Annotated in this window: 54 protein-coding genes and 1 riboswitch; of the genes, 20 read left to right on the plus strand and 34 right to left on the minus strand. The window is 66.8% G+C overall.

Annotation, left to right across the window (positions count from 1 at the left end):
• Positions 1-203: 203 nt before the first annotated feature.
• The 3 genes from ACFWPX_RS02560 to ACFWPX_RS02570 all read right to left on the minus strand — a co-directional run bounded on the left by ACFWPX_RS02560 (position 204) and on the right by ACFWPX_RS02570 (position 3469).
• Positions 204-608: a DUF779 domain-containing protein gene (locus ACFWPX_RS02560; RefSeq protein ID WP_378925276.1), complete on the minus strand. Its 405-nt coding sequence runs from the start codon at positions 606-608 to the stop codon at positions 204-206.
• A complete protein-coding gene (gene adh / locus ACFWPX_RS02565) occupies positions 608-2125 on the minus strand; it encodes an aldehyde dehydrogenase (RefSeq protein ID WP_378925277.1) in 1518 nt (505 codons plus the stop codon). Before adh ends, ACFWPX_RS02560 begins: the two co-directional genes overlap by 1 nt.
• A gap of 117 nt (positions 2126-2242) precedes the next feature.
• On the minus strand, positions 2243-3469 hold the full coding sequence (locus ACFWPX_RS02570; protein ID WP_378925279.1) for a transcriptional regulator: 1227 nt from the start codon (positions 3467-3469) through the stop codon (positions 2243-2245).
• Positions 3470-3636: 167 nt separating this feature from the next.
• Between ACFWPX_RS02570 and ACFWPX_RS02575 the strand changes: the two genes are divergently transcribed.
• The 3 genes from ACFWPX_RS02575 to ACFWPX_RS02585 are packed head-to-tail and all read left to right on the plus strand — an operon-like array spanning position 3637 to position 6187.
• Positions 3637-4587: an ATP-binding cassette domain-containing protein gene (locus ACFWPX_RS02575; protein WP_378925281.1), complete on the plus strand. Its 951-nt coding sequence runs from the start codon at positions 3637-3639 to the stop codon at positions 4585-4587.
• On the plus strand, positions 4584-5399 hold the full coding sequence (locus tag ACFWPX_RS02580; RefSeq protein WP_378925282.1) for an ABC transporter permease: 816 nt from the start codon (positions 4584-4586) through the stop codon (positions 5397-5399). Before ACFWPX_RS02575 ends, ACFWPX_RS02580 begins: the two co-directional genes overlap by 4 nt.
• Positions 5396-6187 (plus strand): ABC transporter permease, encoded by a 792-nt coding sequence (locus ACFWPX_RS02585; protein ID WP_378925284.1) that lies wholly within the window; start codon positions 5396-5398, stop codon positions 6185-6187. The genes ACFWPX_RS02580 and ACFWPX_RS02585 overlap by 4 nt, the downstream gene beginning before the upstream one ends.
• Before the next feature lie 25 nt (positions 6188-6212).
• Here the strand turns inward: ACFWPX_RS02585 and ACFWPX_RS02590 are convergent, their stop codons facing one another.
• Positions 6213-7424 carry an oxygenase MpaB family protein gene (locus tag ACFWPX_RS02590; RefSeq protein WP_378925286.1) on the minus strand — a complete coding sequence of 404 codons (1212 nt, stop codon included), beginning with the start codon at positions 7422-7424 and terminating at the stop codon, positions 6213-6215.
• Positions 7425-7499: 75 nt separating this feature from the next.
• On the opposite strand from ACFWPX_RS02590, the gene ACFWPX_RS02595 reads away from it, so the two are divergent.
• On the plus strand, positions 7500-8123 hold the full coding sequence (locus tag ACFWPX_RS02595; RefSeq protein ID WP_378925288.1) for a TetR/AcrR family transcriptional regulator: 624 nt from the start codon (positions 7500-7502) through the stop codon (positions 8121-8123).
• A gap of 11 nt (positions 8124-8134) precedes the next feature.
• On the opposite strand, the gene ACFWPX_RS02600 is transcribed toward ACFWPX_RS02595, so the two are convergent.
• Entirely contained in the window at positions 8135-8539 is a 405-nt protein-coding gene (locus ACFWPX_RS02600) for a MarR family winged helix-turn-helix transcriptional regulator (protein WP_378925290.1), read from the minus strand.
• 77 nt (positions 8540-8616) lie between these two features.
• Between ACFWPX_RS02600 and ACFWPX_RS02605 the strand changes: the two genes are divergently transcribed.
• The 3 genes from ACFWPX_RS02605 (at position 8617) to ACFWPX_RS02615 (ending at position 17526) form a co-directional block, all read left to right on the plus strand.
• On the plus strand, positions 8617-10437 hold the full coding sequence (locus ACFWPX_RS02605) for an ABC transporter ATP-binding protein (RefSeq protein WP_378925292.1): 1821 nt from the start codon (positions 8617-8619) through the stop codon (positions 10435-10437).
• A 158-nt stretch (positions 10438-10595) separates the two neighbouring features.
• Positions 10596-11537, plus strand: a complete 942-nt coding sequence (locus tag ACFWPX_RS02610; protein WP_378925294.1) for a methionyl-tRNA formyltransferase — start codon at positions 10596-10598, stop codon at positions 11535-11537.
• A 76-nt stretch (positions 11538-11613) separates the two neighbouring features.
• A complete protein-coding gene (locus ACFWPX_RS02615; protein ID WP_378925296.1) occupies positions 11614-17526 on the plus strand; it encodes an amino acid adenylation domain-containing protein in 5913 nt (1970 codons plus the stop codon).
• Between the two features lie 416 nt (positions 17527-17942).
• Here ACFWPX_RS02615 and ACFWPX_RS02620 read toward each other — a convergent pair whose 3' ends face one another.
• Entirely contained in the window at positions 17943-18356 is a 414-nt protein-coding gene (locus ACFWPX_RS02620; RefSeq protein WP_378925298.1) for a winged helix-turn-helix transcriptional regulator, read from the minus strand.
• A gap of 97 nt (positions 18357-18453) precedes the next feature.
• Between ACFWPX_RS02620 and ACFWPX_RS02625 the strand changes: the two genes are divergently transcribed.
• A complete protein-coding gene (locus tag ACFWPX_RS02625) occupies positions 18454-19326 on the plus strand; it encodes an alpha/beta fold hydrolase (protein WP_378925300.1) in 873 nt (290 codons plus the stop codon).
• A gap of 79 nt (positions 19327-19405) precedes the next feature.
• Here the strand turns inward: ACFWPX_RS02625 and ACFWPX_RS02630 are convergent, their stop codons facing one another.
• The 5 genes from ACFWPX_RS02630 to ACFWPX_RS02650 form a co-directional block, all read right to left on the minus strand.
• Positions 19406-19684, minus strand: a complete 279-nt coding sequence (locus ACFWPX_RS02630; RefSeq protein ID WP_378925302.1) for a hypothetical protein — start codon at positions 19682-19684, stop codon at positions 19406-19408.
• A 271-nt stretch (positions 19685-19955) separates the two neighbouring features.
• Positions 19956-20822 (minus strand): SAM-dependent methyltransferase, encoded by an 867-nt coding sequence (locus ACFWPX_RS02635; RefSeq protein WP_378925304.1) that lies wholly within the window; start codon positions 20820-20822, stop codon positions 19956-19958.
• A gap of 220 nt (positions 20823-21042) precedes the next feature.
• Complete coding sequence (locus tag ACFWPX_RS02640; protein WP_378925306.1) at positions 21043-21306, minus strand: DUF2283 domain-containing protein; 264 nt, start codon at positions 21304-21306, stop codon at positions 21043-21045.
• Positions 21297-21653, minus strand: a complete 357-nt coding sequence (locus ACFWPX_RS02645; protein WP_378925308.1) for a hypothetical protein — start codon at positions 21651-21653, stop codon at positions 21297-21299. The genes ACFWPX_RS02640 and ACFWPX_RS02645 overlap by 10 nt, the downstream gene beginning before the upstream one ends.
• A gap of 738 nt (positions 21654-22391) precedes the next feature.
• Complete coding sequence (locus tag ACFWPX_RS02650) at positions 22392-22607, minus strand: hypothetical protein (protein ID WP_378925310.1); 216 nt, start codon at positions 22605-22607, stop codon at positions 22392-22394.
• A gap of 312 nt (positions 22608-22919) precedes the next feature.
• Between ACFWPX_RS02650 and ACFWPX_RS02655 the strand changes: the two genes are divergently transcribed.
• Positions 22920-24242: a helix-turn-helix domain-containing protein gene (locus tag ACFWPX_RS02655; RefSeq protein WP_378925313.1), complete on the plus strand. Its 1323-nt coding sequence runs from the start codon at positions 22920-22922 to the stop codon at positions 24240-24242.
• Here the strand turns inward: ACFWPX_RS02655 and ACFWPX_RS02660 are convergent.
• Entirely contained in the window at positions 24229-24954 is a 726-nt protein-coding gene (locus tag ACFWPX_RS02660; protein ID WP_378925315.1) for an HAD family hydrolase, read from the minus strand. The two genes, ACFWPX_RS02655 and ACFWPX_RS02660, sit on opposite strands and share 14 nt — an antisense overlap.
• Before the next feature lie 291 nt (positions 24955-25245).
• Positions 25246-25461, minus strand: coding sequence for a hypothetical protein (locus ACFWPX_RS02665; RefSeq protein ID WP_378925317.1), 216 nt, complete (start codon positions 25459-25461; stop codon positions 25246-25248).
• A gap of 568 nt (positions 25462-26029) precedes the next feature.
• Here ACFWPX_RS02665 and ACFWPX_RS02670 point away from each other — a divergent pair.
• Both ACFWPX_RS02670 and ACFWPX_RS02675 read left to right on the plus strand, forming a co-directional pair.
• A complete protein-coding gene (locus tag ACFWPX_RS02670; protein WP_378925319.1) occupies positions 26030-26341 on the plus strand; it encodes a hypothetical protein in 312 nt (103 codons plus the stop codon).
• A 217-nt stretch (positions 26342-26558) separates the two neighbouring features.
• Entirely contained in the window at positions 26559-27080 is a 522-nt protein-coding gene (locus tag ACFWPX_RS02675; protein ID WP_378925321.1) for a hypothetical protein, read from the plus strand.
• A 204-nt stretch (positions 27081-27284) separates the two neighbouring features.
• Here ACFWPX_RS02675 and ACFWPX_RS02680 read toward each other — a convergent pair whose 3' ends face one another.
• Both ACFWPX_RS02680 and ACFWPX_RS02685 read right to left on the minus strand, forming a co-directional pair.
• Entirely contained in the window at positions 27285-27833 is a 549-nt protein-coding gene (locus ACFWPX_RS02680) for a GNAT family N-acetyltransferase (RefSeq protein WP_378925323.1), read from the minus strand.
• Positions 27830-28408, minus strand: a complete 579-nt coding sequence (locus ACFWPX_RS02685; protein WP_378925325.1) for a CGNR zinc finger domain-containing protein — start codon at positions 28406-28408, stop codon at positions 27830-27832. The genes ACFWPX_RS02680 and ACFWPX_RS02685 overlap by 4 nt, the downstream gene beginning before the upstream one ends.
• Positions 28409-28490: 82 nt before the next feature.
• On the opposite strand from ACFWPX_RS02685, the gene ACFWPX_RS02690 reads away from it, so the two are divergent.
• On the plus strand, positions 28491-29060 hold the full coding sequence (locus ACFWPX_RS02690; RefSeq protein WP_378925327.1) for a GNAT family N-acetyltransferase: 570 nt from the start codon (positions 28491-28493) through the stop codon (positions 29058-29060).
• Between the two features lie 50 nt (positions 29061-29110).
• Here the strand turns inward: ACFWPX_RS02690 and ACFWPX_RS02695 are convergent, their stop codons facing one another.
• A complete protein-coding gene (locus ACFWPX_RS02695; RefSeq protein WP_378914091.1) occupies positions 29111-29491 on the minus strand; it encodes a MerR family transcriptional regulator in 381 nt (126 codons plus the stop codon).
• Positions 29492-29690: 199 nt separating this feature from the next.
• Between ACFWPX_RS02695 and ACFWPX_RS02700 the strand changes: the two genes are divergently transcribed.
• Entirely contained in the window at positions 29691-30611 is a 921-nt protein-coding gene (locus ACFWPX_RS02700; protein WP_378925329.1) for an alpha/beta hydrolase family protein, read from the plus strand.
• A 23-nt stretch (positions 30612-30634) separates the two neighbouring features.
• Here ACFWPX_RS02700 and modA read toward each other — a convergent pair whose 3' ends face one another.
• The 8 genes from modA to mgtA form a co-directional block, all read right to left on the minus strand.
• Positions 30635-31414 (minus strand): molybdate ABC transporter substrate-binding protein, encoded by a 780-nt coding sequence (modA, locus tag ACFWPX_RS02705; protein WP_378925331.1) that lies wholly within the window; start codon positions 31412-31414, stop codon positions 30635-30637.
• 280 nt (positions 31415-31694) lie between these two features.
• On the minus strand, positions 31695-32120 hold the full coding sequence (locus tag ACFWPX_RS02710) for a hypothetical protein (protein ID WP_378925334.1): 426 nt from the start codon (positions 32118-32120) through the stop codon (positions 31695-31697).
• Positions 32121-32382: 262 nt separating this feature from the next.
• Complete coding sequence (locus tag ACFWPX_RS02715; RefSeq protein ID WP_378914095.1) at positions 32383-32592, minus strand: molybdopterin-binding protein; 210 nt, start codon at positions 32590-32592, stop codon at positions 32383-32385.
• A gap of 36 nt (positions 32593-32628) precedes the next feature.
• Positions 32629-32853, minus strand: coding sequence for a hypothetical protein (locus tag ACFWPX_RS02720; RefSeq protein ID WP_378925336.1), 225 nt, complete (start codon positions 32851-32853; stop codon positions 32629-32631).
• Positions 32854-32992: 139 nt separating this feature from the next.
• Positions 32993-34042 carry an ABC transporter ATP-binding protein gene (locus tag ACFWPX_RS02725; protein WP_378925338.1) on the minus strand — a complete coding sequence of 350 codons (1050 nt, stop codon included), beginning with the start codon at positions 34040-34042 and terminating at the stop codon, positions 32993-32995.
• Positions 34039-34851, minus strand: coding sequence for a molybdate ABC transporter permease subunit (gene modB, locus ACFWPX_RS02730; RefSeq protein WP_378914100.1), 813 nt, complete (start codon positions 34849-34851; stop codon positions 34039-34041). The genes ACFWPX_RS02725 and modB overlap by 4 nt, the downstream gene beginning before the upstream one ends.
• A 61-nt stretch (positions 34852-34912) precedes the next feature.
• A complete protein-coding gene (locus ACFWPX_RS02735; protein WP_378925341.1) occupies positions 34913-35311 on the minus strand; it encodes a molybdopterin-binding protein in 399 nt (132 codons plus the stop codon).
• A 51-nt stretch (positions 35312-35362) separates the two neighbouring features.
• Entirely contained in the window at positions 35363-37939 is a 2577-nt protein-coding gene (gene mgtA / locus ACFWPX_RS02740) for a magnesium-translocating P-type ATPase (RefSeq protein WP_378925343.1), read from the minus strand.
• A 220-nt stretch (positions 37940-38159) separates the two neighbouring features.
• Between mgtA and ACFWPX_RS02745 the strand changes: the two genes are divergently transcribed.
• Genes ACFWPX_RS02745 through corA form a run of 4 tightly spaced genes read left to right on the plus strand, consistent with a single transcriptional unit; the run spans position 38160 to position 40659 of the window.
• Positions 38160-38516 carry an ArsR/SmtB family transcription factor gene (locus ACFWPX_RS02745; RefSeq protein ID WP_378925345.1) on the plus strand — a complete coding sequence of 119 codons (357 nt, stop codon included), beginning with the start codon at positions 38160-38162 and terminating at the stop codon, positions 38514-38516.
• Complete coding sequence (locus ACFWPX_RS02750; protein WP_378925347.1) at positions 38500-39012, plus strand: DUF3558 family protein; 513 nt, start codon at positions 38500-38502, stop codon at positions 39010-39012. The genes ACFWPX_RS02745 and ACFWPX_RS02750 overlap by 17 nt, the downstream gene beginning before the upstream one ends.
• On the plus strand, positions 39012-39530 hold the full coding sequence (locus ACFWPX_RS02755) for a DUF3558 family protein (protein WP_378925349.1): 519 nt from the start codon (positions 39012-39014) through the stop codon (positions 39528-39530). The genes ACFWPX_RS02750 and ACFWPX_RS02755 overlap by 1 nt, the downstream gene beginning before the upstream one ends.
• Positions 39523-40659, plus strand: a complete 1137-nt coding sequence (corA, locus tag ACFWPX_RS02760; RefSeq protein WP_378925357.1) for a magnesium/cobalt transporter CorA — start codon at positions 39523-39525, stop codon at positions 40657-40659. The genes ACFWPX_RS02755 and corA overlap by 8 nt, the downstream gene beginning before the upstream one ends.
• Before the next feature lie 32 nt (positions 40660-40691).
• On the opposite strand, the gene ACFWPX_RS02765 is transcribed toward corA, so the two are convergent.
• The 7 genes from ACFWPX_RS02765 to ACFWPX_RS02795 all read right to left on the minus strand — a co-directional run bounded on the left by ACFWPX_RS02765 (position 40692) and on the right by ACFWPX_RS02795 (position 45509).
• On the minus strand, positions 40692-40766 hold the full coding sequence (locus ACFWPX_RS02765) for a 50S ribosomal protein bL37 (RefSeq protein ID WP_378926115.1): 75 nt from the start codon (positions 40764-40766) through the stop codon (positions 40692-40694).
• Positions 40766-41404 carry an SDR family NAD(P)-dependent oxidoreductase gene (locus ACFWPX_RS02770; protein ID WP_378925359.1) on the minus strand — a complete coding sequence of 213 codons (639 nt, stop codon included), beginning with the start codon at positions 41402-41404 and terminating at the stop codon, positions 40766-40768. Before ACFWPX_RS02770 ends, ACFWPX_RS02765 begins: the two co-directional genes overlap by 1 nt.
• Positions 41405-41565: 161 nt before the next feature.
• The gene (locus tag ACFWPX_RS02775) at positions 41566-41697 is read right to left on the minus strand and encodes a hypothetical protein (protein WP_378925361.1); all 132 of its coding nucleotides are present in this window, start codon (positions 41695-41697) and stop codon (positions 41566-41568) included.
• Between the two features lie 235 nt (positions 41698-41932).
• On the minus strand, positions 41933-42646 hold the full coding sequence (locus tag ACFWPX_RS02780; RefSeq protein ID WP_378925363.1) for an MgtC/SapB family protein: 714 nt from the start codon (positions 42644-42646) through the stop codon (positions 41933-41935).
• 203 nt (positions 42647-42849) lie between these two features.
• Positions 42850-43030: riboswitch (M-box (ykoK) riboswitch) on the minus strand.
• Between the two features lie 263 nt (positions 43031-43293).
• Positions 43294-44037 carry an ABC transporter permease gene (locus tag ACFWPX_RS02785; RefSeq protein ID WP_378925365.1) on the minus strand — a complete coding sequence of 248 codons (744 nt, stop codon included), beginning with the start codon at positions 44035-44037 and terminating at the stop codon, positions 43294-43296.
• A gap of 200 nt (positions 44038-44237) precedes the next feature.
• Entirely contained in the window at positions 44238-44681 is a 444-nt protein-coding gene (locus ACFWPX_RS02790; RefSeq protein ID WP_378925367.1) for a hypothetical protein, read from the minus strand.
• A 192-nt stretch (positions 44682-44873) separates the two neighbouring features.
• Positions 44874-45509 carry a TetR/AcrR family transcriptional regulator gene (locus tag ACFWPX_RS02795; RefSeq protein ID WP_378925369.1) on the minus strand — a complete coding sequence of 212 codons (636 nt, stop codon included), beginning with the start codon at positions 45507-45509 and terminating at the stop codon, positions 44874-44876.
• 847 nt (positions 45510-46356) lie between these two features.
• On the opposite strand from ACFWPX_RS02795, the gene ACFWPX_RS02800 reads away from it, so the two are divergent.
• From ACFWPX_RS02800 to ACFWPX_RS02810, 3 genes are all read left to right on the plus strand, one after another.
• Positions 46357-47154, plus strand: coding sequence for a CPBP family intramembrane glutamic endopeptidase (locus ACFWPX_RS02800; RefSeq protein WP_378925371.1), 798 nt, complete (start codon positions 46357-46359; stop codon positions 47152-47154).
• Between the two features lie 282 nt (positions 47155-47436).
• Positions 47437-47850, plus strand: a complete 414-nt coding sequence (locus tag ACFWPX_RS02805) for a hypothetical protein (RefSeq protein WP_378925373.1) — start codon at positions 47437-47439, stop codon at positions 47848-47850.
• Positions 47847-49046 carry a PrsW family intramembrane metalloprotease gene (locus tag ACFWPX_RS02810; protein ID WP_378925375.1) on the plus strand — a complete coding sequence of 400 codons (1200 nt, stop codon included), beginning with the start codon at positions 47847-47849 and terminating at the stop codon, positions 49044-49046. Before ACFWPX_RS02805 ends, ACFWPX_RS02810 begins: the two co-directional genes overlap by 4 nt.
• A gap of 63 nt (positions 49047-49109) precedes the next feature.
• Here ACFWPX_RS02810 and ACFWPX_RS02815 read toward each other — a convergent pair whose 3' ends face one another.
• Genes ACFWPX_RS02815 through ACFWPX_RS02825 form a run of 3 tightly spaced genes read right to left on the minus strand, consistent with a single transcriptional unit; the run spans position 49110 to position 51951 of the window.
• Entirely contained in the window at positions 49110-49919 is an 810-nt protein-coding gene (locus tag ACFWPX_RS02815; RefSeq protein ID WP_378925377.1) for an AAA family ATPase, read from the minus strand.
• Between the two features lie 2 nt (positions 49920-49921).
• Positions 49922-51364, minus strand: a complete 1443-nt coding sequence (locus ACFWPX_RS02820; RefSeq protein ID WP_378925378.1) for a Mu transposase C-terminal domain-containing protein — start codon at positions 51362-51364, stop codon at positions 49922-49924.
• Positions 51361-51951, minus strand: coding sequence for a recombinase family protein (locus ACFWPX_RS02825; protein WP_378925380.1), 591 nt, complete (start codon positions 51949-51951; stop codon positions 51361-51363). Before ACFWPX_RS02825 ends, ACFWPX_RS02820 begins: the two co-directional genes overlap by 4 nt.
• Between the last annotated feature and the right edge of the window lie 194 nt (positions 51952-52145).

A 52145-nucleotide genomic window follows, 5' to 3' on the forward strand; every position in this document is an offset into this window, starting at 1 on the left:
GTGTGGTTCTCGCGTACGGTCCCGGCGCGGGTGTCACCGTCGGCGCGGTGATCGTGGCCAATCCCGGGGGGTGGGGGGGTGTTGCCGGGTCCGGCTTTGCGGGGGGGTGGGGCGCCCTCGGGCGCGCCCGCCCCCCCGCCGGCTCGGCGCTGTCGGTAGTGCGGTGGCCCAGGCGCGGGGACACAAGTCCCCGGCCGGTCGGCTCAGGTGACCGGATACGCTCCGGCCCGAGGCGGCGGAGCAGTGGCCAGTGCGTCGAATTCCGCGTCGGTGAGCAATCGTGAGCGGACGATGAACCGCAGGCCCTCCGGCGCCTCGAGCGAGAACCCACTCCCCCGTCCAGGAACCACATCGAGGGTGAGGCGGGCGTGCTTCCAGTACTCGTACTGATCCGCGCTCATCCAGTACGGCGTATCCACCCCGACAGTGCCGAGTAGCACATCGGCCGCCCCCACGAGGAACTCGTCGCGTCGGCAGCACATCGGTGCACTGCCGTCGCAGCAACCGCCGGACTGATGGAACATGACCGCACCGTATTGCCGAATAATGTTACGCAGCAACGCTTCTGCGCGTTCGGTCAATTCGACGCGATCGACGCGGTCCGGCATCAGAAGAAGCCGAGCTTCTTCGGGGAGTAGCTCACCAGCAGATTCTTGGTCTGCTGGTAGTGATCGAGCATCATGGCGTGGTTCTCGCGGCCGATGCCGGACTTCTTGTAGCCGCCGAACGCCGCGTGCGCGGGGTAGGCGTGGTAGCAGTTGGTCCACACCCGGCCCGCTTTGATGCCGCGGCCGAGGCGGTAGGCGGCGTTCATGTCGCGGGTCCACACGCCCGCGCCGAGACCGTAGAGGGTGTCGTTGGCGATTTGCAGCGCCTCCTCGGTGGAGTCGAAGGTCGTCACCGACACGACCGGGCCGAAGATCTCCTCCTGGAAGATCCGCATGTCGTTGCTGCCCTTGAAGATCGTCGGCTCGACGTAGAAGCCGCCGGGGTACTCCTCGACCTTGCGCGCGCCGCCACCGGTCAGCAACTCGGCACCCTCCGCACGGCCGATGTCGATGTAGGACAGGATCTTCTCGAACTGATCGTTGCTGGCCTGGGCGCCGATCATGGTGGTCTCGTCGAGCGGGTTGCCGCTGATGATGGCCTTGGTGCGCTCGAGGCAGCGGGCCATGAACTCGTCGTAGATCGAGGAGGCGATCAGCGCGCGCGACGGACACGTGCACACCTCACCCTGGTTGAGCGCGAACATCACGAAGCCCTCGATGGCCTTGTCGAGGTAGTCGTCGTCGGCGGCCATCACATCGGCCAGGAAGATGTTGGGGCTCTTGCCGCCCAGTTCGAGGGTGACCGGAATGATGTTCTCACTGGCGTACTGCATGATCAGGCGGCCGGTGGTGGTCTCACCGGTGAAGGCGACCTTCGCCACGCGCGGGCTCGACGCCAGCGGCTTACCCGCCTCCACACCGAAACCGTTGACCACGTTGAGAACTCCCGGCGGCAGCAGATCCGCGATCAGTTCGACCACCTTGAGGATCGACACCGGCGTCTGCTCGGCCGGCTTGAGCACCACGCAGTTGCCCGCGGCCAGCGCGGGCGCCAGCTTCCAGGTCGCCATCAGGATCGGGAAGTTCCACGGAATGATCTGCGCGACAACACCGAGAGGCTCGTGGAAGTGGTAAGCGACAGTGTCGCCGTCGAGTTCGCTGACCCCGCCCTCCTGCGCGCGGACCACCCCGGCGAAGTAGCGGAAGTGGTCGACGGCCAGAGGCAGGTCCGCGGCCTTGGTCTCGCGCACCGGTTTGCCGTTGTCCCATGACTCGGCGACCGCGAGCTGCTCGAGATTCGCCTCGATCCGGTCCGCGATCTTGTTGAGAACGGCGGCTCGCTCGGCGATCGAGGTGGCTCCCCATGCGGCGGCGGCGCGATGCGCGGCATCCAGAGCGAGCTCGACATCCGCCGCCGAAGACCGGGCGACTTCGCAGAAGACCTGGCCGTCGATCGGCGACGAATTCTCGAAGTAGCGACCCTCAACCGGAGCAGTCCATTCGCCGCCGATGAAGTTGTCGTATCGAGCGGCGTAGTCGACGATGCTGCCGTCCGTGCCGGGCTTGGCGTAGATCATGACCGAACTCCTCGCTGAGTAAGTGACTTGAAGCACACGACAAGACGGTCGTGCTTCAGGTCACTATGCGCGGGGAGGGTTGGCACAAAGTTGACCCACGATTTGCGGGTTCGGCGCTCAGCTCCGCAGCGCGGCGTGCAGCCGGGCCGCGGCGACAGCCCGGCGGGAATCGCGAACCGGCAACAGACGCAGCACGTGCTCGTGCACCTCGATGTCGTCGAGTGCCCGCGCCCCGTACTGGAGCGCGTGTTCGGCATCGTCACTCGACAGCACCGCGGTGCGGATCGCGACCTCCAGATAGTCGCGCCACTCCACGATTCCTGGAGTGTCCGATCCCGGTAGTAATGGGCCGCGATAGAGCCGCACCGCGGACGCGACATCACCGGCCGCGAGCGAAGCCAGCAGATCCACGGCATCGCAGGAAAGCGGGGTGGTCAGCTGATACACACGATTGGCGATCTCGCCGCCGGTCGCGCGCCGCAGATGCGAGACATCGGCTTTCAGGGTGCTCGAGATGATCGGCCGGTCACCGTAGATGGCATAGTTCAGCCGCTCCGGGGTGTATCCGTCGGGTTCGAGCGCGAGCAGTGCGAGGATCTCGAGCTGGCGACGCCGCAGCCGGACCTGCACTCCGTCCCGCATCATCCGGGCAGTACCCAGACACCTGAGCTGAACACCGGTCGCGGTGTCAGCGGAGCGGCCGGGCAGCCGACTCTCGATGGCGCTGACCAAGGTCCGCACTGTCGACATGGCCAGGGGGTGGGAGCGGTCCCAGGTCGTGGAGAGGTCGAGCACCCCGAGCTGACGCCCGTCGGCGGCCCGAATCGGAGCGCAATAACACACCCAACCGTGCAGAGCCTCCACCAGATGTTCGGCCGAGAACACTGTGCTCGGTGCTCCCGTGCGCAGGGCGAGCGACAGCGCGTTCGTCCCCATGTGCGCCTCGTCCCAGCAACCTCCAGGCGCGAAGTTCACGCGCTCGGCCCGTCGCTGCATCACCGGGCCGCCATAGGACCAGAGGATGGTGCCGGATTCATCGGTGATCGCGGCGATATAGTCGGCGTCATAAGCGATTCCGTGCAGCTGGTCGGCCAACTCGGTCACCGGACCGTGTAGCGGCGATTCCGCCCAGCGCGGTCCGACATCACCGAATTCGCTGCTCGGGGCGCCGTCACGGGTCGGGTCGACCGTCTGCAGCGAGCGCGTCCAGGATTGCGCCACTTCACTGCGCACAGGCATTTCGCTACCGGTTCCCGGTTTCTCCGAGGACGGGCTCGGTACCCGGCGGGACCATTCTTCTTCTAGAGCCGCCCGTCGCTGCCGAAGGGCACTGCTGTCTACCATGGCGGTGTGTCTTCCTCATCACATTCTTCGAGGAACTCCATCATGCCTCTTATGTCCGATCGAGGACAGTTCCGCCCAGCCCGGCCGCCAGACTGTCCCTCGCCATACGGTCGTGGTCCATGCCGCCACCTAGCCATTACAGGCTGAGTTAGGTTAGGTTTACCTCCATGGTGGAATATGCCGTGGAGACCGAGGGTCTCGTCAAACGGTTCGGCGGGGTGACCGCGCTGGATGGGCTCGGGTTCGCGGTGGAACGGGGCACGATCGCGGGGGTGCTCGGACCGAACGGGGCGGGAAAGACGACAACGATCGATGTACTGACCACATTGCTGGTTCCCGACGCGGGTCACGCGCGAGTCGCCGGTCACGATGTGGTGGCCGACGCGGGAGCGGTCCGGTCGGTGATCGGACTGACCGGGCAATTCGTCGCCCTGGACGAGAACCTGACCGCGCGCGAGAACCTGGCCCTGTTCGGGCGGCTGCTGAAACTGGGACGTCGGCGGGCGGCGGAGCGCGCCGACGAACTCCTGAGCCGCTTCGATCTCACCGATGCCGCCGATCGGCGCAGCGGCACCTTCTCCGGCGGCATGCGGCGACGGCTCGACCTCGCGGCATCCTTGATCGGCCAACCGGAAGTGCTCTTCCTCGACGAACCGACCACCGGTCTCGACCCGCGCAGCCGCGCGGTGCTGTGGGACGTGGTCCGCGACCTGCGCGACGACGGCATGACCATCCTGCTCACCACCCAATACCTGGACGAGGCAGACGAACTGGCCGACCGGATCGTGGTGGTCGACCACGGCCGTGTCATCGCCGACGGCACCGCCGACGAGCTCAAGGACCAGGCCGGGGGTTCGGTCTGCCACATCACCGCGGCCGAAGGCGACCGCCCCCGGATCGCCGCCGCGCTGGCGGATATGACCGGGTTCGCCGAGCTGACCGACGGCGTCGCCGTCGCCGCCTCGGGTGCCGCGACGCTGGTCGATGTCGTGCGCAAGCTCGATGCCGCCGAGATCGCCGTCGACGACATCGCCCTGCGCCGCCCGACCCTCGACGACGTGTTCTTCCGCCTCACCGGGCACCCGAGCGTCCCCGGCGAGACAGAGGACACCCCATGACGACGACCATCGCCCCATCGGAAGCCGTTGCCGCGGCGCCCCGCCCACATCCGTCGATCTGGGCAGACACCGCGATCCTGGCCGGTCGCCACCTGCGGTTGATGAGCAGACGCCCCGCCTCCATCATCGGCGCCGTCGTGCTGCCGCTGATCTTCGCGACGATGTTCTACGTCGTGTTCGGCACCGTGGTCGAGCGCCGGATCGGCAGCGGCTACGGGCAGTACCTGCTGCCCGCGGTGATTCTGCAGGCGATGCTGTTCACAGCCATGTCGGCGGCCATCCTGTCGGTCGAGGACGTGACCGGCGGCATGATCCGCAGGCTCCGCTCCATGGCGGTCTCGCCGGTCGCCCCGGTGCTGGGACTGGTCGGCGCGGAGCTGACCCGGGCGCTGCTGACGATCGCGGTCCTGCTGCCCGCCGGCGCCGTCATGGGCTTCCGCCTCGGTGGTGGGGTGCTCGCATCGATCGGATTCGGCCTCATCGCACTGTTCTTCGCCGCGGTGGTGTGCACCGGGTTCATCGCGATCGGTTTCGCGGCGGGCAAGGTGGACTCGGTGCAGGTGATCACCAATGTCATCTTCTTCCCGTTCCTGCTCGTGTCGAACGCCTTCACACCGACCGAGGCCTTCCCGGACTGGTTGCAGCCGTTCGTCGCCAACCAGCCGCTCAGCCGCACCGCCGACGCGCTGCGTGCGCTGGCCGACGCCGAGGCAGCTCTGGCCAGGCCGGTCACGATCGCTCTGCTGTGGTTGAGCGGCGGGTTCGTCGTGTGTGTCGCGGTCGCGGCCCGTGCCTACCGGAGGTCACTGTGAACGAAACCCGCACCGCGACGGGACCCCGCCCGCACCTGCTCATCGACGGATGGGCACTCACGATCCGCGCCATCCGGGTGACGCTGCGCAACCCCGTCCTGCTGATGATGGCGACGTTCTTCCCCCTCATCCTGCTGGTGCTGATGACGGTGTCGTTCGGCTCGCTGGTCGCCCCCGGCGGCAGCCGGGCCGACTACGTGAACTTCAGCCTGCCGCTGTTCGCCGTGATGGGCATCGCGTTCGCCGGGCTGGGCACCGCCATGACGACCTTCGACGATCTGCAATCGGGATTCGACCGCCGGCTACGGGCGATGCCGATCGCGCGAGCGGCCCCGCTGATCGGGCGAATCGCGGGGGATACGGTGCGCAACCTGATCACCCTGCTCGCGGTGATCGGGGTCGGCTATCTGCTCGGATTCCGTTTCACGGGCGGCGTGCTCGGCGTGATCGGCTTCGTCGTGTTGCCGCTGATCTTCGGCACCGGGGTCGCCTGGATGATGGTGGCGATCGCGGTCTACGCCAAGTCCGGGGAGGCGGTGGGTTCGGCTCTCAACGCGATCCTGCTGGTGGCCTCGTTCCTGTCGACCGGATTCGTGCCACGCCAGGATCTCCCCTCGTGGATCCAGCCCGTCGCCGCCGCCAACCCGGTGTCGTCGGTGGTGGAGGCGATGCGCGGGCTGGCGTCGTCCGGACCGATCGCATCGCCCACCTGGCGCGCGCTGGCGTGGACGGTGGCGCTGACGGCGGTTTTCGCGACGCTCGCCATTCGCGGATACCGCCGGCGTTGAAGCCCGCACCGCCTTTTGTGGCTTACTAGGCCGCGTGCGTCAGTCGCGCGGCGGCCGCGCCCACGGTCGGTCCGGCGCTGACCAGCACGCGCATGAACCGATCCTGTTCCCGCGCACCACGAGTCGCCGCCCGGTCGAGCCCGCCGGGAAGCAGGCGGGTGGCCGAGCGCACGAGATTGGTCGGGATACGCAGGGCCGGGTACCACGGCACGATCACCGTCGGCAGCCCGAGCGCGCGCATCGCGCGGCGGCCGAGGAACGTCCCCGTCACCGACAGGTGCTGGGCGTAGGCGAGCCTGCGGCGGACCGCGGGCAGCCGGTCGTAGTTCCACGACAGCGGGTCTCGTGACATCGGCACCGCGAGTAGACGAGTCGACTCGTCGGGGTCGGCCAAGGCGGACAGCGTGTGCACGAGTACGCGCACGCCGTCACGGAAGGAATGCGGCAGCCACCGCTCCTCGACTCCGAGCAGCCAGCCGACGTAGCGGACCAGGTGCGCGACAGCGTCGGTTTCGGCGGGGGTGAGCAGCAGACCCATCCCCATACTCCCGATCGAGGGTGCGATGAAGGCACCGACGAGCGTGGCCGCCATGTCGGTCTGGTTGATGGGCAAGCCCCAGTCATCGGCCTGCCAGTCCGGCAGCGCGGCCACGTGACGGCGGACGAACGCGTGGATGAGCCGCACCCGGATCGTGGACTGGTACCCCAGACCCTGCGGGGACAATCCGTCCTCGGACAGGACATCCATCGCCCACTGCATCGTCTCCGCCCACCGCTGGTTGGAGCCCTTTTCCAGTGCTCCGGTGCGCAACAACGTCTTGTTGAAGCCGGAGAACTGGTAGCCGCCGAGCATGGCGACGTCCCGTGCGATGTACATGCCGTCGGATCCGCCGGTGAGCATGACCTTGGCCCCGCGCACGAGCTTTTCGTGGTCGACCCAGACCGGAACGGCCTCCACCGCGGCGAAGAACTCGCGCAGCGGTTCGGGCGCCTCCGGAACCGAGGAGATGCCGTGGGTGACCGCTCGATCGAACAGCGGGCGTATCTGCCTCGCGCCCGTGGTGACCATCCAGTCGACCAACCGATCCATCGCCTCGTCGCCGACGAGCAGACCCTCGCCGAGTTGCTGCCATTGAACCGGGTCGGGGCTGGTGACCCCCAGCATCGCCGCGAAGCCGCCGACGATCGCCGGGGGGCGGTGTGGACGATCGGGATGACGGGTGGGAACGGTGGCCATCGGCACTCCTCGTTGAGCGACGCAAACTGGATAACGACTGATATCCAAATTAGGTCGGCTGCTACAGTGCTGTCAATGGCGCGTGCAGAGGTGGTCCGGTCCTACCGGGGAATCAGCGCGGCGAATAGACGCGACGAACGCCGCGACAAGCTCCTCGCCGCGAGTCGGCAGATCTGGGGCGAGGCCGGACTGACCGAAGTCACCGTGCGCCGTGTGTGCGCCGCGTCGGGGTTGACGCCGCGCTACTTCTACGAGCACTTCGCCACCAGGGACGCCCTGATCCTCGCGGTCGCCGAGCAGGTGCGCGAGGAGCTGTTCACCATCATGGTCGAGGTGAGCCAGGCCGAGCCGGGTGGGCTCAAACGCAAGCTGCTGCAGGCATTGACGACCTACCTCGACACGATCGCAGCCGACCCGAGCATTCACCGCATCCTCACCAGCGATGCGCACAGCGTCGCCGGACTCGAAGAACTACGCACCCGCGCCGTCGGCATCGTCACCGATCTCGTCGTGCAGTACAGCGCGGAGTTCCTCGACGCCCCCGCGAACCCGGAGATCCGGCGTCAGGAAGCACTCTTCGTCGTCGGCGGGGTCAATCAGCTCGTCGAAGCCTGGCTGCGCGACCCCCGCCAGTCGACCACCGAAGTGGCCACGCTTTGCACCGCACTAGCGCTCGCCGTGGTGAACAGATCCGACTGACGCTGCTCGCTTCAGACGACGAGCTTGCCGAGGATGTCCCGCAGTAAGGCGCGCTCGTGGTCGGTGAGTCGTCCGAAGAAGTCGTCGGCGTCCTTCGTCCGAGCTGCGGTCAGGGTGGCCAGCGTCCGTTTGCCCTGCGCGGTCACCGCCACGAGGATCGCGCGGCGGTCTGTCGGGTCCGGCTCCCGCGTGACCAGGTCGGCCTCCTCGAGCGCGTCCACCACTTCGGTGGCCGACCGGGGGCTGATCCGCAACGCGTCGGCAATAGCCGACAGCCGGAGACCATCGTGCTCGCCGGTCACGCGCAGCGCGCGGGCCTGGTGCGGGGTCAGCCCGATCGGCGCGTACGCCGCCGCCCAGCGCCGACGGAGCGTCCTGGCCACCTGCATCAGCAGGTCGCTCTCGTTGTCGGGCATAAACCCGCCTCTCGCTGTGTTTCCCTTACCAGATAGTGAGGTAACCTCAGCATAATCACAACCCAAGGGGGTTGCATATGGAAGTGAAAGTCTCCGCCGGCGGCGGCCGGACCCGGCGACCCGACCCGGCCGACCGCGCACAACTGCGCGAGTCCCCCGTGTCCCTGCGCCGGATCGCCGCGCTCTTCGCGCCGTACCGGCTGCAGCTCACCCTGCTGACCGCCCTGATCGTGGCGGGTTCGACGATCAGCCTCGCCTCGCCGTTCCTGCTGCGACTGGTGATCGATGACGCGCTGCCGCACCAGAACGTCTCACTGCTGCTCTGGGCCGTGGGCGGCATGCTCGCCGTCACCGTGCTCACCGCGGCGCTCGGCGTCGGCCAGACGCTCATCTCCACCACCGTCGGGCAGCAGGTCATGCATGTCCTGCGTGCCGATGTGTTCCGCCATCTGCAGCGGCAGTCGCTGGCGTTCTTCACCCGCACCCGCGGCGGTGAGGTCCAGTCCCGCCTGATCAACGATGTCGGCGGCATGCAGTCCGTGGTCACCAGCACCGCGACCTCCATCGCGAGCAACGTCACCACCGTGGTCGGCACGGCCGTCGCGATGGCGGTGCTGTCGTGGCGGTTGTCGCTGTTGTCGCTGGTGGTGCTGCCGCCGGCGATCTGGCTGACCCGGCGCGTAGCTCTGCTGCGCCGCGACATCACCGCCCAGCGCCAACGTCACCTCGCCGACCTGCACGGCCAGGTCGAGGAGGGACTTTCGGTGAGCGGGGTGCAGCTGGGCAAGACCCTCGGCACCGGTCCTCTCGCATCCGCCCACTTCGAGAAGACCTCGCACGACCTGGTCGGCCTCGAAGTGCGCTCACAGCTCGCGGGCCGCTGGCGGATGGCCACCATGAGCATCCTGTTCGCGGCCATCCCCGCCCTGCTCTACCTCGCCGCCGGGCTTCCGGCGACCAGCAGCGGCATGACGATCGGCACGCTGGTCGCCTTCACCACGCTGCAGGCCGGGCTGTTCAGGCCGCTGATGGCCCTGCTCAACGTGGGTGTCGAAGTGACCAGCTCGATGGCGTTGTTCAGCCGGATCTTCGGCTATCTCGACCTTCCGGTCGAGATCGATGAGCCGACTCAGCCGGTCGACCTCGACCCGCGCGATGTCGTGGGCGAAGTCCGGTTCGAGGATGTCGGCTTCCGCTACGACGCGGCGGGCCCCGACGTGCTCGATGGCGTCTCGCTCGTCGTGCCGCCCGGGTCGACGCTGGCCCTGGTCGGCGAGACCGGCTCCGGCAAGACCACTCTCGCCTCGCTCGTCGCGCGACTGCACGACGCGACCGCCGGGCGGGTGAGCATCGACGGCGTCGACGTCCGCGATCTGGAGCTCGGCACCCTCGCTCGCATCGTCGGTGTGGTGTCGCAGGAGTCCTACCTGCTGCACACAACCATTCGCGAGAACCTGCGCTACGCCAAGCCCGACGCCACCGACGCGGAGATCGAGCGCGCGGCCCGCGCCGCTCAGATCCACGAGCTGATCGCCTCGCTGCCTCAGGGCTACGACACCGTGGTGGGGTCGCGCGGTCACCGGTTCTCCGGCGGTGAGAAGCAGCGTATTGCCCTGGCCCGCACCCTGTTACGCGACCCGCGCGTGCTGGTGCTCGACGAGGCGACAAGTGCCCTCGACAACGAGACCGAGCGCGCGGTGCAGGCCGCCATCGACGTGGTGGCACAGGGCCGCACGGTCATCACGATCGCGCACCGGCTCAGCACCATCCGCGAAGCCGACCAGATCGCCGTACTCCACCACGGCCGGGTCGTCGAACTCGGCGACCACACAGCGCTGATCGATGACGGCGGACGCTACGCCCGGCTCAACGGCGCCGCCGAGGTCGCGGCAGCCTGACTGAACCGGCCATCGCAATGCACACCTCGGCGCCCCAGCCCTGATCCGAAGACGGGCCGCATCGAGACCGGCCACGCGGTCACGTCTCGGCCGGGCATACAGAACGTACCCACGACTATGTAAGGTAAGCCTACACATAGACGAAGGTAGGTAGATCCATGCGCATCGTGTCGTTCGGTTTCCAAACTTGGGGTCGCAAGACCCTGCAGGCTCTGATCGACTCGGAGCATGAGGTGGTCCTCTCGGTCACCCATCCGGCCGCGGAATCCTCCTACAAGGCGATCTGGAACGATTCGGTCGAGGAACTGGCCAGGGAGCACGGGATCCCGGTGCACCTCACCGAACGTGCCGACGCCCAGACCATCGACCTCGTCAAGCGTGCCGAACCCGATGTGATCGTGGTCAACAGCTGGTACACCTGGATGCCCGCGGAGCTGTACGACATGCCGCCCCACGGCACCCTGAATCTGCACGATTCACTGCTGCCGAAGTTCACCGGGTTCTCGCCGGTGCTGTGGGCGCTGATCAGTGGTGCCGAGGAATTCGGCCTCACGGTGCACCGCATGGACGAGCAGCTCGACACCGGCGACATCCTGGTCCAGCAGCGCCTGCCGATCCCGCCCGGCGCCACCGGCACCGAGCTCGTCCTCGCCGGCATGGAGTTGATCCCCGGTGCGGTGCACGAGGCTCTCGCGGCCCTCGAGAACGGCACCGCGGTGTGGACGCCGCAGAACAAGGCCGAGCGCACCTACTTCCACAAGCGGTCCGATCGCGACAGCCGGGTCGACTGGTCCCTGGACGCGGCCGATTCGGAGCGGTTCGTGCGGGCACTGTCGGCGCCGTATCCGCGCGCCTACTCCTACTACCGCGGTGAGCGCATCGAGATTCTCGACGCGGTGATCTCGGAGGCGCGCTACGGCGGCACCGCCGGCCGGGTCATCGTTCAGGAAGGTGGCGGCGCGGTCGTGTGTGGCTCCCAGCCGCACCGGGGTGGCAACCACGCATTGGTGATCACCCGTGTCCGTAGTGCGGCGGGCACCGAACACGACGGTGCCGAGTTCTTCGCTCGCGGTGGATATCTCACCGACGACCCCGCCTGAGTTCCCGGTTCCGCGGCGCCCGGCCGACGGCACGGGCGCTGTTTTCCATCTCTTCTCTCCCAGCTTCTGAGGCACCATGATTTCCCACGGTTCGATCCCTGCTGTCCGCCCGCTCACCGCGGCACAACGCGAGGTGTGGTTCGCTCAGCAATTGCTCGGACCGGTGCCGCTCACCATCGCCCAGTACGTCGACCTGCGCGGACCGCTCGACCTCGCGGCATATCGCCGCGCGGCCCACCTGGCCGCGCGTGATCTGGGCGCCTACGTGCGTTTCACCATCATCGACGGGCAGCCGGGACAGGTGCACGACGACGGCATCGACGACCACATCGCCGTCGTCGACTACAGCGGGGAATCAGACCCGGAGGCCGCCGCCCGAGCCTGGATGCAGGCCGATCAGTGCGCACCGTTCGACCTGGTCACCGATCCACCCATCGTGACCACGGTCGTGCGGCTGAGCGCGGACCATCACCTGCTCTACACCCGTGCCCATCACCTGGCGCTCGACGGCCTCGGTGGCGTCCGCATGCAGCACCTGCTGAGCGACCACTACACGGCTCTGCTGACGGGGGCCGAAACACCTTCGGCCGCAGTCGATTCGACGGCTGTGCTCACCGCCGCGGAGGCGAGCTACCTGGGCTCGCGGCGGTATGGAACCGACCGCGAGTACTGGCGCGAGCAGCTTGCCGTGCTGCCTGCCCCGACGACCCTCGCGACGCGGCCCGGTGCTCCCGATCCGCTCCCGATCCACGCCCGCGCCGAGCTGCCGGAATCGCTGGTCGAGCGCCTGCGCACGCGTGCCGACTTCCCCGGCAACGCGCCCGTGCTGATCGCGGCGTTCGCCGCGTTCCTCAGCAGGCTCACCGACACCGACTCGGTCAGCCTGAGCCTGCCGGTCACCGCGCGAACCGTCGCCGCGCTGCGCGAATGCGGCGGCATGACATCGAATATCGTGCCGCTGCACTGCTCGGGCGCCACCGTCGGCGCCGCCATCGCCCGCGCGCGTGCCGAGCTGAGCGGGGCACTGCGCCACCAGCGCTATCGCGGTGCCGAGATGGTCCGCGACAGTGGGCGCCGAGCCGAGTCGCTGGGCTTCGGGCCCGCGGTCAACATCATGAACTTTCACACCGAACTGATACTCGGCCCGGCACGCGGCACCATCGAACTGCTGTCCACCGGGCCGGTCGAGGATCTCGCGCTCAACGTGTATCCGGTGACCGATTCCGGGTTGCGGGTCGAGTTCGAAGCCAACCGCCATCGCTACACCGAGGCCGAGGTCACCGCGCATCTGGATCGGTTCGTCGGATTCCTGACGGCGCTCGCCGACGCTGACGACGATGTGCCGATCGACCGGTTGCCGATCCTCACCGCCGCCGAGGCGAACCTGCTCGTCCCCTGGCGCGGACCGACGGCGGGGGCACCGGCCACGCTGAGTGAGCTGATCACCGCCGCCGTCGCGACCGACCCGGACGGCATCGCCGTCGTTTACGGCGAGAAGCGCTGGACCTACCGCGAATTCGATGCGTGGACCGACCGCCTCGCCGGTGCGCTCCAGGCCGCGGGTGCCGGCCCCGAGACCTTGGTCGCGATGGTCATGGAACGTTCCGCGGCCTCGGTCGGTGCGATCTGGGCGATCACCAAGACCGGGGCGGGTTTCGTGCCGATCGACGTGGGCTACCCGGCCGAGCGCATCGCGCACATCCTCGGCGACTGCGGTGCCACCCTCGGCGTCACCGGCGTCGAGCACCCGGCGGATCTGCCCGACTCGGTCCACTGGACGATCGTCGACCCCGATGCGACACCGGAGGCCGAGCCGCGACAGCCCGTCCCCGCCCGGCCCGAGCACCCCGCCTATCTCATCTACACCTCCGGTTCCACCGGCGTCCCCAAGGGCGTGCTGGTGACCCACGGTGGACTCGCGAACCTGGCGGCCGAGCGCCGCGACCGCTACGCGTTGCGCCCCGGCGCCCGCACCCTGCACCACGCCTCCCCCGGTTTCGACATGGCGGTCGGCGAGATCCTGTGCGGACTGGCCGGAGCGGCGACGCTGGTGGTGGCCCCGCGCTATGTGATGGCCGGGCCCGATCTGGCCGAGCTCATGCGGCGCGAGCGGGTGACCAACGCCATCATCACCCCGGCGGTGCTGGCCACCCTCGACCCCGAGACACTGCCCGACCTGCGTGTGCTCGGCGTCGGCGGGGAGGCGATCCGCCCCGATCTGGTATCGGCCTGGTCGCGAACCCGGTTGATGCGCAACGGATACGGCCCCACCGAAGCCACCGATATCGCGACCATCGCGGAGCTGACCCCGGACCGGTCGGTGACGATCGGCGCGCCCCTGCGCGGATTCCACGCACTGGTACTGGACGCCCGATTACGCCCGGTCCCGCCCGGTGTCATCGGCGAGCTCTACCTCGGCGGCCCGGCCCTGGCCCGCGGCTACCACGGACGGCACGCGTTGACCGCGGACAGATTCGTCGCCGACCCGTTCGGCCCGCCCGGCGGACGGGTGTACCGCACCGGTGACCTGGTGACCCTCACCGCCGACGCCGAGCCCGAACTGATCTACCACGGCCGCAGCGACTTCCAGATCAAGGTGCGCGGTCACCGCATCGAGCCGGGCGAGATCGAGACCACGCTCACCGGCCTCCCCGGCGTCGGCCGGGCCGCCGTCACCGCCCATCAGGATGCCAGGGGCACCCATCTGGTGGCCTACCTGGTGCCGGACGGTCCACTCGATGTGGAGCTGGTGCGGCTCCAGGTCGCCGAACAGCTGCCCCCGTATCTGCGGCCCAGCGCCTACCTCGTACTCGACACCTTGCCGCTGACCCCCAACGGCAAGCTCGACACCCGTCGCCTGCCCGCGCCGGTGTTCGGCCACCACGGTTCCCGGCCCGTCTCGACGGACTCGGAGCGAACGGTGGCGGCGGCCTTCACCGAGGTCCTCGCGATCGAGGTGCCCGGTGCCGAGAGCGACTTCTTCGAACTCGGCGGGACCTCACTCACCGCGACCGCGCTCGCGGCGCGCCTCGGTATCGGTGTCCGCGCTGTCTTCGACGCACCGACCGTCGCGGCACTGGCGCTGCGACTCGACGATCCCGAGAACCCGGCCGAGGACGCACCGGTGCCCGAAGCCCGGCCCGAACACCTGGCGCCTGCCCCGGCGCAGCTGCGGATGTGGCTGCTCAATCAGCTGTACCGGGATTCGTCGGCGTACCACCTGCCGATCGCGTTGCGCCTGACGGGATCTCTCGATGTGGCGGCACTCGATGCCGCGGTGCGCGACGTGGTGGACCGGCACGAGGTGCTGCGCACGGTGTATCCCGCAGGCAGCACCGGGCCACAGGTGCGCATCCTGACCGTCGACGCGGCACTTGGCGGTGCACCGCTGACCGCGCGCGCACTCGACCGGGCCGAGCTGGACGCCGAACTCGCGGTGGCAGTCGCTGCACCTTTCGACGTCACCACCGACGCGCCGATCCGGCTGGCGCTGTGGAATCTCGGCCCCGACGACCATGTGCTCGCGCTGGTCGCCCATCACATCGCCGCCGACGGCTGGTCGCACGGTCCGCTCGTGGCCGACCTGTCCGCGGCGTACACCGCGCGGGCGGACCGACGGCAGCCGACGTGGGAGCCACTGCCGCTGCAGTACGCCGATTACACGCTGTGGCAGCACCGACGGCTCGGTGATCGCCACGATCCGAGCTCCCGCGCCGCCCATCAGCTCGCCCACTGGGTGGATACGCTGAACGGCGCGCCCGACCAGCTGCCGCTACCGACCGATCGAGTCCGCACTCCCGGCTCCGGCAGGCCGGGCGGCACCGGCGCGGTGGTCGAGTTCGAGATCGGCGCCGACATCGGGGCGGCGCTGGCCGAGCTGGCCCGCCGACACAACGCGACTCCCTTCATGGCCGGTTACGCGGCGTTCACCGTGCTGCTCGGCGACCTGGCCGGGATCGCGGACGTGACGGTCGGGACCCCCGTCGCGGGCCGCGGACACCCCGCCCTCGACCGCTTGGTCGGCATGTTCGTGAACACCCTGCCCCTGCGCCTGACCCTCGATCCGCAGGAACACTTCACCACCCTGCTGACGCGCGCCAGGGAGGTGGCGCTCACCGCACTCGACAACGCCGACGTCCCCTTCGATCACATCGTCGAAGCGGTGAATCCGCCCCGCGACACCACCAGGCACCCGCTGTTCGAGGCCGTGTTCTCCTACGAGAACCTGCCCGCGTCACCCTCGCTCGACCTCGGCGGCCTGACTGCTACCCCTGTCGAGATCCCCTGGGAAACAACGCATTTCGACCTCGCCCTGACGCTGCGCGAGCAGTCGGGCACCGGCGGATCGACAGGCAGCCTGCGCTACGCCACCGACCTCTACGACGCGGCGACGGTGGCCGGGTTCGCGGCGCGGTTCCTCGACATCCTGACGACGATCGCCGCGCATCCCGAGGCGACTGTCGCACAGCTGTCCGACACGGCCGGACCCGGTCTGCCCGAGCGTCCGGCGCGGGAAAGCGCCACCGGCGCGCCTGCCTGTGACGGCGAGCCGGCGACTGTGCGCGAGCTCGCGGTGGCCCAGGTGTTCGCCGATGTGCTGGAACGGGATTCGGTCGCGGTCGACGAGAGTTTCTTCGATCTCGGCGGCACCTCGCTGCTGGTCTTCACACTCCGGTCGGAGCTGCGGACCCGGCTCGGCATCGATGCCGACCCTCGCATGCTCTTCGAAGCGCCGACGCCGCGCGCGGTGACCGCGGCGGTGACGGCCGAGGCGGGCGCGGCGGCGGCCGGCCACTGGACCGACATGCTGATCGCCGACGCGAGCCTGGATCCCACGATCACCGTGCCGCAGGCGTTCCCGGCACCCCCGACCTCGGCGGACGAGGTACTCCTCACCGGCGCCACCGGATTCGTCGGCATCCACCTGCTGCGCGAGCTGCTCGACCGCACCGCATCGCGCGTCTGGTGCCTGGTCCGCGCCGAGGACGCCGACGATGTGCGCCGCCGCCTCGAAACGACGCTCCAGCGATACGGACTCGGCACCGAGGGGCTCGCCGAACGGGTCGTGCCGGTACCGGGAGACCTCGCCGCGCCGCGCTTCGGGCTCTCCCCCGATACCTGGGCCGAACTGGCCACGCAGATCGAGGTGATCTACCACAACGGCGCCCGCGTGAATCATCTGGAATCCTATGCCTCCCTGCGTCCGGCCAATATCGCCGGAACCGTCGAGATCCTGCGGCTGGCGGTCGACACCAGGGTGAAGGCGCTGCATTTCGTGTCCACTGTGTCGGCGGCGGTCGGTGTCGGGCACACCGGAATCGTCACCGAGCGCACGGCGATCACCGCCGATCAGGTGCCGCGCAACGGGTATCTGGCCACCAAATGGGTAGCCGAGCAGCTGGTTCTCGCGGCAGCCGAACGCGGGTTGCCGGTCGCTGTGCACCGTCCCGGCCTGGTCGCCGGATCGATCAGCAGCGGCGCGAACAGTGCCGACGACGCGTTCTGGACGCTCATCCGTTCGGCCGCCCATCTCGGAGTCGCGCCCGACATCGAATCCGCCGACGTCACCTTGGCCCCGGTGGACTACGTGGCCCGCGCACTGGTCGAACTCGCCACCGGGCGCCAGCCCAACACCGAGATCTACCATCTGGTCAACAGCGCGCCCACCAATGTCGGCGACATCCTGAACACCCTGCGCCGCAGCGGTTTTCCCGTCGAAACGGTGTCGGTGACCGACGCCGCCGAGCGCCTCGCCGGGCAGATCGCCCAGCACGCCGACCTCATGCGCGCGGCACTCGTCGCCGACAACTACCTCAACGGCGGCGGCGACGCCCTGATCGTCGACGACACCGGCACCCGAGCGGTACTGGATCAATCCGGTGTGCGTTGTCCGGCGATCGATGCCGCTGTCCTACAGCGCTATATCGACGGTTTCATCACCGCGGGTCTGCTACCGACACCGGTGGCCGACCGGTCAGAGGTCCGCTAGTTGAGCACACAATCCAGCACCAGCACAACGGACACTTCCTCGACGCCCACACCACCGCGGAGAAGGACTTCGCGGTGGTCCGTCTGCCTATCGATCGCTAGGCGCGCCCCGCGTACTGATAACTGCTGGAAAATCCCCAGGAGCCATCGGGGCTCTTTTGGTACTGGTACACAGCCTGACTAAGCGCCGAGTTGTGGATCACGGTGCAGAACAGGCAGATTCAGTACAGCTCGGCGGCAAAATCTTGGGATGTACTCACTGGAATAGCTTTCCTCAGAACAATGAGTGCAACAAGCGCACCCGCGGTGAGGGTGGTGGTAGCGCGACCGATGGCCGCGTGGCCCTGTGTGTGCAACCCACCCCGAACAGGGCAAGTGCCGGTCGCCGAGAACGCGCGATAAGCGGCTACAGAGAAGCTATTTGGCGGTTGGGTCGGCTTGTGCGTCGTTGACGGCCCCGGCGCGGTCGATCTCGGCCATATGATCCTCGGCCCAGGTGCGCAGCGCCGCCAATGGGACCTCCAGGGACAAGCCCAGTTCGGTGAGCCGGTAGTGCACGCGTGGTGGCACCGTCGGCTCCACTCGGCGGGTGACGAGACCGTCCCGGGTCAGATTGTGCAGGGTCACCGACAGCATCTTCTGGGATACACCGGGCATTCGCCGCCGCAGCTCGGCGAACCGCACCTCACCCGGGGCGGCCTGTGCGAGGACCTTGACCGCCATCGACGTCCATTTTGTGCCGATGCGGTCCAGCAACTGACGTGTCGGACATTGGGAATCGAACAGATCGCCGCGATCCGGTGCCTTCGCGTGCGCTGATCGAGTAGTCACCTGGACCTCACCACCTGTAGTCAACGTGCCGTCTTGGCAGCCTAACGGAGATTACCTACCGTTTCCTGGTAACCAATAGTAACTACCTGGAGGTCTCATGCCCCGCACGCCGCCGCTCCATGCCGCGTCTATCGAGCTGCGCCAGATCGAGACCAACGGCATCCGCGCCAATGTCGCCATTGCCGGCTCCGGCCCCGCGGTCGTTCTGCTGCACGGCTTTCCGCACACCTGGCGATTGTGGAGCGAGATCATCGGCCCGTTGTCCGCGCAGTACCGGGTGATAGCCCCGGACCTACGCGGGTTCGGCGCCACCAGCCGTGCGTCGGACGGCTACGACGTCGGCACGCTGGCCACCGATATCGCCGGGATCCTCGATGCCCTCGGCGAACCCACCGCGGCCGTCGTCGCGATCGATGCCGGTACCCCGGTCGCGGTCCTGCTCGCCCTTCGGCACCCCGACCGGGTACGGCGGCTGGTGGTCATGGAAGCGCTGCTGGGCACGCTCCCCGGCGCCGAGGACTTCCTCGTCGCGGGTCCGCCGTGGTGGTTCGGATTCCATGCCGTCCCCGGTCTCGCCGAAACGGTCCTGCTCGGCCACGAGGCGCGGTATATCGAGTGGTTTCTCACCACTGGCACCCGCGGCAGGGGCGTGCGGGTAGATATCCACGACGCGTTCATCGACGCCTACACCGGAGATGACGCCCTACGCTGCGCCTTCTCCTATTACCGCGCACTGCCGACCAGCGCCAACCAGATAGATCACGCCGTGGCGACCGACCGGCTCACCACACCCACCCTGGCGATCGGCGCCCACCCGGTCGGCGACGCGCTGGAGCGGCAGCTACGCCCCATCGCCGAGGACCTCACAGGACACGTCATTCCGGATTGCGGTCACATCATCCCGTTGGACCGGCCGCAGGAACTGCTCAGTCTCATGTTGCCTTTCCTCGCCGCCGAGCGACCCGCCTGACGCCTATTCGGTCTGCCGATCGAATTCACCCTGTTGCGAAGGAGCTGAGTACGTCCCTGATGCTGTCTGCTCGGTGTCATCAGCGGACGTCGACGGCTTCAGCGCCAGGCTCGTTGCGCCGGAAAGCAAGCAGCCATCCCTGTGGCAGCGCTACATGCGCGGGTACGTCAAGACGCTCGATGCTTTCCTCGATCATGTAGGGAGCCGAAAAGTCCGCGATGACTTCGGCTCCGATACACGAGACCGAGTCCCAATCGTCATCTGAAGTCTCGCCGTCAACTACGAACCGAAGGAAGACGCGCGAGCTTTCGTCCTTGCAGAACACAGCCCTGACAACGGATGGAAGGTTGCCTGACATGGCGCGATTCACCGAACACAGTAGGGTTATGTGCTTCTGCTCTTCCTCGATACTTGGGACCACATTCCTAGTATCCCGGACCACCAGAGGTACGCGCACCTAGATATAAGCGGATAGTCGCTGGGTAGCAATCGCGCTTTCGCAGATGAGGTACGCGTTTCGGCGCTCGTTCATGGCACAACCCACCCCCAATGGCCGCAAGCCCTGGCCCCACGAAGGCAGGCCAGGTCTCGTTCGGAGCGAGGCCCGAGATGGTGAATGCAGTTCGTCATCAGTGGAGTTTGCCCACGGCGGCGTAAGCACTCAGATCCCACGCCGCACGGTGGCGTGGCATAGCGAAAAGTGCACGTACCCCGTCACCGTCACTGGGGACGAGCGGCCACCGGTGTGGGGCGACCAGGCCCGGCGTGACGAGTCGGTACCCCGCGAGCATGGCCGTGATCTCTTCGCGCCCGCGCGGGTGGTAATTGATCCCCGCACCGCGCAAAGTTCGGACGGCAGAATGGATCTCGTCGCCGTACACCTCGTCGGTGATGTGGGTGAACACCACCCAGGCCCCTGCCGGGAGTCGGTCGGTCAACGCCGCGACCACGGCCGGGGCATCGATGATCAGTTCCGCGGTACCCGACACGCACACCGCGATCGGCCTGGCCGTGTCCATCACGGCGGTGATATCGGCGAGGACGGTCGCAGTGTCGGTCACGTCGGTATCGGTGAAGAACCGGTTCGGTCCGGTCAGCAGGGCACGACCATACGTGGCGACGACGGGGTCGTTGTCGATATAGAGGGTCCGGGTGGTGCCGCTCCGGCGTCCGGCGATGTCGTGGATGTTCGGGGCGTGCGGGTACCCGCACCCGATGTCGACGAACTGCGACACGCCGTGACGGTCGATCAGGTACTCGACCGCACGCAAGGCGAAACGGTGCGATTCGGTGATCGCAGGCGTGATCGTGTTCGTTGCCAGGGTGGTGGCTAGCGCGTTGTCGGCGGTGTAATGGTCCTTCCCGCCGAGGATCGCGTTGTGGAGGCGTGCGGGGGTGGTCCGGTACGGGTCGATCAGTGCGGACGGGTCGGTGGTGGTCAGTGCAGGCTCCTGCCGCGTCTGGCATCGGAGGTTGTGACTTCTGTTGTGGTGCAACAGAATCGAACGATCCAGCGAGCAGCTCGAGAGGACCGCGTGAAAGCGCTGGCAAGTGCGCCACCCCGAACGACACCACCACGGGTGCGGGTCGGTCGAGGACGGTCTCGACGTCGACCGCTGTCGTATCGCTATTGTCGAACATTGTTGCGGAGCACCGGATCTAAGGTTCGGCGGAATGCCGCGATCTCCGCTTGATCGCGGCGGTCGAGCGCGCGATTCAGCCGAGCTGTTCGGCTGCGGCGAGTGCCTCGGCGGGGATGATTGCTCGTGCGCCGATGATCTCGATTCCGAGCAATAGATCATCGGTACTGAAGTCCAGGACGATGTCGGCCGTTTCCAGAGTGATGGTGTGCTGCCGCACAGCTTCCCCTGGTTCGATACGGCCCTTGAGGTAGATCATCGCGGCGTTCGCTTCCGCGTCGTAGGTCATCCGCACGAGTACGTCTCCTGCCGGGTTGGTTGCACTGTTGGTTAGTTCCATCCTGTCGACACGACGCCGCAATTTGCGTTCAAGACAACCCATACTTTGTCCCCGACGTACTTGATCGTGTCCTCGCCTTTGCGCTTGTACCTCTTGCCGGTGCGGTTGGCCTGGGCGATGGCTTGGTCCATCATGTCTTCGGATATGCCTCGTGATTGCGCTTGCTGGCGGCCGTGCTTGGTGAAGCTGGCCACGCTGTTGCAGAGCGCGATGAACGACAGGTCCTCGCGCATGTTCGACACCGACGATGTGCTCGTACCGCCTGTCCATGGACTTGCCTGGACGGGCGCGCCCATGACAACTATGGCCCCTGCCGCCGCGATGACGGCAGTCGCGGCCCATTTCATGATGTGCATTGTTTCTCCCAACGTTCTTCCGCGCCTTCGGCGTGGAAGTCCCTTCAGCGGCTTAGACGGCGCGGAGGTGGATTCGGTTCCCTTGCAGGGGATATCGGTTCAGAGCGGTTCCCGGGTCACTGGATCATCCCGCTGCGTGGTGGACTCGGAAGCGGGTACTCGGCGAGGTCGAGATGCGGTGGTATCGCCGGATCAGGGTCAGGGCAGCAGGTACAAGCGTTCGTTCGGCAGTCGCGGAAGCCCCGCACAGTGCCGGGAATCGACGGCGACTGTGCCGGGGCGACGAGCCGTCACATCACAGACGAACACCAATGCGGCGGTCAGGCACGCGACGAACTCCATTCGAACACAAGAGAACTGGACCGTGAGGTGAACATCGGGTTCATCGGGACACGGTGAGCGACCGCCGTAGTTCATCGGGGGCTCGGCCTGGGTAGGCAATCTCGGGCGCACTCGAGAACGACAGCCCCCGATGGCCGAAACTTGCTGACGGCCGGAGATACCCAGAACTCACAGCGTGATCGTGGGGTTTCGGCGCAGACGAGTGGGCTGGTCTGAGTCATCCACTCTCCCTGGGTAACCCGGTCATGGGGGCACGTGGGCTGGCTACGTCGAGCGTGGATGAAGCGGGTGCGCTCGTGAGCCAACCGGCTTCGCGCATCGCCTCGAGCATGCCGACGAGTTCGTTGAGCGATGGCCGAAGCGCGGGCGTGACAGGGGTGAGGTAGCTCATCGCGCGCTCTGCCTTTCGGGGCGATGCTGCCCCGCCGTAATCTGCCACTCGGCCTGCCTGTTCTGGAAGGCATCGCCGTTGCGGCGCAACACATGCAGGGCGCGCACCACACGCCACGGCGGTACATCCAGATTGCGAGCGATCGTGTCAGCGGTGAGCAGTCCGCCGGGTTTGAGGATGGCGAGGACGTCGGTGTCCAGCGTGGTCGTCATCGGGCCACGTCGGTTGACTCGGTGATCTGGCGGGGATTGCTCGGCGACGGCAGCCTCGCCTTTCCGGTCCTCGGTCGGTCTCATGGGAGTCTCATCACTGGGGCGCGCTGATGCCGCGTCCGCTGTGGGAACGCCGCGTCGGACAGTAGTTGCCATCGTTGGGTCTCCGCTCGATCCGGGCCGGGTCGTCCCGTTACCCACATCTAGGAAACGGGCTACCTACACTGGTCGGAAAGGTGGCAAATAGTGGGGCAAGCGATTTGCCATACCTGTGCGGTAGGCCCGAACCGACCCGCAAGTGGAGGGGCACTCATGACAGATCCGACGACCGAACCCGAGCGGACGCCGGGCGACATCGCGAACCACCTTGCGCGGGAAATCAAACGCCGACGCCTTGATGCGGGCTTCAGCCAGCGCGGACTGGCCGCCGCGACCGGCTACACACGTCAGTACGTCTCGATGACGGAATGGGAAGACGCCAATCTGCCGTCTCGAGAACTGATCGCCGCGATTGACACCGCAGTCGACGCGAAAGGTGACCTAGTTGCCATCCGTGCCGAAGCGAAAGACACGAGACACCTATCCCGTCAACGTTCGAATCCGGTGGTGGCCGAGCCGCATACCGGATCGGCCGGATTGCCCGTCCTCGTTTCTACCGAGTTGGGATCGGACCGAGCGCTCGATTCCGGTTCGGCCACATCACTGATGCGATCACGCGCTGCATCGGAGAGGTCCATCGGCAGCTTCGCGGCAGTCACCGACCTATTGGCCGGCCAGCGTCAAAGCATCGCCCCTGATGCTCTCATCGGACCGATCGAAGCTCATCGAGACGCGGTGGCCGCCCTGTTCCGCGCTGCGACCGACGATCGCAGCAAGCAGCGCGCGGGGGCACTTCTAGGCGAAACATCGGTTGTGGCAAGCCGGGTGTGGAGCGCCATTGGTGACAGGTCGATGGCACTCACACATTGCGCATTCGCCCGAAAGCTCGCAGACCAGTTGCAAGACAAGACGATGGGTGGGATCGCGCGCATATTCGAGAGCAACCTGCGGTCCGATGCTGCAACGTTGATCAGCTCGGATGGCGATGTGGTTGTCGGGCTTCGGATCCTGAAGGAGGCCGCCAACGTCTCCGATTTTCTTCCACCCGCCGCGCGAGCGCGGATCGGCGCTGAGCAGGCGCAGGCCTATGCGGTGCTGGAACTGAGGGAGGAATGCGAGGAGGCGCTGGTTCGTGCCCAGCGTGCTGCCGAGGACATCGATGAGAACGATCGTGCGGGGTTGTTCAGCGACTGGAACACCACCCGCATTCAGGTCTATATCGGCACGTGCCAGCTCCTCCTCGGCCAACCGAAGCGCGCGATTGCGGCGCTCGCCGAAGCGTTGAACACGCCCCAAGGGGACAGCCCCAACGTCGATCTCGCCGCGCGGGTAGACCTCGCCAGCGCCTACGCGCTGTCCGGCGAACTGGAAGAGGGCTGCCGAATTCTCGGCGATACCTACATCGCGCTGGCGACCATGGGCAATCATCGCGGACTCGAACGCGCGCAAAGGGCTATCGAACGGATGGCGCCTTGGCACGATGAGCGGCCCGTCCTCGCGATGCGTGAACGGGTCGACAGCATCAACGGCTACTGATCGAGCCTATGGTCGCGCGGATCGCCTGCAAGACCGTGTCCGGCTCCAGCCGGTCGACAATCGCATCGGGTGAATGCTCTGACAGCTCTTCGGATGTCAGTCTGTGCGCTACGGCGACAACACCGAATCCCGCGTGGCGAGCGGTCGCGATGTCGTTCGGTGCGTCGCCGATGATGACTGTTCGTGTCGGGTCGAGCGGGTACCCGAACCTTGCTCGGAATCGGTCGGCAACGAAGGCGGGCAAGTCGAACCTGTCGCGCGCATCCGAGCCGAAAGCGCCGATATCCAGGTCGAGGTGTGAGTCAAGGCCCGCAACCGCAAGTTTGAATTCGGCTGAGACCCGCAGGTTTCCGGTGAGCGCGGTCTGGACGTACCCGTGTTCCGCCAAGGCTGTGATGGTGCGAGCAGCACCGGAATACGCGGGCTGGTCACGGGCAAGTTCGGCCTCACCGTGCGACATGACCTCCATCAGGACGGCGGGGTAGCGGCTGAATCCTTCTTCTGCCGCCTCTTCCGTGACCCCGGAGGCGATCGCGGTGTCGACGACGATCGATTCATCGGTGTAGCCGTGCACGCGCGAAGCGGGGAAGACGACGTCGGACTCCTCGAGGTGGTATGTGCCGGCCACGGCCCGCCGGAGCCAGCGCAAGTCCGCGGGGATCAGTGTTCCGTCGACATCCCAGACAACGAGTCCCGCCTGTGTCTCACCCATGCTGACGGATTCTTGCAGACCGTGTTATCTCCCGCAGTGCGCACTCAATCGCCGCGGGTGCTCGTTACCGGTCCCAGGCGGGTGCCGACGGGCGGACTGGCCAGGGCCTACCGGCTGATTCCGTGACCTGCGTAGCAACCTCAATGGGTGTAGACGTCGCCAACCACCTCGTACGCGTTGATCCCGATGTCTCAGCCTGCGGTGAGATCAGAGGGGGTACCGACACTCGCCCAACGTAAACCCGCTCACCGGCACCGTGCGGCAACCGCGATGACCCTCCGTAACCGCTATTCACGTGATTGAATCCATGGCGGACAAGCTGCCCAGATCTACTGTTGTGTTGGGCTCGAACGGAGAAATTGGATGCAACCGGTCAGTCCGGAGCAGCGACAGCAGATGCTCGGTATGGCAGTCAATGCCGAGGTCTCTCACGGCGCCCAGATCCTCCAGATGGATCAGTCGTCTGCCCAGCTCGTCAAGGCAGCGCCGGTCAATCACGTCCTGCACCTGTTACTTACCGCGTCAACGTGTGGCATCTGGGCGATTGCATGGCTCCTGATATCGGCGTCTGCCCGACCTCGGCGGTTCCGGCTGGCCGTCGATGAATTCGGGATCGTTCAACGATCAGAGATGTCCTCGTGGGAGCCCCATGATGGCATCTGGTGGCGCAATCAGGAGCCGCACGACGGCCGATGGAGGCGTGACTAACCGGAGGCTGCATAAGTCCCATCCCGGATGCTGCAGCGAATCCTCGACGAACTTCCCGCGGAATCGGTGAAACAACGATCGGTTTATCTTGCCGATACTGCGACTGCGTGTGTGTTGGAGAAGATGCCCGAGCAAGCCTTGTTGCTTCCTCGAGGACGCGTTGGACGGGATCGGCGAACACTGGGCCCGCAACGACTTCGGACCGAATCAAGGTGGTCCGGCAACACCTATGTAAGTGGTACTCGATGCCCGAGGCGCGGGCATTGGATGAGCCCTTGCACGACTGGCAAACTGACGTCCCTGCTGGACGACCGTCTGCGACCGTTCCGAACCGAACGAGCTACGCCTGCATGACAGGATGTTCACGATGGGCACGAAGGACTTCCACGACAACACAACGCTTCCAACTGGCTGGACGCTCAGCGATGTGCGGCGTCGCGCCAGAGATGACGTGGCGCTGTCGCTGGACCCGAGCACCCCGGTATATCTGGCCCCATACGGGCCTGACGAGAGCGCCCCTTTGAACGTCGACATCATCCTGGACTTCTCTGGCCTGTATCTCGCACGCTGCATAGATGACAGCGAGTGGTACATGGGCCAACGTGCAGCCCCAGAAGAACCGATCCTCTGCTGGTCAAGTTATGGCGAGGACCTGGGTACGGCGATCGACAACCTCTAACGCTGCGGCCGGCCGGTACCGGGTGGGACGGTTCCGATAGTTCTCGCACTTCGGTCTACCACGCTCGACCCGACAGATGCGGACGTTCGCGACCGCGATCAGCGGCAGTATCGTGCGTTTCGCATCAGGTAGCAAGCCCTCAAGGATAACTGCTCGACGCCATTGGCCCTCCAGGTGTCGAATCCGAGAATGGGCCTGGCGCACAAAGGAGCCCGGATTGTCGAACGTCGACTTCTTCAGCCCTCCACAGGCCAAAGCGCTGGCACTGAGCGGTGAACCGGACGAAGCTGCCGCCGTCACAACCAAGGCGGTCACCGTAGGGCTCGAGACCCGGCCGGAGCGAACGATAAGGTCGTGGTGGACGTCTTGCGGTCGCTTTCCCGTGGGATCACCGGCCGGGCGTGCGGCAGCTCCGCGAAGCTGTGGAAGTGTCCGGCTGACTTGTCAGCCAGTCCGCGACGATCCGGATCACTTCAGCCTGGAACTCCTGGCTTTTCGGGTTGAGGTATCGCGGATCGTCGTGGACAGCGAATCCATGTTGAGATCCGTCGATTTCGACCAGCTCAACGGGCGCGGTGAACTGGGCGACGGCGGCGCGGGACCCTTCGATCGGGACCAATGTGTCGGCATTGCCGTGCACGATGAGTGTGTCCGCTTCGATCTCGCCGAGGACTTCGTTCGACTTGAGCCAGAAGACTTCGTTGAGAAGTGGCTGGCATGGTGGCCGGTACGGCGATGATCACCGACACCGTGCCGTTGACGTCGCACCAAAACCCAAGGTGCGGTATATGTTTCCATCGAGATCGCCAGGCAGGAAGCCCCTGCCGCCGCTATCGACGCGGCGCTGTGGGCACCGACGACCCTGCCACGGCGCTCGCCACGGTCAGCAGGCAGTCGCGATTGTCCTGGGCCAGCTGACCGGTGGCGCATCGTAGGCCGAGAGTCACGGCACTGATATCGGTGGGCGGTCGAGCCGGTAGATGTAGTGCGCCCGGTCGTGGGCGGGGTTGTCCGGCTCCATCTCGCCTTCGGCGATGCGATGCATTCCCGCCTTCTCCAGCACTCGCCACGAGGCGAGGTTGGCCGCCGAGACGGCCACGATGATCGCCGGTGTGTCCGGATAGTCGGTCCAGGTCGCTTCGATCGTGTGTCGAATCATCCGCGAGCCGATTCCCACGCCGATGTCGTGCGGATCGCCGATGAGATAGTCGATGGTGACGGCTGCTCCGGGGAGCCCGGTATGCGCTGCCAGCTCGGCAGCGTATTCGGGGTAGTCGTCGAGGCATGAGCGCTGCATCAGGCCGACGGCGCGTCCGTCGAGATACATGAGCAGGGCCTCGCCGGGTTCCTCGCCGGTGGCACTCGGGCCGAAATCGCGGGCGACGCCCTCGGAGGAACTGTCGTGATGCCACCACTCGGCCACGTGCGGTTCGGCCAACCACTTCGACAAGAGCGGGAAATCGGCCTCTGTGATGCGACGCCAGCTGATCATCGAGTGGCCTCCGTGGGGTGATGGCGGCGGTAGTACCGAGCCTGGCGGTCCCGATGCCCGCACGAGGGATGGCACCAGCGCCGCCGCGAGTGGTTCTTGACGAAGAGCATCGTGCAATCCGGGGCGGGGCACGGTCGCACCGTGACGGTGTCCGACCCGGCGATCAACTCGACACACTCCGTCGCGATCCGGGCGAGGATCTCATCGACTCCTGTCGTCGCGAACTGCCGGTGCGTCGTCGGGCGTTCCCCTGCAGACCATGTCAGAACAGGGAAACTGGGTGCTCTACCGGAGAATTCGTTGACGATCTCGACCGCACCGGCCTGTGGCATCCGCCCGTCGGCCACCGCGTAGAGAAGCTCCCGCACAGCATCACGCAACGCTCGGACCTGTTGGTCGACAGGCGGCGGCAGCGGCGCCCCAGCATCCGATCCGACCATCTCCGCGAACCACAGGGCGATCAGCTCTGGCGTCTGGAAGTAGTCGGTCCGTGCAGCACCGGAGCCGTAGATCGTGTTCGCGAACTCCACCGACAGCGGCTCTGTACCCAGGATCGGAAACTCGGGAATCTCCACAATGCTGACGTTAGCACCTCTCTCCAACCGTCAGCATGGCGAAATGGAGTCGTACCCTTCTTGCGGGGCGGACAATGCGGGAATGCCCGAGTTGATGTCGACAGTGGTCGATCCCGACACGTTCACCATCGACCAGCCCACACTCACCGCTGCCGACGGCCTGACGTTGCGCCCTTGGACCGCAGCCGACGCACCCACCGTCTATGAAGCATTCCAAGACCCCGCGATCCGCCATTGGCACGTTCGGACCGCCGAGTCCGTCGAGCAGGTTCACGAATGGATCCTGCGGTGGCGCGCGGCCTGGTCCACCGGCAACGGCCAGTGGGCGGTCGACAGCGACGGAGAAGTCGCCGGACGCATCGGGCTGAGGCGGTCGGACCTCACCGAGGGTGTCACCGAGCTCGCCTACTGGACCCTGCCTGCCCGGCGGGGGCGCTCTATCGCGCCTCGCGCCGCAAATATGTTGACCCGCTGGGCTTTCCACGACATCGGATTCGACCGGATCGAGCTCACCCACTCGGTCCACAATCCGTCATCGTGCCGGGTCGCGGCCAAATGCGGATTCCCGTTCGAGGGCACACTGCGCGGAGCCGGCCGCCACAGCGACGGCCGCCACGACATGCACCTGCACGCCCGACTCCGCACCGACTGACAGCGGATCAGCCAGTCGAGCCCATGGACACCACCAGGCCGGATCCACGGCTATGCGTGGGTATCCCGGCTGCACAACTCACCGGTGTTCACGTTGGCCGAGACAGCGGCAATCACCGAATCCAGGCGTAGTTGAGTGCGGGCCAATTCGGCTATGTTCTGCCGCAGGTGATCGCGCTCCACACCCAGACGGTCGAGGAGCGCTGGGGTGGCTCGGCCGTCCACGAGGTGTGGGGTGAGCTCGCCGATGGTTCGGCTGGACAGCCCCGCCGCATACAATCGCTGGATCAGAAGTACCTGGTCAACAGCAGTTTCGGGGAAGTGACGCTGGCCGCTGGGGCTCCGTTCGGCCTGGAGCAGGTTCTGCTGTTCGTAATACCGCAGGGCGCGGGCAGACACTCCGGTCCGGCGAGCGAGTTCTCCGATACGCATTCGAACCTTCGAGTGATCCGTGCCGCAACTACTTGCCCTTGACACCTACGTCAGGTTTTAGCGTAGTCGATGCGCCCCTCATCCAGGCAAGTCCTCACAGTAGGGCCACCGCGCGCCCAACCCCTCGAGCCTCAACCCGTCACGAGGCGCACAGAATCACGCCCGAAAGGTGTACTCCCGCATGTTCACTCACCCCACAATGGGTCCTATTGACCCCACCCCGACACCGGTCGTCACAGTCAAACCACTGACATTGCCCTCACCCGGCCGCGGCGAGGACCTGCAGGTACGAATCTCCGCACCAGTCACCGGCGCGGATCTGCCCATCATCCTGTTCGCTCACGGATTCGGCTCGAGCCTCGACAGTTACGCGCCGCTGGTCGATCACTGGAGCTCCCATGGCTTCGTCGTGGTCCAAGCCACGCACCTGGACTCGACGCGGATCACCCTCGCTGAGAACGACCCACGCAAGCGACAACTGTGGCGCTACCGCGTGCAGGACATGAAACGAATTCTCGACGACCTCGGTGCGCTGGAAGCAGCAGTGCCCGGGTTGCGAGGCCGGGTCGACCACGACCGGATCGTCGCAGCAGGGCATTCCTTCGGCGGGCAGACCGCGGGAATCCTGGTGGGGTTGCGCGTCACCGATCCACAGACCGGCAGTGCAGAGGACCTGTCCGACCCTCGAATCATGGCCAGTATCCAGCTGGCCACCGCAGGACACGGCGGTGCCGAACTCACACCCTTCGCTCACGAGCACCTGCCCTGGCTCCGCGCACAGGACTTCTCCCGCATCACCGCCCCCGGTCTAGTGGTCGCCGGCGACGACGACAACCTCCCCCTGTCCACCCGCGGACCCGCGTGGACAACCGATCCCTACACACTGAGCCGAGGGAACAAGAGCCTGCTCACCGTCTTCGGCGGCCAGCACTTCCTCGGTGGCATCTCCGGTGAGCATGTCACCGAGACCACCGACGAGAGCCCCGACCGGGTCGCGCTCGTCCAACAGGTCACCCTCGCCTACCTGCGCCACGTCACCGGCATCGACCACAGCGACTGGACCACAGCTCAGCCCCTGCTCGGCGCACCCCACCCGCTGGGACGGCTGGAATCCAAATAGCGCAATGCCGCAGGGCTATGTGGCTACGGCTTGTCGAATCCGGCCTCGGTGAAGACCGCACGCGCCTTGTCCGAGCCGATGAACTCGACGAAAGCCGCGGCGGCCGCGGAGTTCGGGGCCTTGGTCAGCGGTGCCAGCGGGTAGTCGTTGACAGCCTTGGCCGATTCCGGGAAGTCGATGCCATCGACTTTCGCACCGGCGGCATGCACATCGGTCCGGTAGACCAGGGCAGCATCTACCTCGCCCAAGGTCACCTTCGTCAACACGGCCTTCACATCGGATTCACGTGTATCGGGCTGCGGGGTCACCCCGGCAACCTCGAACACTGTCTTCGCCGCGGCACCACAGGGCACCTGCTCAGCGCACAGTGCGATCTTCGGCTCGGTCTTGCCGAAGTCCGCCAGACCGGTGATGTGGCCCGGATTCCCGGCGGGCACCGCGATCTCGAGACGGTTGCGCACGAACGTCACCGGTTTCGCCGTGATCTCCCCGGCGTCGACGACCTGTTGCATGTTCTTGGGTGCCGCCGAAGCGAACACATCCGCGGGCGCGCCCTGCTTGATCTGTTCGGCCAGCGCCGAGCTGGCGCCGAAGTTGTAGACCACCTTCACTCCGGGATGCGCTGCCTCGAACTGCTTACCCAGTTCGGTGAACGTCTCGGTCAGCGAGGCAGCGGCGAAAACGGTGACGGTCCCGGTGACCTTGTCCGCCGATGCGGGTTCGGTCGTGGTGTCGTTTCCGCAGCCGACCGTGGCCAGCGCCACGGTGGCGGCCATCGCAACGCCACAGACCATGCGAGTCATCTTCAACTTCATCAACTTTCAGCGGTTCCGGTTACAACAGGGGGGTCTGGCCCGTCTCGGTCGGGCTGCACCCGATCCGGCCGGGCGACGGTCGCAGATTCAGCACGGCAGGCAGTCGCTGTTTCTGGGTGGTCACATCGGATCCGCCCGCCGGTTACAGTCCACTCTCCGCAGATGCGGTGATCCTTGTGAGATCACATCTGGGATGCGGCATAACAACGCTGATCGTACTTCAACTGCGAACATTGTCACCTCGGTTCCAGTCCGCTGCCTGGACGGGCTATTGGGGTAGCAGGATCAACTCGGCCAGCGCGTGAGGCTCGCTCGCGGGGGACACGAGAGCCAGGGCAGTGGCGTCGAGCAGATCGGAGAGCCGGGGTGACGCGGCGACGGCGGTGGAGTGCCACAGCGGTCCGTCGACCTGCTTCACCGGCACCACGTCGGTCGTGCTGTGGTGCGAGCGGAGCTCTGCCGGCCTGCCCAGCATCGGCCGTCTCCGAGCGCGCTCGGTCAGCGCGTCGACCAGGAGTCGTCCGGTGATCATCAACGCCACCACAGCGTCGAACGCGTCCTCGGGGAGCGCGAGGAGGACTCGGCCGTCGGCGAGGACGGTCAGGAGCTGCCGGCCGCCCAGCTGCATGTTCACACCATCGACGACGACGGTGGCGCCCGATCCGTCGAGTAGCTCGCGAAGCCGCACTCGCACCGATCACGATCACGATCGGTGCATCGGCTGTCGCTGCCAGTGTGGCCCACGCGTCTTCGGCACTGTTCACCCGGCCGATGCTGTGACAACGAATGCCGCAGGCGCACAGGTAATCCGCGATGCACGGTTCCAAGATATGAGGACCGGCGAGCCGCGAGGCGTCGCGGTCGTGCGGTCGAATGGCGAATCCGACCGTCGGCACAAACGCCTCCGGTACGAGGCTGCCGACGGTCGGTGGCGGCGAGTGCTGTTGTGGCCCTGACTATTCGACGCCGAGGGTGACTTCGGTCGATTTGATGAGGACTTTCACCGCCGACCCTTCGGCCAGGGCGAGGTCGTCGACGGCGTCGCGGGTGATCGAGGAGGTGACCTCGTCGCCGCCGTTGAGCCGGATGCGGACCACAGCCATGGCCTCTCCGCGGGTGACCGAGATGACCGTGCCGTCGAGTTGGTTTCGTGTGCTCAGTCGCATGGAGAACAGCGTAGATCTCGTGCGCCGCGGATCGGCTCAGCACACGTCGCGGACATAACCATCGCGGGCCGCCGCGTCGACGAAGGGTTCGGCGGTCTGGGCCTGCAGCGGCCGCGCCAATGTCGCATCGACGGCGTCGTCGAGTAGTCGAGTCGTGGGTGCGATCGGCTGTAGTCCGCGACGGACCGCCGCCGGAAGGTCTGCAACCGAGATTCGCAGGACACATTCCGGTACCGGGTCCGCGGTGAACTTCTTCCGCATGTGCGGATCTGCTCGAGTCCCAGCGGCAGCGCCGGCCATCCCGTGTTGCTTCCCGATACCGAGGAATCCGTTGTTCCCGGACCGTATTCACCGTCACCACAGCCTATGTCCTGGCTACCGAAGCTCCTTGCGGTGTCGATCACGCAGGATAGGTGTGGATTTCAGTCGCTTTCACCGATGCCCACAACTGCGCGCCGCTGTGCAGTCGCAAGTCCGCGACAGTGGCAGGGGTGACCTCGGCCAAGACCGACGGGGCACCCTCGAGCCGGACACGGGTCGTGTGCGCGTGCTGCTCGAGGCCGGTGACGGTGACCTGCCAGGTGTTTCGCGGACTGCCGATGGGACGGTCCGGATACAGGCTCACCGCGGTGGGAGCGAACGACACATGGACCGGACCTTGCGCGGGTTCGGCGATGGTGAAGCCCGCGCCGTCGCCGAGATCGACCGTGGTGCCCGCGGCCGTGCCCTGATAGAGGTTGAGTCCGACCAGGTTCGCGACGTAATCGGTGCGTGGGCGCCGGGCGACCTCGCTCGGTGCGCCCTCTTGGACGATGGCGCCGTTCTCGATGATGATCAGCCGATCGGCCAGGATCATCGCGTCGAAGGGATCGTGGGTGACCAGCACAGTGTGCCCGGGGTAGTCGCCGAGATGATGCGCCAGTTCGGAGCGGACCTGCAGCCGGGTACCCGCGTCGAGTGCGGCCAGTGGCTCATCGAGCAACAGCAGGGCCGGATCGGTCACCAGCGCACGCGCCAGCGCGACTCGCTGCGCTTGACCGCCCGACAGCGCACGGGGTTTCGCGTGGACGTGCCTGTCGAGCCCGACTCGTTCGAGCCACGCGGTGGCCTTGGTCCTGGCCGTGCTGCGGTGCTGTCCGCGAGCACGTAGTCCGAAGGCGACGTTGTCCTGGGCGCTCATGTGCGCGAACAGGAGATAGTCCTGGAACACGACTCCCACTTCACGTCGTTCCGCCGGGACGAACCGGTCCGGCGGTGCGTCCCAGACGTGGTCGTCGAGAACGATCCGCCCTGCGTTCAACGGTGTAAGTCCTGCCAGCGCCCGCAGCGCGGTGGTCTTACCCGCGCCGTTGGGTCCAAGGAGGGCGACGACCTCACCCGGTGCGACCTCGAAAGCGATGTCGAGCGCGAAAGACTCACGGATGACGCGGATTTCGGCGTTCAGGGTCACAGCGTTCCCCGCGTCCACCGGTCGCGCAGTGCGACGAGCACAGCCACCGATACCGCCAGCAGCACGACACTGAGCACGATCGCGTCCTCGGGGTCGGTTTCCAGGGCGAGATACACCGCCAGCGGCATCGTCGTGGTCGTGCCGGGGAAGCTACCGGCGAAGGTGATCGTCGCGCCGAACTCACCGAGCGCGCGGGCCCAGCACAGTACGGCGCCCGCGACGACGCCGGGCATCACCGAGGGCAACGTCACCCTACGAAAGGTCAGCCATCGCGACGCGCCGAGCGTGGCCGCGGCTTCCTCGTAACGTGGATCAGCGCCGCGCAGCGCGCCTTCGACCGAGATCACCAGGAACGGCATGGCGACGAATGCCTCGGCCACGATCACCCCGGCGGTGGTGAACGGCAAGGAGAAACCGGTCCATTCATAGAGGTACTGGCCGACCAAGCCGCGTCGGCCCAGTACCAGCAGCAGCGCCACGCCGCCGACCACCGGCGGCAGCACGAGCGGCACCGTGACCAGCGCACGGACGAACCTGAGCCCGGGCACATCACCCCGAGCGAGCAGCCACGCCAGTGGGATGCCGAGTACCAGGCACACCAGCGTCGCCGACGTGGCACAGATCAGCGACAGCCGCAGCGCCTGGCCGACCTCGGCACTGACCAACCGTTCCGGCAAGGTCCGCCACGGTGTGCGCAGCAGCATGCCGATCAGCGGCAGGGTCAGAAAGACCAGACCGCACACGGCGGGCACCATGAGGATCAGCGGCCGCCGACCTCGGGCCGACCGCCGTCGTGCGACCTGGGTCACCGGTTGTCGAATCCGGCCTCGGCGAAGACCGCGCGCGCTGTACGAATCACGTTCGACCTCGTCAGCTTTCCGGGACTTCGACGACAACATGGGTCGACTTGACCGAGGCCACCGCGATACTGCCGACCTCGAGACCGAGCTCGTCGACGGAATCGCGACTCATCAGCGACACCAGCAGAAACGGCCCGGCCTGCATCTCGACCTGGGCCATCACGGTGTCCTTCACGATCCGCGTGACGATCCCGCGCATGCGGTTGCGCGCGGAGGACGCGACGGTGGTTCCCGGCTCTGGGGCCTCCGCGTTGTTCAGCAGGAACTCGGCCAGCTCGCGGCCTTCTATTCCCTTGCGACCGCTGTCGAGCTGGATCGCCGTGAGTCGACCCTGTTCGATATACCGGCGCACCGTGTCATCACTGACACCCATCAAGGCAGCTACTTCACTGATCCGCAGATTCGACACGAAGCACAGCATATTCGGAGCACATGCGGGATGCGAGCGCGGACAGCCCCGTCACCGACGGGCCGCTTGCGGCCAGAATCGCAGCACCGCGTAGGTGATGGCGAGATAGCTGACGAGGACGCCTGCCAGCCAAGGGAAGTAGGCCGTCGGCAAGGCGGTCAGGCCGATCCAATGGATGGCCGGAAGGAACGGAAGTATCAGCGCCGCGCACGAGGCGAGTCCGACCGCGGCCAGCAGGAGCCGGGTCGGTGCCGGGGTGGTTCGACCGGGTCGGGCGCGCAGTACCAGGACGACGAGGACCTGCGACAACGTCGCCTCGACGAACCATCCTGTCTGGAACAGCGCACTCTCGGCGGGGGTATCGGCCCCGAGGATCCACCACAGCATCGCGAAGGTCGCCAGGTCGAACGCCGAGCTGATCAGTCCGAAGGTGATGGCGAATGCGGTCAGACTGCGGGGCCGCCACCGCCCCGGCCGCGCGAGCGACGCACGGTCGACAGTGTCGAACGGCAGTGTGAGCTGGGTTGTTTCGTAGAGCAGGTTCTGCACCATCAATTGCACGGGCAGCATCGGCAGGAACGGCAGCAGCACCGACGCGGCGACGACGCTGATCGCGTTGCCCAGGTTCGACGCGGTGGTGATGGTGACGAACTTGGCGCTGTTGGCCAGTGTGCGCCTGCCTTGGACGACCGCGTCGGCGACCGCGGTGAGATCGTTGTCGAGCAAGATCAGATCCGCCGCGCCGCGAGCGGTCGCGGCGGCGGTGCCCATGCAGATGCCGACGTCGGCGACGCGCAGCGCGGCGGTGTCGTTGACGCCGTCACCGACCAGCCCGACGGTGTGCCCGTCGCCGCGCAGCGCGGTCACAATGCGGGTCTTGGTGTGCGGATCGACCCGGGCGAAGAGAGTGGACGCGCGGGCGAGGTCGGCGAGTTGGCGGTCGGTGAGTTCGTCTACCTCAGCGCCGAGGACGACTCGGTCGACCGGCATTCCAGCGCGTCGGCAGACGTGGCGGGCCACGGCGGGCGAGTCGCCGGTGACGACGGTGACGGCGAGTCCCGCCTCGCGCCAACGGTGTATCGCAGGTTCGGCGGAGGGGCGAACCGGATCGACGAACCCGACGAACCCGACGAGCGTGAAGCCGCTGTCGTGATCGAGCGACGGCGCTGGGAATCGTTGGTCAGGAACGGTTTTCGCGGCCACCGCAAGGATCCGCACGCCGTCGTCGTGGTAGTTCGCGACGAGCAGTTCCGCAGCGCGGCGCGCAGTGCCGGTCATCGGCCGCACGCAACCGCCGGTCTGGGTGTGGTCGCACAACTCGATCACCGCCTGCGGGTCGCCCTTGGTGATCAGCAGATACTCGTCGCCGCGTTCGCGCACCATGACGGTGGAGCGGCGCTGCTCGGGATCGAACGGGGTGTCGTCGATCGCGGTGAACCGTGCCAGGGTCAGCATCTCGTCGGTGTCGTCGAGGCGCTCGGTCAGGGCGGTGTCGAGCTGGTTGTGGGGTGAGCTCTGGTAGGCGGCGGCCAGGTAGGCGTAGGTGTCGACGAGGTCGTCGGGTCGCCCGTCGAGGTCGACGGCGAAAGCGTAGGCGACGCGGTCCTCGGTGAGCGTGCCGGTCTTGTCGATACACAGCACGTCGACCGCGCCGAGATCGCCGAGAGATTCCGGTCGTTTGACCACGACATTGCGGTGGCTCAGCGCGACAGCACCACGCAGGAAGGTCGCGGCCACCACGACCGGGAGCAGTTCGGGTGTCAGGCCGACCGCGACCGAGATCGCGAACAGCATCGCCCGGGTCCAGTCGCCGCTGATGCCGCCGCTGATCACCAGGACGATCGGCACGAGCGCGGCCATGAACCGCACCAGAGTCCAACTGACCGAGCGCACTCCGGCATCGATACTGCTGACCGGGCGGGCCATGGTGATCGAGCTGCCTGCCCCGGCGAAGGCCGTCGACGAACCGGTGGCGACGACGACACCGACCGCGGATCCGCTGACCACGCCGGTTCCCGCGAAACACAGGTCAGGGCGGTCCAATGCGGAGGCAACCATGCCGCCTGCGGTGTCGGCGTTCTTACCGACCGGCAGCGACTCACCCGAGAGCACCGACTGGTCGACGCGCAGCCTCTTGGTCCTCAGCAGCCGCACGTCGGCCCCGACCACGTCACCGGCGTCGAGTTCGACGACATCGCCGGGCACGAGATCTTCGACCGGCACCTCCCGTCGCCGGGGCACCGCATCCGCGCTCACACGTCGCCGCACCGTCGCGGTGTGCAGGTCGAGTTCGTGCAGTGCCGCCATGGCCCGGTCGGCGCGGATGAGTTGCCACCAGCGCACACCCGCGCACACCGCGACCATGGTCAGGCAGGTGATCGCACCGCGCAGATCACCGACCGCGACCAGGATCACCGACAAAACGGCGAGCAGCACGACGAAGGGACTTCCCGCGGCCGATCGCGCTCGCTGCCACCAACTCACGGCGGGCACCGCCTCGACGCGGTTCTCGCCGTGGGTGTGCAGTCGGTTCGCGGCCTCGTCTTCGGTCAGACCGCGCGTGGAGGTGCCGAGCGCGACGAGTTCCTCGAACACCGATCGGGTCGGACCGGTCGTGAGCACCTTCACGATCTGATTCTGCAGTCGTCACGTGTCATGTCTTATATGGCCTGTCGCTCGAGGTTCGGCGGCTGCCGCTTGTTGTCGAGCTTCTTCGCCACCGAAATCATGCGGGGGCACCGGGACGCCGAGGGCGACCGATGCAATAGAAGCCGCGATCCACTGGAAAGTCAATCACTTGCGCAAGTGTTGAAGGGCATGCGATCCTGCCTGCGATGTGGAGAACGACGTGACCCCCCAGCGCGATACCGGCGACGCCGCGCTCTCCGAGCAGCAACTCCATGACCTCGCGGCGACCTTCGGCATGCTCGCGGCGACCTCGCGCCTGCAGATCGTCTGGTTGCTCACCCACGGCGAACGCGACGTCGGCACGCTGGCCACCGAGATCGGCCAATCCGTCGCCGTGGTCAGCCAGCACCTGGCCAAACTCAAACTCGCCGGGCTGGTGAACGCACGCAAAGAGGGACGCCGCCAGGTGTATCTGCTCGCCGACCCCGGTGTCGCCGCCATCGTCGGGTTCGCGGCCGCGACGATGCTCGACGTTCCCGAACAGACGCAGCGCAGGACCGATGACCGCACCGCATAGTCCTACCGTCGCGCGCCGCGCCGCGTCCGCGCTCGCAGCCGTCGCCGCGGTATCGGTCCTGGTCGGCTGCGCGCAAACCGTGTCGGCGCCGGCATCGCCCACCGCGTCCTCGACCGGCTCGGCAGATTCGCAGGCGCAGTTCGTCGGACTGTGCGGCACACGCGCCGACTCCGAGATCACCGCCGCCACAGGGGCACCCGACCTGACGCGCACTATGTCCGACCCCCTGACCTGCCGCTGGGAGAACACCGAGACAACGGTCACTTTCCGATGGCTTCGTGGCAGCGGTCTGGCCGACTACCGCCACGAAGTCGCCGGGACTCGCGCCGATACCGAGGTCGCCGACAAGCCGGGCTTCCGCTGGTTCGACCCCACCGGGTGCGAGATCGCCGTCGGCACCGGCGCTTCGGACTTCGTCGCCTGGAAGGTCGAGCACTCCCCTACTGACCCGTGCGCGGCTGCCGTACAGCTGGCCGCCGCCACCCTAGGAGGGTGATGTCGATGCGAACTCCCGCCTCCCGCACCGCGGCCGCGCTGCCGCTCACCCTCGTCGTCGCCGGTTGCTCGGCGGCGGAACCGAGTGGGCCGCCGCAACGGGCCGAGGACAGCACCTTGGCCGGATGCGGTCCACTGACCCTCGAAAGGATCGAGGAGGCGACCGGTCTCACCGGTCTGCGCCCGGTCGGCGCACCGACGATCTGCACCTGGACGACCACCACCGACGACAGCGGCACCGCCGATGTCACCTACGGCTGGCTGGCGAAGAACTCACTGATGTTCGACCGCGAAACCGCTGTCGCTCTCGGCTACCGAACCGACGCACTGGTCACCGAGAGTTTCGGCGGCTTCTACTGGCGTCACCCGCAGTCACCGGGCTCGTGCGGGGTGTCGGCCGCAGACTCCGGCACCGTCACCTGGTGGGTACACCACCGCGGACCCGGACCCGGACCCCATCCCGACCCCTGCCCCACCGCGTGGCAGCTGATCTTCGAAACGGTCAAACTTGATGGCTGACAAGACAACTCCCACTCCGACCGCGCCGACCGACGCTGTCCAGCGTCGCAGTCTCGGGGCGGTGGTCTCGAATTCGCCGTTCCTGTACCGCAGCAAACGCAGTGCCGTCGCGGTGCCGAAACCGGTCGTACCGACGGCCCGAGCGATCGTCGACTGCGCCGCCTACGTCGACGGAAAACGGTTATCCGGACGATTCACGCCCACCTCAGCGCTGGCCGAGATCCGTTCGCGTGGTGCGGGTTTCGTGTGGGTCGGGCTGTTCGAACCCGACGAGCACCAGATCGGCGAGATCGCCGCGACCTTCGGCCTGCACCAGCTCGCGGCCGAGGACGCCGTCAACGGCCGACAGCGCCCGAAGTTCGAACGCTACGACGACACCCTCGTCACCGTGATGCGCACGGTCGCCTACGTCGAGCACGACATGCACATCGTCAGCGAGATCGTGCAAACCGGCGAGATCATGATCTTCACCGGCCCCGACTTCGTCGTCGCGGTCCGCCACGGCAGGCACACCGGCCTCGCCCACGTGCGGCACCGGCTCGAAGCCGACCCCGACCGGCTCGCCCTCGGCCCCGGCGCGGTCCTGCACGCGATCACCGACCACGTCGTCGACTCCTACATCGAAGTCACCGAGGCCGTCGAAAACGATGTCGAGTCCATGGAAGAAGAACTGTTCACCCCGCGCACCACCATCCCGATCGAAGCGATCTACCAGCTCAAACGCGAAGTCGTGGAACTTCGACGCGCGGTGTGCCCGTTGGCGGGCCCGCTGCAAACCCTCACCGCCCCACAGACACCGCTGCCCAAGGAAGTCCGCCGATACCTGCGTGACGTCGCCGATCACCACATCGGCGTCGCCGAACGCATCAACGACTTCGACGAAACACTGACCACCCTGGTCAGTGCCGCGGTAGCCAAGATCGCTGTTCAGCAGAACACCGACATGCGCAAGATCTCGGCGATCGTCGCGATCCTCGCCGTGCCGACCATGATCGCCGGGATCTACGGCATGAACTTCGACCACATGCCCGAGCTGAAACAGGTCTGGGGCTACCCTGCGGTCCTGGCTACCATGGTCGTCATCTGCACCACACTGGTCGTGGTGTTCCGCCGCATCCGCTGGTTGTAACCGCATCGCGTGGGGAACCGGGACCTTCCGAACTACGCTCCCGGGCGTTTGCCGTGGTTGGCCTTGTTCTTGCGGCGTGCACGCTTCTTCGAGGCGCGTTCGGACATCAGGCCGACACCAGAAGCTCGTTGGACCAGGAAGCCAGCCGCGCACGTGCTCGCGAATTCCGTACCAGCCCTGCGGGATCGGTGAGGTCGGTGCCGATGTAGTAGCCACCGTCGACGACCGCGGTCTGGGGTGCGCACAGCGTGGCGATCACTGCGGCCGGTTCGTCGAGTGGCTCGTCGGCGCATGAGCGCAGCTGCGGCATGTCGATCTCGAACTCGCCCGGGTGCACGCTGAGCGCGGTGAGGCCACCGGGGCCGGTTTCGGCGAGCGAGCGGGTGAACATGGTCAGCGCGAGCTTGGACTGCGCGTAGACCGCGGTCGGCGTGTAGTGGCCCCGCTTGCGGTCCAGATCCGAGTAGTCGATATTGCCGCCGGCGTGCATCTTCGAGGTCACGTTGACCACACGGCCGCGGGCAGCGGCGAGTGCGTCGGCCAATGCCATCGTGAGACGCTGTGGCGCAAGGTAGTTGACTTGGAAGGTCAGCTCGAATCCGTCTTCGGTGCGCGTCCTGCCCGGCGCGCCCGCCATGGCGGCGGCGTTGACCAGAGCATCGAGTGCGCAGAGTTCGGTGCGGAGTCGGGCGGCGAGTGCGTCGACCTCATCCAGCCGATGGAAATCGGCGGTGACCAGTCGCACCGTGCGCGGGTCGAATAGACGTGCGCGACCGCCGACGGCGGAATACGCACACGCACAGTGGATTCGGTCACCGCCAGGAGAACGGCGGGGAGACGTTGCTTACCGAGTGGAGGGGAATCGGCGGAATTCGACGAAGTGCCGCGCTGAGCGCGCGGCGGCCCTCACGCCTTCGGACTCGGCGGTTCGTCCTCGCTGCCGAAGCCGACAAGCTCCAGCGCGGAAGGCAGATGGTGACCGACCGGCACAGCGCAGCGCATGCGCGGGGCGCCCGGATTCGCGGTCATGTCAGCCATCCAACCTGTCCCCGGCGTGGTCGATCAAGATCCAGCCGATCGGATTGACGATTCCCTAGCGCCCTGTCGCGAACGCGGTTCCCACGGCCGACGGCAACACCGACGCAGCGGTCGTCCACGGCGCGTGCCGGTCAGGGTGTCCGGCGTCGGTACGACCGCGCCCGCCGAACCCCTATCAGCACAACTCAGCTCCGCAGTTCCGGTTCGACGTGCCTTCTCGTGACAGACTCGGTCGTCACTGCGCCTGCGGTTCGGTGATCTCGGCGGTATGCCAGCTGACGCTGGTCACGGAGGGCTCGAGGCTCAACCGGCTGACCGCGGCCTCCATCTGCCGGTCGTCGCGATCGTCGCCGATCAACTCGGCAAGCACTTCGACCCGGCTCGGCACGCCGGTGTTGGCGCTGGCGATCGAGGTCAGCCGGAAATCGGTCCGCGTGAGCGCCTGCACCAGCAACGCCCGCACATGCGCCTCGTTGTCGTCGTCGGTCAACGCGCGGAATACGTACCGCACCGACTGCTCGGCACCGGAATCCGGCGCCCGGTCTACCGCGCGACCAGCCGCTCGCAAGGCGACGTTCACAGCGATGATCGCGACGGTGCCCGCGGCGGCAGTGGAGTACATCCCCGCACCGGCCAACGCCCCGACCGCAGCCGCGCACCACAACGTGGCCGCGGTGTTCAGGCCGCGAACACTGACCCCGTCACGGATGATCACACCCGCACCGAGGAACCCGATCCCGGACACGATCTGCGCGGCGACCCGCGTCGGATCAGCGGTTCCTCCCTCGAATCCATTGGCGGACAACAGAACGAACAATGCGGCACCGGCCGCGACGAGCGCGTTGGTCCGCAGACCGGCCATGCGCGCCCGGTACTGGCGTTCGATACCGATCAGCGCGCCCAGGCCGACACCGGCCCCCAAACGCAACAACATTTCCCAAGTGGACATGGGCAACAACCTTCGAAAGTTCGAATGGTGACCCTGCGCACAACAAACTAGGCGAGAACGACCCCGCCCGAGCCGACGCCACGATGGTCACCGCGTGAAATGTGAACAAAGCAACGTCTATGACTGCCGTCGGACACGACGACCACCTCCCTTCCACACACGAACATGCCAAGGCAGCGGATTCAGCACTGGGAAGGCCGATCCGGTACCACTCCTCGTAAGACCTTTGGCACTCCACGGCGTGAACCCACACACCTGCTGGTGTCGGGAGCCAATCGGGGCCACCCCTTAAGCCGGGGAGACCTGTCCTGACCCGGGGCGTCTCTCGACGTTCGGGGTCGCTGGCCTGTATCCGTGAAGGAGCCTCAGCGAACGACGGCACCTTGCGTCAGGCAGTTAACACCCCGCCTTCAGATCACGCAACCCCGCATAGGCCTCACAACACCCACCACGGGAGCGATGAGGCCGAGCCGGGGCCGTACGTCTCGGCACGCAAGACAGCCGAGGACCCGGCGACATCAGCTGTGGCGCTACATTTGACCGAGTAGCTCAGCCGTAGCCCGAGCGCCGGACGTAGCGGCTGCTGAATCGATGCCGGGATGGGCGCCGGTGGGTGCCGATCGGCGCCGGGCAGCTGAGCATGGAGCTCAGCGTGATCGGGCACGGTGGACACGTCTTCGCGCGACCAGTTCGACCGTCACCGCGACCGCGCAAGCCTGCGAAAGCATCAGGCCGATCAGGACCAGGATCTGCACGGCACCGGCTTGAACGGCCGACCCGCTCGTGAGCAGCACGCCGATGAAAGCGCCGGGGAGACTGACCAATCCGACTGTGCGGGCCTGGTCCACACCCGGTATCAGCGCGTCGATCGCGGTGTTGTCGAGGACCAGCAGGTGAGCCGCCCGGTCTCCGAACCCCAGGCTCAACGCAGCCTCGACCTCGCCCCGGCGCAGGGCGATGGCGTCCAAGCCGCGCCGCGCTGCCAGCGAGGTCGCTGTCATGGTGCCGCCGAGGAGGATGCCGCCGATCGATACGAGGGTGATCCCATGGATCGGGACGACTCCACTGAGGAGGGTCGCGGGCAGCACCGCGGTGGTGCCCGCGGCGATTGCCAGCCCGAGCCACGCTCCCGACCGGCCTGCCTCGGCGCGTCGCGCCGAGGTGACGGCCGCCGCACCGGACATGACGAGCAACACGAGCACTGCTGACCACACATGCCGCAGCGCCGCGGCGAGGATCAGCGCGATCAGGCTCATTTGCAGCACTGCTCGACCCGCTGCTGCGGGCACCACCGACGGTGAGCCCAAGTGGGCCAGCCAGTAGACCAGGGTCGCGGCGGCTACCAGCGCCAGGCAGAGCAGGGCGAGACCGAGACCGGGTGTGACCGCCATGATGTCTCCTCACTGCTCTCAGCCCAAGGCGAAATCCGCCTCAACCAACAGTTGACCGGACAAGATTCCCAGGTCACCCCAGTTCCCATCTCCGATGTGCCCCGCCGGGGGCGCGTAGAAACCCGCACCGCATCCAAATCACGAACGGCGCCTCCGGAATTCCGGGGCGCCGCTCGGGCACTTCGCACCGCGTCAGCGGATCAGGCTTCGCGCACCGCCGTGACGATCGCGACGACCGCCGCGGACAACGCCCCGATCACCACCCCGCCGAGGACGACCGCGGCGGCGGCGACCGTGAACTGATCCCAGCCCACCATGAGCGCGGCGACGCCGAGGACCACGAGGATCGCGTCGACGCCGACGGCGGCCAGGACAGCGTCGTCGCGGCTCAGCAGCCGAGGAGTCAGCGCAACGGTGGCCGAGCCGAGCAGGACGGACACCAGTCCGACCACGACGAAGACAGGGACGGCCATTCCGGTGCCGACCGCGGTCCCCAGGATCAGCGTGGCGAACGGGACGAGGCCGTACAGGACGCGGATCGCGCCCACACCTCGCAGCGTCCACGAGGACACATCGACGGGGTCGCCCCCGGTAGAGGTCTTGGTCGCGTACGCCATGCGCACAGTTGCCACCTGGCTGGTCATATCCCGCTCCTTCGACATTTTCACACCTTCGTGCAATTGCACGTAGCTGTGAAACTACGTCCATTGCACACCAATGTGCAAGAACTCGTGAAGGGACTCACAGCCGCCCGGGTTCGTGCCGGAGAGCACACCCTTGATTCATTCGGGGACAGCGCGTTTCGACGAGCAATCACCCGACGAGCGCACCTGCGATCAGTGCTGCGCGGCCTCCGCGGCGGACCGGGCGATCTCCGCGGCACCGGAACGGTCGACGCCGACCGCGATCAGGCAAGCCAGGGCGGCGTCGCGCGCGGCTTCGGCACCGACCCATTCACCATCGCTGTGCGCTTTCAGCAGCTCGAGCACCAGCGCCGTGAGCACCCCGGCCAACGCTGCGGGCGGCAGGTGAGCAGCGAAGGTTCCGTCGGCTTGACCAGCCGCTATCAACGTGACCAGCCGGGCGCGGACGGGCGCGAGCCGGTCGGCCATCCGGGCCCGCGACCCGGCTTCGTCCAGGCACAGCAGCAGCTGGAACTCGTCGCCGACAGCCCACAGCGCGACCGCCATATCCGCGGTCGCCCGGGCGGGCGGTTGCGCGGTGTCGATACCGTCGAGTGCGCGACCGACCTGCTCGAAGGCCTCGTCGAGCATGCCGTCGATCAGCGCTTCCCTGGTGGGGAAATGACCGTAGAGGGTGCGGCGGACCATCCCCGCGGCAACGGCGATATCTTCCATACTCGCCAGGGGATTTCGCAGCAACTCGTCCCCGGCCACAGCGACGATGCGTCGCCGGTTGGCCAGTGCGCGCGGCCCGAGGCCGACGGTGGTCGAGTGCGTCGTCGCAGTCACGTCCGTCCTTTCACCCACCACCATCCCACACCTGCGCAAAGGTGTGCAAAAGGCCGTCGTCGCCGCGTTGGAACCGGACCACTTCGTGACGGCCGGGATCGCCGACGATATCGGGGCAGAACACGTCAAGTTTCCAGGCACAGAAGCCCCTTCGACCGAGGTCAGAGGGGTTTCACTGTCGGCCTGACAGGAATCTGCCTTCGACCACTTGGCGCGCGTTCCAATTGTCCAAACCCATCAGTACCCAATAGCGCTCAGCGCCAGGCTCTTTCGCGAAACGACTGCTCTCACCGTTTCGCGTGAATTCGCATCGATTCCGGTCAAATCTGTGGGGTTTCCGTGCGGCGCTACCTACAGCTTTCAGTGAGCGGCGCCGCTCCTGGCGCAGCGCCCGCATGTAATCGCCGAAGTCGACCTGGATGGTGTAACGCTTGGACGCGACGTACCGGCGTTCGATGGCACGGCGTTCGCCGCAGTCCTGGACGAGCTGACGCCCGACTCGTGCCCGGCCGCGCCGTCGCTGGACCGCTACGACGAACTGCTGCAATAACAGCAGTTCCGACCCCGCCCCGGAGACGTCACAGTTCGGCGCCAGATTGTTCGCCCGGAATTGGCCAACCGATGTTCCGGCCGGACGAACCGGTACATCTACCGGTCAGCGTCCGTGATGTCGATCATGATCGAGATCGACCCGGCCAGCATGATTACCCCTTTCCCCGCGAAGGTACCGCGCAGGGGCGGAGCCACCTTGCGTGGTTGCCATAAGGTTGCTACCAGAGCGGCAGGCGCCGAGCGACACGAGTCCATATCGAGCGTCCAACTTTCCGAGCGGATACTCTTTACCCGCATGAGCACGCCCGAAACTGCGCTATCGGCCACACAGGCCGGTCGCCGCCGGCTGTCCTATCCGATGTTCGCGCTGGTCGTGATCGTCTATCTGGCGATCATCCAGCTCGGTGGCCTGCTGATGACCGAACTGACCGGCGAGGACGACTTCTTGTCCACGCGTGCGGTGTTCTACGGCATGATCATCCCGCTCGGCGTCGCCTTGGCGTTCACCTACGGGCTCATCGCCTATCTCGGCTGGACGCGACCGGTCCTGCACGACGATCGACCGACCCGGCCGTGGGTGCGGGTCGTGCCGATCGTGTTCCTCGTCGCGATCGTCTTCGGCATCAACTACAGCGCCCTGTCCGACAAAGGCCTGCTGTACACACTGGTGCTGCTGATCGCCACCCAGTTCGTCGGCTGGGGCGAGGAGGGCATGTTCCGCGGAATCGGCGTGGTGGTCCTGCGTGATCACGGGCTGAGCGAGGGCAAGGTCGCGCTGTGGTCGAGCATCGTGTTCGGGGCGGTGCATCTGACCAACGGCATCACCCACGGCGCGAACGCGATCGGGCAGGCGATCATGGTCAGTCTGGCCGGCTACTTCTTCTACCTGACGCGGCGGGTCACCCGCGGCAACACCGTCAACTCAGTGCTGCACGGCCTGTTCGACTTCACCCTGCTGACCGGCACGTCGATTCTGATCGATCAGACCTTCTATCTCGGTGCTCTGCTGCCGATCCTGCTCTACCCGGCGCTCGCGATCGTGCTGCTGGTGAAGCGCCACAGTATCGAGCCCGCTCCGGCGCACGCCGCCTGAGCCACCGACCGATCACGGAGACGCACGTGGGAACACATCAGCGAGAGACCGAAAGGGGCTTCTCGGAACAGTATTTCGACCCGGGTGACCGCTGGGTGCCGGTGGATCGCCGCTGGCTCGGCATGGACAAGCGGACCGTCCTGCCCGCCCTGGTCGTGCTCGTGCTGGCCTTTCTGCAGGGGGTGCTGCTGCCGCAGATCGACGCCGCGATCCCGGAGAGGGACGTGACCGCCGTCGGCGATGTGATCGCGGTGCAGGGTCAGGTGGGCTTCACCGCCGCCGGTGGCTGGTCGCTGGTCGCTGGTCGCCGGGGAACGTCGAAGCGACGAGCCCAGCGGGCAGGGGTACCCGCCGCAAGCGGTGCTCACCCGTGGCGGGACCCAATTCGTGGTCCGTACCGGCAATTTCGACGGCGACGCCACCGCCCTGCTCGATCAGATCCAGCGCACCGACGAACTTCTCGGCGGGGCGCTGACCGCGACCGGCGACCCGGTCGCCATCACCACCCGCGCCGGTCTGACCGGAATCATCACCCGCTACGCGGCCGCAGGCGTAGATGGTGTGCTCGCCGCGTTCGTTTTCAACGGAACCGGAATCGAGGTCGTGGCCGTCGGCCCGGCGCAACCGGGCCAGGACATCCTCGGCGAGGTCGCCGAGATGATCGCCAGTATCGAACCGATCGGAGCAGTGCGGTGACCGGCAGCAGCGACCTGACCCAGACCAGGTTCCTGGCCATCGAGAACTCCGGCTGGGGCCGCGATTTCACCTTCTACCAGCCACGCAATCTCGCGTTCTGGGTGTATCTGCTGATCACCGGTTCCGGAGCGATGCTGTTCGTCTCACGCATCGCCACCAGCTATCCCGCCTACGGGCGCGCGATCGCCGTCACCGCTGTGGTGTTCACCGTCTACGGCGCGTTGTTCTGGTGGTTCGTCGCCCACATCGACCGCTACGCCCGCCAACCCACGAAACTGCTCGTCGCCGCCTTCTGCTGGGGCGGGTTCGCCGCCACCTGGTCGATGGCCTCCTACGCCAACACCGCCCTGATCGACATCTACGGCAAGGTCTTCGGCCACGCCTTCGCCCAGGACTGGGGTCCGGGCCTGAGCGCACCGTTCACCGAGGAAACCGCCAAGGGCTTCGGTCTGCTGCTGATCATCGCCCTCGCGCCACGGCTGATCCGTACCGCGTTCGACGGCTTCATCGTCGGTGCGTTCCTCGGCCTGGGCTTCGAGATCATCGAGGACATCGCCTACGGCATGAACGCCGGCGCCTCGCAGTTCGGCGCCAACCAGGTCGGCGCATCGATGAGCACCGTCGTACTGCGCGTGATCACCGGCGCCACCGGCCACCTGCTCTACACCGCGATCTTCTGCGCCGGACTGGTGTATCTGCTGGGCCGCCCCGCCGAACCCCGCAAGATCGCGCGCGGCATCGGCCTGATCGCGATCGCGATGCTGCTGCACGGATTCTGGGACTCGATGGGCAACCTCGCCGGCGACAGCGCCCTGGGCAGCATCGCGATCATCGCCGGCACCATGATCATCGCCCTGTCGATCGCCGCAGGCGTCTTCGCGACCACGGTGCCCCGCGAACGAGATTTTCTCGCCCGGATCCTGGCGCCCGAGGTCGACAACGGGACACTCACCGAAACCGAGGCGGTCGCAGCGTGCGCGGATGCCAAGGGCCGCAGGACATTCCGCAAGGCGGGAGCGGGCAGGGCCGGACGCGCCCGCAACGAACAACTGCTCGACGCGATCTACGACCTGGCTGACGCGCTGGCCACCGACCGCGGCGGGGAAACACCACGGGTGGAATTCGCACGCTCGGAGATCACCCGTATCCGCGACGGGCGCCCGGCCACCCAGGCACAGCTGCCAGTCCGGATCTGAACACCTTTCGAGCAGCGCGTCTTCGTGTGACTTGCAGTGATAAGTGGCGGTGTTTTCGCGCGGTCAGGTGGCGCCAATGACGAGGGTGCTGCGGGCGGTTTCGACGACGTCGGCGGTGATGGTGTGGAGTTCGTTGATCTTCATGATGCGGTGGATCTGGGCGAATAGTCGTTGCAGGAGGCGGAAGTTGCCGCCGGTGATGCGGGCGACAGCAGCGACGGCTTGGGCGTCGGTGAAGTCGTCGGGGTCGAGTTCGAGGGACAGTTTGTGCCAGTGCCGGGTCAGGACGAAGGTGAGTTCTTCGCCGGTCAGCGGCCGGTATTGGTGGGCGAAGCCGACGCGGCTGTAGAGCTGCGGGTAGCGGGAGAAGGTCTTTTCGATACCGGGCATCCCGATGAACAGCAGCCCGTGGTCACCGCGGTCGTATTGGTCCCGCAGAAGTTCGATGGCGGTGGCGGACAGGCGTTCGGACTCGTCGATGACGAGCAGTTCGACGTAGTCGGGCATCCGGTGCTCACGGCTGCCGGTGTGGACGTGCTGGTCGATGCAGATATTTACCCGGTTGTAGAGCTGCGTGAGGTCGCCGCGCAGTTCCCGCAGGGTGGCCGCGACGGTAGGCGTGTAGAACACGGTGCGGGCACGGGATAGTGCGGCGTAGAGGTCTTTGTCGGATTCTTCGCGGGGACCCCAGGTGGTGAGCAGGTGCCCGGACTTGTCCCACCGCGCGTAGCGGGAGGCCGACAGTGTCTTACCGATTCCTGCAGCGCCGTAGCAGATTCCGATGGTCCGGTCGCGTTTGACGGTGTCGGCGAACTCGACGAAGCGGCGGTGTTCCTTGGTGGCGATGAACGGCCAATTCCGTGGTGTCGGCATGTTCAGTCCTCCTGGTAGGCACGCAGAGGCGGTGTTGGTGCGGGTGCCGGCGGTTTCGCTTGTGAGGGCTGGCGCACGGGTGCAGGTAGGTAATCGGTCACCACGGTGATGCGTTCGTTGATCTGCTCGCGGACTCGGCGCCGGTAAGCGCGGCGGGCGGCTTGAATGTCTTTGAGCCCGATGGTGTCGCCGGTGTGGTCAGGGCTGATGGCCTTGCACAGGAACCGGTTTTTGTGGAAGACCCGGATCTCGGTGATGTCGCGTGGGTCGTAGCGGATGGTGATCGGCTCGCGGACGTAGGCGGCCAGGGTCGGGTGCAGGTAGCGCAGGCCCTGGAAGTGGATGCCGTCGCGGTGCACGACACGGGGTGTGGCGACCTGGATCAGCAGCAGGTCGAGTTGTTCGAGACTCTCGGGCATGCGTGGCAGCCAGCCCTCGGCCATCCAGGCTTGTTGTGGTGTGACGCCGATTTCGGAATGGGTGCGCTGGTGGTGGGTGTCGGTGATGAACTGGCCGATTGCCTCGTCGAGCTGGCGTAGCGACAGCGCCGGCGGCGTGGCCGGTTTGCCGTGGACGAGGTGGCCGGGCAGTTCGGTGAGCAGTTCGGTGTTGATGGTGCCGAAGAACCGCTCGATCTTGCCGCGGCCCTGGGGTCGCGCCACGGTGGAGTGCACGATCTGAAACTTCAGATCGGCGGCGACCTGGGCGAGGTGGTCGCTGGTGAAGTCGCTGCCGTGGTCGACGTAGAGGATCTCGGGTATCCCGCACATCGGCCAGCCCGGATCGGATTTGGTCCAAATCGCCTGCCGTAGCGCCAGCGAAGTGTTCAACGCCGACGGGGCGCCCAGATTCACGGTGTAGCCGGGCACCGCCCGCGAGCAGTCGTCGAGCACCACGGTCAACCATGGCCGGCGTGTGTTCCCGCCATCGAGGACCAGGATGTCGAGCTGGGTGTGGTCGACTTGCCACATCGCGTTCGGACGTTCGGCGCGGCGCCGGTAGACCAGCTCATAGGTGTCGCGGAACGCGGCAGCACCGTCGTGGGCCAGGGTGAGCATCGCCGGGTCGAGTGCGGTGACGATCGAGCGAACGGTGCTGTAGGACACCGGCACCCACCCTTGTTCGGCCGCGACGCGGGCCGCGCGGCGGGTGATCGCCGCCAGCGACGGACGCGGGCGGCGCAACGCCATACCCTCGATCAGCCTCACCAGGTCCAGGTCGGTGTGCCGACCGGTCGACCGGCGGCGGGTCGGGGCGAGCCCGGCCACGCCCGAGGTTCGGTAGCGATGTAGCCACCGTTGAGCGGTCCGCAACGGCACACCCGCCTGTGCCGCAACGCGGGTCAATGGCACCTCGTCATCGAGATGAGGCCGCAGCACTTGGAAGCGGCTCATCGCCTGCTGGCGGTCCGCGTCGGTCAATCCGGTCAGCCCGGCCGCCGTCACGCCTCCATTTTCGCTGCGTCAGCGGACAGATGTCGGTAAATGGTGGGGCGGGTGACACCGAACTCGGCGGCGATCGCCTCGACGGTGTAGCGGCGTTTGCCGCGCTCATCGAGTTCTTCGTACATCTGTCGAGCCAAGGCCACCTGCCGGGGCCCGAGTTTGGGTTTCTGCCCGCCGGTGCGGCCACGGGCACGAGCTGCGGCCAGACCGTCGCGAGTGCGCTCCGACATCAGGGCATGCTCGAATTCCGCGATCGAGCCCAGGATTTGGAAGAACATGCGACCCACGGCGGTGGAGGTGTCGATGCCCTGGTCCAGGACCACCAAGTCCACACCGCGGTCCTGAAGTGTTTTCGACAGTTCGATCAGGTGCTCGAGGGATCGGCCGAGCCGGTCGAGCTTGGTCACCACCAGTTGATCTTTGGGCCGGTTGGCGACCAGCAGCGCCTTGCTCAGCTCGGGGCGGGATGCGAGTTTGCCGGAGGCCTTGTCGAGGAAGATCTGTTCGCATCCGGCCGCGGTGAGCGCGTCGTGTTGAGCCTCGGGGTGTTGATCGCGGGTGGAGACCCGTCCGTAGCCGATTCGCATGGCGCGGAGTGTATTGCGAACCCCCGACAGGTTGACATTGGTGCGTACACGGCAAGCGTTACAGAGGTGACCTGCGGGAACCCGTTCCGCCGCAGAGTGTCGGGGGGGGCGTGGGGGGAGGGCGGCGAGACGCGCGGGAGCGGGGGGGTTCTCGTGGGCGCGGGGGGGGGTGGGTGCGGGTGAGTGGGTGTGGG

This window comes from Nocardia sp. NPDC058518, from assembly GCF_042719655.1.
In the GTDB taxonomy this organism is placed as follows: Bacteria; Actinomycetota; Actinomycetes; order Mycobacteriales; family Mycobacteriaceae; genus Nocardia.

Bases quoted from the DNA above. Each gene is read 5' to 3' on its own strand.
- ACFWPX_RS02560 (WP_378925276.1), bottom strand. From the start codon at position 608: ATGCCGGACCGCGTCGATCGCGTCGAATTGACCGAACGCGCAGAAGCG.
- adh (WP_378925277.1), bottom strand. From the start codon at position 2,125: ATGATCTACGCCAAGCCCGGCACGGACGGCAGCATCGTCGACTACGCC.
- ACFWPX_RS02570 (WP_378925279.1), bottom strand. From the start codon at position 3,469: ATGGTAGACAGCAGTGCCCTTCGGCAGCGACGGGCGGCTCTAGAAGAA.
- ACFWPX_RS02575 (WP_378925281.1), top strand. From the start codon at position 3,637: ATGGTGGAATATGCCGTGGAGACCGAGGGTCTCGTCAAACGGTTCGGC.
- ACFWPX_RS02580 (WP_378925282.1), top strand. From the start codon at position 4,584: ATGACGACGACCATCGCCCCATCGGAAGCCGTTGCCGCGGCGCCCCGC.
- ACFWPX_RS02590 (WP_378925286.1), bottom strand. From the start codon at position 7,424: ATGGCCACCGTTCCCACCCGTCATCCCGATCGTCCACACCGCCCCCCG.
- ACFWPX_RS02595 (WP_378925288.1), top strand. From the start codon at position 7,500: ATGGCGCGTGCAGAGGTGGTCCGGTCCTACCGGGGAATCAGCGCGGCG.
- ACFWPX_RS02600 (WP_378925290.1), bottom strand. From the start codon at position 8,539: ATGCCCGACAACGAGAGCGACCTGCTGATGCAGGTGGCCAGGACGCTC.
- ACFWPX_RS02605 (WP_378925292.1), top strand. From the start codon at position 8,617: ATGGAAGTGAAAGTCTCCGCCGGCGGCGGCCGGACCCGGCGACCCGAC.
- ACFWPX_RS02610 (WP_378925294.1), top strand. From the start codon at position 10,596: ATGCGCATCGTGTCGTTCGGTTTCCAAACTTGGGGTCGCAAGACCCTG.
- ACFWPX_RS02615 (WP_378925296.1), top strand. From the start codon at position 11,614: ATGATTTCCCACGGTTCGATCCCTGCTGTCCGCCCGCTCACCGCGGCA.
- ACFWPX_RS02625 (WP_378925300.1), top strand. From the start codon at position 18,454: ATGCCCCGCACGCCGCCGCTCCATGCCGCGTCTATCGAGCTGCGCCAG.
- ACFWPX_RS02630 (WP_378925302.1), bottom strand. From the start codon at position 19,684: ATGTCAGGCAACCTTCCATCCGTTGTCAGGGCTGTGTTCTGCAAGGAC.
- ACFWPX_RS02640 (WP_378925306.1), bottom strand. From the start codon at position 21,306: ATGGAACTAACCAACAGTGCAACCAACCCGGCAGGAGACGTACTCGTG.
- ACFWPX_RS02645 (WP_378925308.1), bottom strand. From the start codon at position 21,653: ATGAAATGGGCCGCGACTGCCGTCATCGCGGCGGCAGGGGCCATAGTT.
- ACFWPX_RS02650 (WP_378925310.1), bottom strand. From the start codon at position 22,607: ATGACGACCACGCTGGACACCGACGTCCTCGCCATCCTCAAACCCGGC.
- ACFWPX_RS02655 (WP_378925313.1), top strand. From the start codon at position 22,920: ATGACAGATCCGACGACCGAACCCGAGCGGACGCCGGGCGACATCGCG.
- ACFWPX_RS02660 (WP_378925315.1), bottom strand. From the start codon at position 24,954: ATGGGTGAGACACAGGCGGGACTCGTTGTCTGGGATGTCGACGGAACA.
- ACFWPX_RS02670 (WP_378925319.1), top strand. From the start codon at position 26,030: ATGGGCACGAAGGACTTCCACGACAACACAACGCTTCCAACTGGCTGG.
- ACFWPX_RS02680 (WP_378925323.1), bottom strand. From the start codon at position 27,833: ATGATCAGCTGGCGTCGCATCACAGAGGCCGATTTCCCGCTCTTGTCG.
- ACFWPX_RS02690 (WP_378925327.1), top strand. From the start codon at position 28,491: ATGCCCGAGTTGATGTCGACAGTGGTCGATCCCGACACGTTCACCATC.
- ACFWPX_RS02695 (WP_378914091.1), bottom strand. From the start codon at position 29,491: ATGCGTATCGGAGAACTCGCTCGCCGGACCGGAGTGTCTGCCCGCGCC.
- ACFWPX_RS02700 (WP_378925329.1), top strand. From the start codon at position 29,691: ATGGGTCCTATTGACCCCACCCCGACACCGGTCGTCACAGTCAAACCA.
- modA (WP_378925331.1), bottom strand. From the start codon at position 31,414: ATGACTCGCATGGTCTGTGGCGTTGCGATGGCCGCCACCGTGGCGCTG.
- ACFWPX_RS02715 (WP_378914095.1), bottom strand. From the start codon at position 32,592: ATGCGACTGAGCACACGAAACCAACTCGACGGCACGGTCATCTCGGTC.
- ACFWPX_RS02720 (WP_378925336.1), bottom strand. From the start codon at position 32,853: ATGCGGAAGAAGTTCACCGCGGACCCGGTACCGGAATGTGTCCTGCGA.
- ACFWPX_RS02750 (WP_378925347.1), top strand. From the start codon at position 38,500: ATGACCGCACCGCATAGTCCTACCGTCGCGCGCCGCGCCGCGTCCGCG.
- ACFWPX_RS02755 (WP_378925349.1), top strand. From the start codon at position 39,012: ATGTCGATGCGAACTCCCGCCTCCCGCACCGCGGCCGCGCTGCCGCTC.
- corA (WP_378925357.1), top strand. From the start codon at position 39,523: ATGGCTGACAAGACAACTCCCACTCCGACCGCGCCGACCGACGCTGTC.
- ACFWPX_RS02775 (WP_378925361.1), bottom strand. From the start codon at position 41,697: ATGGCTGACATGACCGCGAATCCGGGCGCCCCGCGCATGCGCTGCGCT.
- ACFWPX_RS02780 (WP_378925363.1), bottom strand. From the start codon at position 42,646: ATGTCCACTTGGGAAATGTTGTTGCGTTTGGGGGCCGGTGTCGGCCTG.
- ACFWPX_RS02785 (WP_378925365.1), bottom strand. From the start codon at position 44,037: ATGGCGGTCACACCCGGTCTCGGTCTCGCCCTGCTCTGCCTGGCGCTG.
- ACFWPX_RS02790 (WP_378925367.1), bottom strand. From the start codon at position 44,681: ATGACCAGCCAGGTGGCAACTGTGCGCATGGCGTACGCGACCAAGACC.
- ACFWPX_RS02800 (WP_378925371.1), top strand. From the start codon at position 46,357: ATGAGCACGCCCGAAACTGCGCTATCGGCCACACAGGCCGGTCGCCGC.
- ACFWPX_RS02815 (WP_378925377.1), bottom strand. From the start codon at position 49,919: ATGCCGACACCACGGAATTGGCCGTTCATCGCCACCAAGGAACACCGC.
- ACFWPX_RS02825 (WP_378925380.1), bottom strand. From the start codon at position 51,951: ATGCGAATCGGCTACGGACGGGTCTCCACCCGCGATCAACACCCCGAG.